We start from the raw sequence: 52,206 nt of genomic DNA, 5'->3' as shown, positions 1-52,206 counted from the left end.
GCCCCACCACCAGCACGGCCCCTGCGCCGCCTGCTCGCCGCTAAACCCCTCGTTCAGTCACAGCAACTCGGGTTATCGCGAATCTCACGACCGTGGAATTCAGCGCTCAACCACGGGACAGAAACACATCGGCCAACAGTTGATTGCGCGGCAGTCCCGCCAGGAACAGGCGCTTGGAAAAAGCCTCGACGCTGGCAGGGTGACCGCAAAGCAAAGCCAGTGTTTGCCGGGAAACAAGCCGCAGTTGCGCCAATGCCTGGGTCGACTCAGCCGCGGTCCACAACTCCACCGTCAGGTTTGGATGCTGCGCCGCCAACTCGGCCAGGGGCCCGGCCAGGTAGTGACCGTCGGCCTCATGGGCCAGGTGAATCACGCGGATGGCGCCCTTGTGATCCTGGCGCAACGCCTCGCGCAGCACGCCCCACAAAGGCCCCAGGCCGGTACCCGAAGCCAGCAGCCATAGCGGTCGGAATTGCCAGTCGGGATCGTATTGCAGCGCGCCGCCACGCAATTCTCCCAGGCGCAGACGATCACCCACCAACAACCCTCGCGCAACATCGCTGAATTCACCTGGTTGACGGCAATCGATATGAAACTCCAGACATACATCTTCCTGCGGCAAGCTCGCCAGGGAATAAGGCCGTGCCACCTGTCCGGCCCATAACACCAGGTGCTGCCCGGCGCGATACCGCAACCCGCGCTCCGGTTGCAGACGCAGGCGCAGCACAGTGGCGCTCAACCAATCAGCACCCACCACCTGGGCCGGCAAACCGTCACGCAGCGGGTCGAACGCTTCGACCTGCAGATCGCCGATCACCCGGCACTGGCACGCCAGGCGCCAGCCCTCCTGGCGTTGTGCCGGGCTCAGCGCTTCGGGCTGCAGGTCCTCGACCTCGCCCTGGCAACGCACCAGGCACGCATGGCAACTGCCGGCCCGGCAACTGTAAGGCACAGCTACACCCGCCTGGTTCAAGGCATCCAGCAGGTTGCTGCCGGTGGCTACCGACCAATGGCGTTCGCCGACATGTAGATCAGGCATATAACTCTTCAACTGTAGGCGCGAGCTTGCTCGCGAAGATCGCTAACGATAACGCGGGCCGTCTGACGAAACCCATCAAATTCAAGTTTTTCGCGAGCACGCTCGCTCCCACAGGTAAACCGAGCCGGAGGTTCATGACCATAGTCGGGTGTATCGGCCACCGCGCCGGGTTATACTGCCGCGCCTTTTTAGCGTCGCGCCTGCACCACTTGGCGTGCCTTGGAAAGGTGGACTCAGCCGACCGATGCACCCCACTGAGCCCACCTTTATTGAATGTTCCCTTATAGAGGAGCGCGACTCATGACCGTGATCAAGCAAGACGACCTGATTCAGAGCGTTGCCGACGCCCTGCAATTCATTTCCTACTACCACCCCGTTGATTTCATCCAGGCGATGCACGAGGCCTACCTGCGTGAAGAATCGCCGGCAGCCCGTGACTCCATCGCGCAGATCCTGATCAACTCGCGCATGTGCGCCACCGGCCATCGCCCGATCTGCCAGGACACCGGTATCGTCACCGTGTTCGTGCGCGTGGGCATGGACGTACGTTGGGATGGCGCCACCATGGGCCTGGACGACATGATCAACGAAGGCGTGCGTCGCGCCTACAACCTGCCGGAAAACGTCCTGCGCGCATCGATCCTGGCCGACCCGGCCGGCGCACGTAAGAACACCAAGGACAACACCCCGGCCGTGATCCACTACTCCATCGTCCCGGGTAACACCGTGGAAGTGGACGTGGCGGCCAAGGGCGGAGGTTCCGAAAACAAGTCGAAAATGGCCATGCTCAACCCGTCCGACTCGATCGTCGACTGGGTGCTCAAGACCGTTCCGACCATGGGCGCCGGCTGGTGCCCACCGGGCATGCTCGGCATCGGCATTGGCGGCACCGCCGAGAAAGCCGCGGTGATGGCCAAGGAAGTGTTGATGGAATCCATCGACATCCACGAGCTGAAAAAGCGCGGCCCGCAGAACCGTATCGAAGAGATGCGCCTGGAGCTGTTCGAGAAGGTCAACCAACTGGGCATCGGCGCCCAGGGCCTGGGTGGCCTGACCACCGTGCTCGACGTAAAGATCATGGACTACCCGACCCACGCCGCTTCGCTGCCGGTGTGCATGATCCCCAACTGCGCCGCCACCCGTCACGCGCACTTCGTGCTCGACGGTTCGGGCCCGGCGTCGCTGGAAGCGCCACCGCTGGACGCCTACCCGGAAATCGTCTGGGAAGCCGGCCCATCGGCCCGTCGCGTCAACCTCGACACCCTGACCCCGGAAGAAGTACAGAGCTGGAAGCCGGGCGAAACCGTGTTGCTCAACGGCAAGATGCTCACCGGTCGCGACGCCGCGCACAAGCGCATGGTCGAGATGCTGAACAAGGGCGAAACCCTGCCGGTGGACCTCAAGGGTCGCTTTATCTACTACGTCGGCCCGGTTGATCCGGTGCGCGAAGAAGTGGTTGGCCCGGCGGGCCCGACCACCGCGACGCGGATGGACAAGTTCACCCGTCAGATCCTCGAGCAAACCGGCCTGCTGGGCATGATCGGCAAATCCGAGCGCGGCCCTACCGCGATCGAAGCGATCAAGGACCACAAGGCCGTGTACCTGATGGCCGTGGGCGGCGCCGCTTACCTGGTGGCGCAGGCCATCAAGAAGTCGCGTGTGGTTGCCTTCGCCGAACTGGGCATGGAAGCGATCTACGAGTTCGACGTGAAAGACATGCCAGTCACCGTTGCGGTGGACAGCAAGGGCGAATCCGTCCACATCACCGGTCCTGCCATCTGGCAGAAAAAGATCAGTGAAAGCCTGGCGGTAGAAGTGCAGTAAGCACTTTCCCGCAAGGATAAAGGCGACTGCGGCCCCATGGCCCAGTCGCCTTTTTTATGGCGCATGCTATGGTGCACTCCCCTTACTGTGCCTGCCCATCACCGTATGATCGTGATACCGCGTCCCCTGCGCCTGACCTTCTATTCCCTACTGATCATCGCCGGTGCGTTGCTGGCCGCTGCCTTGGCCACGCGCCATGCCGAACGCCAGGCGTTGGTGGACGATGCGGCCCGCGCCAACCAGCAGCTCGCGCTGTATGCCAACTCGTTGCACACCCTGATCGAACGCTACCGCGCCCTGCCCGCTGTGCTGGCGCTGGACTCGGAAATGATCAACGCGCTCAAAGGCCCGTTGGACGCCAGCACCCAGGACCTGCTCAACCGCAAGCTCGAACGCATCAACGGTGCAGCCCAGTCCTCGACCCTGGAACTGATGGACCGCACAGGCTTGGCCGTGGCCGCCAGTAACTGGAACTTGCCGAGCAGTTACGTTGGGCATAACTACGCATTTCGGCCGTATTTCAGCCAGACCAAGAGCCAAGGCACCGGGCGCTTTTACGCGGTAGGCGTGACCACGGGGATTCCAGGGTATTTCCTCTCCAGCGCGGTGCTCGATGAACACGAGCAGTTCCTCGGCGCCATGGTGGTAAAGCTGGAATTCCCCGAGCTTGAGCGTGAGTGGGCCCAAGGCAATGACCTGCTGCTGGTCAGCGATGCGCGCGGCATCGTGTTTATCGCCAACCAACCGGACTGGCGTTATCGCAACCTGCGCGCGCTGTCGCCCAGCGACCTCGCCGAACTCAAGGCCACCCGCCAATATGACAAGAAACAACTGCAACCCTTGGATACCCAGGTCTTGCAACGCTTTGATGAAAACAGCCACCTGATGCACGTCAACGGCCCCGATGGCAACGCCAATTACATCTGGGAATCCCTGCCGCTGAAGGCCGAGGGCTGGACCCTGCATCTGCTGCGCAAACCCCAGTTCGCCTTTGAAGATCAACGCAATGCTGGTCTCGCCGCTGCCGGGTCCTGGCTGGCGCTGGTGTTCCTGGCGCTGTTCCTCAGCCAACGCTGGCGCCTGGCCCGTTTGCGCCAGCGCAGCCGCGAAGAACTCGAACAGCTTGTCGAAGAGCGCACCCAGGCCCTGCGCACCGCCCAGGATGGCCTGGTGCAATCGGCCAAATTAGCGGCGTTGGGGCAAATGTCCGCCGCCCTCGCCCACGAGATCAATCAGCCGCTGACTGCCCAGCGCATGCAGTTGGCCACTTTGCGATTGCTGCTGGACCACGGTCGGGTGGACGACGCCTACAAGGCCCTCACCCCGCTGGACGACATGCTCACCCGCATGGCCGCCCTCACCGGCCACCTCAAAACCTTCGCGCGCAAAAGCCCCAGCGGCTTGCGCGAACGCCTGGACCTGGCCAACGTGGTCGACCAGTCCCTGCAACTGCTCGACGCACGCCTGCGTGACGAAGCCATCGGTACCATGCTGGACCTCGCCCGTCCCGCCTGGGTACGCGGCGATGCGATCCGCCTCGAACAGGTGCTGATCAACCTGCTGCGCAACGCCCTCGACGCCATGGCCGACAAACCACGCAAGCGCTTGGAAATCCGCCTGCACGCCGACCAGCAGCTGTGGCAACTCACGGTCAGCGACAGCGGCGGCGGGATTGCCGAAGAGCACCTCAACAGCGTGTTCGACCCCTTCTTCACCACCAAGCCGGTGGGTGATGGGCTCGGTTTGGGCCTGGCGGTTTCCTACGCTATCGTGCACGAACTGGGCGGGCGCCTGATCGCGAGTAACCATGGCGACGGCGCGGTATTTACCCTGACCTTGCCTATCGCGCTGGAGACACCCGACTTATGTTGAACGCGGTGATTGTGGTCGATGACGAAGCCAGCATTCGCACGGCCGTCGAACAATGGCTGAGCTTGTCGGGGTTCGAGGTGCAGTTGTTCAGCCGCGCGGAAGCCTGCCTGGCGCAACTGCCCAGGGACTTTCCCGGGGTGATCCTGAGCGACGTGCGCATGCCCGGTCTCAGCGGCCTGGAGCTGCTGGCCGAAGTGCAGCGCCGTGACGTCGACCTGCCCGTGATCCTGCTGACCGGGCATGGCGATGTGCCGATGGCCGTCGAAGCCATGCGCGACGGCGCCTACGACTTCCTCGAAAAACCCTTCAGCCCCGAAGCGTTGCTCAACAGCCTGCGCCGCGCGCTGGACAACCGCAGGCTGATCCTGGAAAACCGCCGCCTGCACCAACAAGCCGATCATCGGGCGCAGTTGGAGTCGAGCCTGCTCGGTGTTTCTCGCGGCTTGCAGAACCTGCGCCGACAGGTACTCGACCTGGCGACCTTGCCGGTCAACGTCCTGATCCGGGGCGAGACCGGCAGCGGCAAGGAGCTGGTCGCCCGCTGCCTGCATGACTTCGGCCCACGCGCGAAAAAACCGTTTGTGGCACTCAATTGCGCGGCAATCCCCGAGCAACTGTTCGAGGCCGAACTGTTCGGCCACGAAAGCGGCGCCTTCACCGGCGCCCAGGGCAAGCGCATCGGCAAACTGGAGTACGCCCATGGCGGCACGCTGTTCCTCGATGAAATCGAAAGCATGCCCCTGGCCCAGCAAGTGAAGCTGCTGCGCGTGCTGCAAGAGCAAAAGTTGGAGCGATTGGGCTCCAATCAAAGCATTCATGTGGATTTACGCATCATCGCCGCCACCAAGCCGGACCTGCTCGAAGAGGCCCGCGCCGGGCGCTTTCGCGAAGACCTGGCCTATCGGCTGAACGTTGCACAACTGCGCCTGCCGCCATTACGCGAGCGTCGTGAAGATATTCCATTGCTGTTCGACCACTTTGCCCAAAGCGCCGCCGAGCGCCTGGGCCGTAGCGTGGAGCCGCTGAGCGGCGCGCAGTTGGGCCGCCTGCTCAGCCATGACTGGCCGGGCAATGTGCGCGAGTTGGCCAACGTCGCCGAACGCCAGGTGCTGGGCCTTGGCGAACCGGAACCGGAAGGGATCGAAGCCGGGCAATCGTTGGCCGCGCAGCAGGAGGCGTTCGAGGCCCATTGCCTGAAGGCAGCATTGACCCGGCATAAAGGCGACATCAAGGCGGTGCTGGCGGAGTTGCAGCTGCCACGGCGCACCTTTAACGAAAAAATGCAGCGCCATGGGCTGGCCAGGGACATGTTCCTGAAAGATGAATGAGCGGATTTCCGCTCACTCCCCTCAAAACCATCAGCGGCTTTCCGCTCAAAAAAATCCGCAAACCCTTCTAGACCGGGCCTTCATCCACCTGGCACAGCTCCTGCTATAGCCCCAGCCAGGCTGCGCACGCGCCGCTCCATAAAAACAACTAGATGAAGGATCCTTCGATGGATAACTCCAACACCTTGCCTCTGGGGTCGGCAGCCGCGCCGGCTAAAGAACGCACCACCTCCAGCCGGATCAAATCGATCTTCAGCGGATCGGTCGGCAACATGGTCGAGTGGTACGACTGGTACGTCTACGCCGCTTTCTCGCTGTACTTCGCCAAAGCCTTCTTCCCGAAAGGCGACACCACCGCCCAACTGCTCAACACCGCCGCGATCTTCGCCGTGGGCTTCCTGATGCGCCCGATCGGAGGCTGGCTGATGGGCCTGTACGCCGACCGTGCGGGACGTAAAGCGGCACTGATGGCTTCGGTCCTGTTGATGTGCTTCGGCTCATTGATCATCGCCCTGAGCCCCGGTTACGAAACCATCGGCGTCGGCGCACCGATCCTGCTGGTGTTCGCCCGCCTGCTGCAAGGCTTGTCGGTGGGTGGCGAATACGGCACCTCGGCCACCTACCTGAGTGAAATGGCGACCAAGGAGCGTCGCGGTTTCTTCTCCAGCTTCCAATACGTGACCCTGATCTCCGGCCAACTCATCGCCCTGGCGGTGCTGATCGTGCTGCAGCAGATCCTGACCACCGAGCAACTGTACGACTGGGGCTGGCGTATCCCGTTCGCCATCGGCGCCCTGTGCGCAGTGGTCGCGCTGTACCTGCGTCGCGGCATGGAAGAAACCGAGTCGTTCACCAAGAAGGAAAAAGCCAAGGAAAGCGCCATGCGCACCTTGATGCGTCACCCCAAGGAACTGATGACCGTGGTCGGCCTGACCATGGGCGGTACCCTGGCCTTCTACACCTACACCACCTACATGCAGAAATACCTGGTGAACACCGTCGGCATGAGCATTTCCGACTCCACCACCATCTCGGCGGCGACGCTGTTCCTGTTCATGTGCCTGCAACCGATCGTCGGCGGCTTGTCGGACAAAGTCGGTCGTCGGCCGATCCTGATCGCCTTCGGCATCCTCGGCACCCTGTTCACCGTGCCGATCCTCACCACCCTGCACACGATCCAGACCTGGTGGGGCGCGTTCTTCCTGATCATGGCGGCGCTGATCATCGTCAGCGGCTACACCTCGATCAACGCGGTGGTCAAAGCCGAACTGTTCCCGACCGAAATCCGCGCCCTGGGCGTTGGCCTGCCGTATGCACTGACCGTATCGATCTTCGGCGGTACCGCTGAATACATCGCGCTGTGGTTCAAGAGCATTGGTATGGAAACCGGTTACTACTGGTACGTGACCGCGTGTATCGCGGTGTCGCTGGTGGTCTATGTGACCATGAAGGACACACGCAAGCATTCTCGTATCACCACGGATTAAAAATGTGAGGAGGGGGCTCGCCCCCTCCCACATCTTGAGTCAGGACAGTTCCGCCACCTCGCTCCGCCCATATCGCCGCTGCGCATACGACGCCCCGGCAATCATCACCACCAGTACCGCCGCCAATACCGCCGATGAGCCAATGGTGCCGAAATCCAACCCGCCCTTTTCATGGGGCTTGGTCAGGAAGTCGCCCAGGGTCGCGCCAAACGGCCGGGTCAACACAAACGCCACCCAGAACAACAGCACCGACGAAATCCGCGTGAAGTACTTCAGCGCCACGACGGCGGCGATGGTCGAGCCAATCAACAAGGCGCCACCAGCAAAGCCGAGTCCGGAATCGTCCGCCAGGAAGTCGCCCAATGCAGTGCCCAGGGTGTTGGAGAACAGGATCGCCATCCAATAGAACAACTCGCCCCGGAAGGTCTGCACCTTGCTCACGTTCAGCGAGTCACCACTGAGGTGCCACAACGCGAAGATGATCATCAGGATCACGATCAGGATCATCGACCCGGTGGCATAACCCAGGCCAAGGGTGCGGTCCATGAAATCCGACATGGTGGTACCCGCCGTGCTGGTGGACAAAATCACGATCCAGTACAGCACCGGGTTATAGGTTTTAGACCAGAGTTGTGTCACCAGGGTGACCAGGAACACGCTGATCAGGATCATCGAGCTGATGGCGTAACCGACGTTCAGGGTCATCGACAGCAAATCACCGGCGGTTTCGCCCAGGGTGGTTGCGCAGATTTTCATGACCCAGAACGCCAGGGTGATCTGAGGAAGTTTGTTCATGCGGTAGAAGGCTCCAAGGCTCAGTCTTATAGGGGGTGTAGACCTTGGGCGCAGACTGAAGGGAGCACTGTGAAAAATAGGTGGCCGATGAATGAAAATTGCATAGGCTCGATGGAAATTCGTCGCCATGGATTGCACTATGGCTGCCTCCCCGAACCCCGCAGCAGGAACCCCGGCCATGCCTGACGATATCCATTTCTACGAACCCGCCAACGGCCACGGCCTGCCCCATGACCCCTTCAATGCCATCGTCGGACCACGGCCGATCGGCTGGATTTCGTCCCACGACCGCGAGGGTCGCCTGAACCTGGCGCCCTACAGTTTCTTCAATGCGTTCAACTACATTCCGCCGATCATCGGGTTTTCCAGCGTCGGGCGCAAAGACAGCCTGAACAATATCGAACAGACCGGCGAGTTTGTGTGGAACCTGGCCACCCGCCCGCTGGCCGAGCAGATGAACCAGAGTTGCGCGGCCGTTTCACCGGATGTGAATGAGTTCGAGTTGTCCGGCCTGACGCCGGTGGCGTCGAAAATCGTCGGCGTACCGCGGGTAGGCGAGAGCCCGGTCTCGTTCGAGTGCAAGGTGACGCAGATCATCCAGCTGCAGCGCGCCGACAAAGCGCTGGTGCCGAGCTGGCTGGTGCTGGGCGAAGTGGTCGCGGTGCACATTGCCAAGTGGTTGCTCAAGGATGGGGTGTACGACACCGCCGCCGCCGAGCCGATTTTGCGCGGTGGCGGCCCGGCGGATTACTTCCAGCTGGGGCCGGAGGCGTTGTTCAAGATGTACCGCCCAGGCGCCAGCAAACCCTGACTGAAATACACCAAAAAAGTGGGAGGGGGCTTGCCCTCGATGGCAATGGCACATCCAACATCGTTGTTGACTGACACACTGCTATCGGGAGCAAGCCCCCTCCCACATTCGATGGTCGGCGTTGTTCAGCTCGCGGCGCTCGCCCAGGTCAGTTGACCCTCTTCATCCACATCGATCAGCCGCTCAAGCTGCACAGTGGCAGCATCATCGGCGTCGGAGGCGGTCTTGAAGGTCTGTCCATCCAGGATCTTGTGAAACTGCGGTGCGCCCATGCCATCCAGCGCCTTGACGGCGACGGCGGCGCTGTAGCCACCCTCTCCTGGTACTACGGCGGAAACGGCTTCGTGATGGGCAAATTGTTTACGTGCCATGTTGCAGGTCCTGGCCAATGGAAAAGTTGGCCATTCTAACCCTCAACCGGCGAGTTGCAGGTACTCGCCGTAGGCATTGGCGGCGGTTGCATCGGTGAAGGTCTGGAAGTCCATGCTGCGCACAACCATGTCGTTCAACAGCTCGGTAAAGATCATCAGGGCCGGCGAGTTGAAGTAGGCGCTCATCGCCTGCTCGCTGCTCCAGAAACCCGAGATCAACCAGACATCGGGATCGACCTGGGAATGCTGCAACGAGAATTGCAGGCAACCCTGAGCCTGACGGCCCGGTTCGATCAAACTGCTCAAGCGTGCACCCAGTTCGGTGCTGCACCCGGTGCGGGCGCGGATAAAGGCCATATGGCTCGCGGGAATGGGGGTGGACATGTTCGACTCTCCCGTTGAGAAGTGATGCTCGGCAAGCACTGTGAGGGCGTGTTGCCACAGGATCAAAGATAACGGCGCGAGTGCGGACGCGGTTAGTCAATTCCTGCTGGCTTATTGCACAATCCTGCGAGAAGCGTAGACAGGACACTCGGCCCGCCGCTTTTATTGCACAGGCCAATGCCTTGTTTCAGGGAGATGACAGTCCAGGGGCTTGCCTGATTCACGATGTGTCGCAGGATCAGGCAAGGATTGTGCAGAATCGACCTAACACTGTTTGAAAAGCCGCCACTAAGCTGAGCCCATCAAAAAAGCCTGCAGAGGACGTCCCATGTCGCCGCCCGAACACCCGCCCATGCCCCTTGATGCCGAGACGGAAAAACAGCGCGCCGAGCTGGCGGGCATCGTGCATCGCCATACCTGGGAAGACGGCTCCTATGGCACGGCGATTACCTCACTGTTCCTGAACCGCCACAACACGCCGCGTGACTTCATGCCGGTGCTGGTGGAGCCGGCGTTGTGCATCCTCGCCAACGGCAGCAAGGAAGTGCGTCTGGCCGACGAAATCTTTGCCTACGACCCGCTCAATTACCTGGTGTTCTCGGTGGCGATGCCGGTGGCCGGGCGGATCATCGATGCCACTCCGGAAGATCCGAACCTGTCAGTGCGCATCAATATCGACCCGGCGCAGCTCACCGCCTTGATCGCCGAGGCCGGCCCCATGGGCGTGCCCACGCGCCCGACATCGCGCGGGATGTATGTGGACCGTATCGACCCCCAACTGCTCGACGCCGTGCTACGCCTGGCGCGCCTGCTGGATACGCCCAAAGACATCGCCATGCTGGCACCGCTGATCAATCGTGAAATTCTCTACCGCTTGCTGCGCGGGCCACAGGGTTATCGCCTGTATGAAATTGCCGTGGCCAACAGCCAGAGCCATCGCGTCAGCCAGGCGATCAAGTGGCTCAATGGCAACTACGAGCAACCGCTGCGCATCGATGACCTGGCCAAGGAAGTGAACCTCAGCGTCTCGACCCTGCACCACCGCTTCAAGGCGATTACGGCGATGAGCCCGCTGCAGTACCAAAAGCAGCTGCGCTTGCAGGAGGCACGTCGGCTGATGATTGCCGAAGGGCTGGAAGCGTCGGCGGCGGGGTATCGGGTGGGGTATGAAAGCCCGTCGCAGTTCAGCCGGGAGTACAGCCGGTTGTTCGGGGCACCGCCGCTGAGGGATTTGGCCAGGCTGCGCCAAAGCGTCTGACTCACATTTGCCCAACCGTGTTTTTCAGTCCAGGGTCCGGGGCAGTTGCAACGTCACCCGCAAGCCACCTTCGCGCAAATTCTGCAAACTCACTTCACCGCCATGGCTGTGGGCGATGTTACGAGCAATACCCAAGCCCAAACCGTAACCCTGCTGCTGGCCGGCCAGGCGAAAGTGCGGTTCGAAGACTTGTTCCAGGCGCTGTTCCGGCACGCCGGGGCCTTCGTCGTCGACGTGCAGGATGAACTCCGCGCCATCGTCCTCGATATGCAAATGGGCGTTCTGCCCATACTTCAAGGCATTGTCGATCAGGTTGCCGATGCAGCGCTTGAGCGCCAGCGGCTTGCCCGGGTACGCCGCCACTGCTGCGCCGTCCAGGGTGACCCGACCGTTGCCGTTGGGCGCCACGTAGGGCTCCACCAGGCATTCGAGCACATGGTTAAGGTCGACCGGCTGGATGTTCTCGTGAATATCGGTGTCTTTCACGCATTGCAGCGCGCCTTTGACCAGCAACTCCAATTCATCCAGATCACGGCCGAACTTGATTTGCAGGTTCTCGTCTTCAAGCAGTTCCACACGTAGGCGCAGACGCGTAATCGGTGTGCGCAGGTCGTGGGAGATCGCGCTGAACAATTGGCTGCGCTCCGTGAGGTAACGGCTGATGCGTTCGCGCATGGCATTGAACGCGCGGCCCACTTCCACCACTTCACTGCCGCCGCCTTCGGCCACCGGCTCCACATCGGCGCCCAGGGACATGTCCCGCGCCGCCCGCGCCAGGCGCTTGAGCGGCCGGCTCTGCCAGTGCACCAGCAGGCCGATGAACAGCAGCAAAAAGCCGCTGGTCAGCACGATAAACCACACCTGCTGGGACGGCAGGCCCTGTTCTTCAAGGCTGGTGTAGGGCTCGGGCAACAGCGAAGCGATGTACAGCCATTCGCCGGGGGCAAGCTCGATCTGGGTGACCAACACCGGCGGGTTGACGGGCTCCAGGGTCAGCGCGTAATGCGCCCAGGAGCGCGGCAGCTCATCGAGTTTCAAGCCGGCATTGAAGATGCGCAGGTCTTCAGCGCTGACGAACTCCACCGAGATTGGCACGTTGGCGCCCAAGGTCTGGCGCAGCACTTCATCCACGGCCACCAGCACCGCCTGTTTACGCGGGGTTTGCGGCAGCACTTGCATGTCGAGTGGCCGATCATTGAGGGTCACGACAAAACGGGTGCCGCCCATGCTGCGCAATTGGTCCAGGACCAACGGGCGATAGGCCACCGGCAATGAACGGAAATAACTCACGCTGGCGGTCATCGAGTGCGCCAGGCTACGAGCGCTGGTGACCAGGCCTTCCAGCTGGGTGGCGCGCAACTGCGAAACCCAGATCACGCTGGACAGCGCCTGCGCGAACAACACCGCGAGCAAGGTCAGCAGCAGCATGCGCCCCAGTAACGAGCGCGGTACCGGGAAGCGGCGGCGGCGCTCGGTCAGTAGTTCAGTGGGCATTGCCGGCAACCACGCTGGCTGCCAGTTGATAACCGCTGCCACGCACGGTGCGGATCAGCCTCGGGGGTTTTTCGGTGTCGCGCAGGCGTTGACGCAAGCGGCTGACCGCCATGTCGACGATGCGGTCGAGCGGCATCAGGTCACGGCCACGGGTGGCGTTGCCGATGGTGTCGCGGTCGAGAATCTGTTGCGGGTGATCGAGAAACAGCTTGAGCAGGGCAAAGTCGGCACCTGAGAGGATCACCTCTTCGCCATCCACGTGGAACAGCCGGTGGCTGATCATGTCCAGGCGCCATTCATCGAACACCAGCACATCGCCATTTCCGCTGCGCTCCTGGCCGAACTGACAGCGACGCAACAAGGCCTTGATCCGTGCCTGCAACTCGCGGGGGCTGAAAGGTTTGCCGATATAGTCGTCGGCCCCCAGTTCCAGGCCGATCACGCGGTCGGCTTCGTCGGAACTGGCGGTGAGCATGATGATCGGCACCTGCGCCTGGCGCGGGTGCTGGCGAATCCAGCGGCAAAGGCTGAAACCGTCTTCGTCCGGCAGCATCACATCGAGGATGACTAGGTCGCATGGCGCCTCGTTCATCGCCTGGCGGAACCCCGCGCCATCCGGCACGCCACGCACCTGGAAACCGGCGCGACTGAGGTAGGTTTGCAGCAATTCGCGGATTTCCTGGTCGTCGTCGACGAGGAGAATCGATTTACTGATTACGCTCACGGGGTCCTCCTTGTTGTTATAGGCGGTGCGGATCAGGCAAACGCCTGTTCCAATGCGACGCCAGCCCCGGTCAACCCGGAATACGGCGCGGTCACCAACCACACCGGAATGCCTTTGAAGTAGTCGCTCATGCAGCCTTTGTCACTGAAGCTCTTGGCAAAGCCGCTGTTGATAAAGAAGTCCGCAAACCGCGGAATCACCCCACCGACGATATACACTCCACCGCGTCCACCGGTGGTCAGCACATTGTTGCCGGCCACCCGGCCCAGCCAGATGCTGAATTGATCCAACACTTCCATGGCCACCGGGTCGCCCGCCAGGCCCGCCGCCGTGATGGCTTCCGGCGTGTCGAGCACCGGTGTGTGACCATCGACCGCACAAATCGCCCGGTACAGACGCGGCAAACCGCCACCGCTCAAGGCGGTTTCGGCGCTGACGTGGCCGATCTCGCTGTAGATATGCTGCCACAGCTGGGTTTCCCGTGGGCTGCTCAGGGGCAGGTCGACATGGCCACCCTCCCCGGGCAACGCCGCAAAGCGGCCTGCGCCGAGGTCCAGCAGGGTACCGACGCCCAGGCCGGTGCCCGGACCGATTACCACCGCCGGGCGCAACGGTTCCGGAGTGCCTTCGCAGACCACGCGGAATTCGTCGGGTTTAAGGCGAGTCATGCCCAGTGCCATGGCCGAGAAGTCATTCACCAGCAGCAGTTCATCCACCTGCAACGCCTGGCAAAACGCAGTTTTGCTCAGGCGCCAGTGATTGTTGGTGAATTTGAATTCATCCCCGCTCACCGGCCCGGCGACGGACAGGCACACCGCACCGATGTCCCCGATTTCCAGGCCTTCTTCCTTGAGATAGACCTTGATCGCGTCCTCAGGGCTTTGGTGATCAGCCGTGGCATGCACTCGGATCGAGTGCAGCGCCTGATCTCGCCACAACGCAAAACGGGCGTTGGTACCCCCGATGTCACCGACCAGCGCTAGCTTCACTTAAGCATCTCCAAGGCACAGGTAAAGGCGCTGGCGCCCTGCTCTGCGGAGCTTGCGGCCAAGCGCATAAATGCAAACAGCTCGCGACCGGCCCCCACGTTATTGCCCAAAAGGCCCGTGGCAGGCGTGCGCGCTGCAAATTCTTCGGCGTCCACCTTAAGCTCCAAGGTGCCCTTCACGCCATCGACGCGAATGATATCGCCATCGCGCACCCGCGCCAGCGGCCCGCCGCTCTGGGCTTCGGGGTTGACGTGAATCGCGGCGGGGATCTTACCCGACGCGCCGGACATACGCCCGTCTGTCACCAGCGCGACTTTGAAGCCACGGTCCTGCAGCACGCCGAGGAACGGCGTCATCTTGTGCAGTTCCGGCATGCCATTGGAACGCGGGCCCTGGAAGCGCATCACCGCGACAAAGTCTTTTTCCAGCTGGCCGGCCTTGAACGCATCCGCCAGGTCCTGCTGGTCCTGGAACACCACCGCCGGTGCTTCGACGATCTGGTGCTCAGGGGCTACAGCAGAGACTTTCATCACACCGCGGCCGAGGTTGCCTTCCATTACACGCAAGCCACCTTCCGGCGAGAACGCGCGCGCCACAGGGCGCAGGATGGTTTCGTCGAGGCTTTCGATCGGGCCGTCGCGCCAGACCAGCTCGCCATCGACCAGGAATGGTTCCTGGACATAGCGGCTCAGGCCCTCGCCGGCCACGGTGTTGACGTCGTCGTGCAGCAGGCCGGCTTCAAGCAGTTCGCGGATCAGGAACGACATGCCGCCCGCCGCCTGGAAGTGGTTGATGTCGGCTTTGCCGTTTGGATACACATGGGACAGGGTCGGCACTACCTCAGAGAGGTCAGCCATGTCGTCCCACGTGAGAATGATGCCCGCCGACATGGCGATGGCCGGCATGTGCAGGGTGTGGTTGGTGGAACCGCCGGTAGCGTTGAGCGCAACGATGGCGTTGACGATGGATTTCTCATCGACGATTTCGCCGATCGGCGTGAAGTTGCCGTTGGCCTTGGTCAGGCGCGTGACCTGGTGCGCGGCTTCGCGGGTCAGGGCGTCACGTAACGGCGTGTACGGGTTGACGAACGAGGCGCCCGGCAAGTGCAGGCCCATCACTTCCATCAGCAATTGGTTGGTGTTGGCAGTGCCGTAGAAGGTGCAGGTGCCGGGGCTGTGGTAGGACTTCATCTCCGACTCCAGCAACTCCTCGCGGCTGGCCTTGCCTTCGGCGTAGCGCTGGCGCACGTCGGCTTTCTGCTTGTTGGAGATGCCCGACGGCATCGGCCCGCCCGGTACGAAGATCATGGGCAGGTGACCGTAGCGCAGTGCGCCCATCATCAGGCCTGGCACGATCTTGTCGCAGATGCCGAGCATCAGCGCCGCGTCGAACATGTTGTGGGACAGCGCTACCGCCGTGGACATGGCGATGACTTCACGGCTGAGCAGGCTCAGCTCCATGCCGGGCTCGCCTTGGGTCACGCCGTCGCACATGGCCGGGGTGCCGCCGGCGAACTGGCCGACCGAGCCGACTTCGCGCAGGGCTTTCTTGATCTGTTCAGGGAAATGTTCGTACGGCTGATGCGCCGAGAGCATGTCGTTATATGACGAAACAATTGCCACGTTGGCGGCGTTCATCATGCGCAGGCTGTTTTTATCTTCGGTGCCGCAACCGGCCACGCCGTGGGCGAAGTTGGCGCATTGCAGCTTGCCGCGCATCGGACCGTCGCTGGCTGCGCCGCGAATGAGCGCAAGGTAAGCCTCACGAGTGGCGCGGCTGCGGGCGATAAGCCGTTCGGTGACCTCAAGGACGCGGGGATGCATGTGTAGAACTCCAGGCTAACGGATGTGGCGACCTGAGTGTCTATGCTGATCAAACGCCCGCAGCTCATGGGATGGCAGAGAGTCGTTTGGATCATCGGACCAGTTGATTCAGGTCACTCGTTGTAGATTGAACAAAATATTGCCACTAAAAAGGCTTGTTTTCTATTTTTATGCGAATAATCTTGTAATTCTTACAACAAATCGACGACAGGCACTTTCCAATGACTCTTCGTATCGCAATCAATGGTTTTGGCCGTATCGGCCGTAATGTCCTGCGCGCACTGTATACCCAAGGCTATCGCCAGGATTTGCAGATCGTCGCCATCAATGATTTGGGCGACAGCTCGATCAATGCCCACCTGCTTAAATACGACACCGTGCATGGCACTTTCGATGCAGAGGTCGCCCACGATCAGGAAAGCCTGACCGTCAATGGTGACCGGATTGCCGTCAGTGCCATTCGCAACCCGGCCGACCTGCCGTGGGCTGCGCACAAGGTCGACGTGGTGTTCGAATGCACCGGTCTGTTCACCGACCGTGACAAGGCTGCCGCCCATATTACCGCTGGTGCACGCAAGGTGATCATCTCCGCACCGGCCAAAGGCGCGGACGCGACCGTGGTCTACGGCGTGAACCACGACATTCTGCGTCAATCCCACCAGATCATCTCCAACGCCTCGTGCACCACCAACTGCCTGGCGCCGGTCGCCCAGGTACTGCACCGTGAGCTGGGTATCGAAAGCGGCTTGATGACCACGATTCATGCCTACACCAACGACCAGAACCTGACCGACGTCTACCACACCGACCCGTACCGCGCGCGTTCGGCCACCCAGAACATGATCCCGAGCAAGACCGGCGCTGCCGAAGCGGTGGGCCTGGTGCTGCCGGAACTGGCAGGCAAGCTGACCGGCATGGCCGTGCGTGTACCGGTGATCAACGTGTCGCTGGTGGACCTCACCGTGCAGTTGAAGAAAGACGCCACGGCCGAGGAAGTCAACGCACTGCTCAAGGAAGCCAGCCAACACTCGAAGATCCTTGGCTATAACACCCTGCCGCTGGTTTCCAGTGACTTCAACCACAACCCGCTGTCGTCGATCTTCGATGCCAACCACACCAAGGTCAGCGGCAAGTTGCTGAAAGTACTGGCCTGGTATGACAACGAGTGGGGCTTCTCGAACCGCATGCTGGATAACTGCCTGGCGCTGTGCAACGCCGAATAACGCGGTCCTGTGGGAGGGGCAGTACAAGCCCCCTCCCACATTTGTTCTATGTAGACACAGAGAAATAGCCACTTGCCATTTCAGTTGATGATAAGCATTATCATTAACTGCAAATCGGTCTGGTATCACTGTGAGCCAATCTCGCTTCAACCAAGTCTTTCTCACCCAACGGGTGATTCTGCTACGCACCTTGCAGCGGATGGTGAATAACCACAGCACCGCCGAGGACCTGTTGCAGGAAACCTACCTGCGCGTCACCCGGGCCCTCAGCGAGCGGCCGATCGATCACCTCGAACCCTTCGTCTACCAAACCGCGCGGAACCTGGCGCTGGATCATTTGCGTTCGCGCAGGATTCAGGCGCGCACGCTGCAGGAAGATGTCCCGCTGGACATCCTGCAAAGCGTCGCCGCCCCCATCAGCACCCCCGAAGACGCCACCCAGGCCGAGCAATTGCTTGAGCACCTGAGCATCAGCCTCGGCCAGTTGAGCGCGCGCCAGCAGCAGATTTTCATCCTCAGCCGCCTGCACGGTTGCAGCTACCAAGAGATCGCCGATCAGTTGGGCGTGTCCTTGAGCACCGTGCAAAAGGAACTGAAATTGATCATGGCTATTTGCGTAGGTGTGGCCGAAAGACTGGATCAGCCTTAAGCTTCAGCCGACAGAAGTCTCGACCCAAGCTGTAGGAAAGATGAATAGAACGTGGCGAAGACCCGAGGAACACCGTGACGGACCCGAATAAACTGCGCCCCCATGAGCTGGCTCATGAGGTGTTGCAAGACACGGCTATGGACCAAGCCCTCGACTGGCTGATTGCCTTGCAGTGCCCAGCGCCTGGGCAGCAGGCCGAGTTTGAAGCCTGGCTGGCCCAAGACCCCGCCCACGTCCACGCCTTCGGCAAGGCCCAGGCCGCGTGGGGTGGGGCGCCGGTGCACAGCGCCGCCGTTGCCCTGGCTGCGCCGCGCACGCCCAGCGGTTGGCGCCGGATCAAGCCGCACTGGAAACCACTGGCCACCGCCGCGGTGCTGTTGATCGGCCTGTTCAGTTTCAGCAACCTGCCGGTACGCCTGCAAGCCGACCACCTCACCGTGGTGGGCGAACGCCAGCGCCTGCAACTGGACGATGGCTCGAAAGTGTTGCTGAACACCAATTCGGCGTTTTCCAGCAGCATCAAGGACCACCAGCGCATCGCCCGCCTGTATCAGGGCGAAGCCTTTTTCGAAATCATGCCCGGCCATGGCCTGCCCCTGGAAATCGACGCCGGCCCCGTGCGCGCCAGCGTGCGTGATACCGCCTTCGCCGTGCGCTACCTCAATGGCGAAGCCCAAGTGCAGGTGCAGCGCGGCGATGTCGACCTGAGCAACACCTTCGACGATGCCCGCGTACGCCTGCGCGCCGGCGAAAGCATCCGCATCGGGCCCAAGGGCTTTGGCCAACCGGCCAGGCTGGATGCCAACAAGGACCTGGCCTGGGTGCAAGGCCGGCTGATTTTCGAAAACTGCCCGATGAGCGAAGTGCTTGCCGAACTGCGTCGCTACTACCCCGGTTGGATCGTCAACACCAACGACAAGCTCGCCAGCGTTGCTGTCACCGGCAATTACCGCCTCGACCAGCCCCTGGACGTGGTGCGCTCCCTGGCCCACATCACCTCAGCCAAGTTGTCGGAATACCCCGCGCTGGTCATCCTGAACTAAATGAGAATTATTTTTACTCGATAGCCTCCGACGGTACGTCTCGTCTTAGCCAATGCAACTGATTCCTATTTGATTCGGTTCGCAACTATAAGATTCGTACCTTCCGGAGCGCTCTCGATGTCCTCTTGTTTCAACCGCCGGTCCTCCTCGCCCGTGCTGTCCTTGCTGACCGCCGCCATCCTGCTGGCCGGTGCGCCAGTGATGGCCGCGACTGCCGCCGAACCGGCCGCCCGCAGCCACGGCAACTACAGCTTCAGCATCGAGCAACAGCCACTGGTCTCGGCGCTGAACGCCTTTACCAGCGTGACCGGCTGGCAAGTCGGCCTGCCCGCCGAACTGGGCCAGGGCGTGTCGTCCCCTGGCGTGCGCGGCGCACTGTCGCCGGAGAAAGCCCTGGACCGGCTGTTGGTGGGGACCAACCTGAGCTACCGCAAGCTGGGCAATAACAACATCGTCCTGGAAAAGCGCAGCGCGGGCAGCACCCTCAACCTGCAACAGGTGACCATCAGCGCCACCCGTAACGCGCAGGATGTGAACAGCGTACCGAGCACCGTCAGCGTGCATGATCGCGAAGAGCTGGACCGCCAGAACGTCAACAACATCCGCGAACTGGTGCGCTACGAGCCCGGCGTCTCGGTGGGCGGCGCCGGTACCCGAGCCGGCAATGCCGGGTTCAACATCCGCGGTATCGACGGCGACCGTATCCTCACCCAGGTGGACGGTGTGGAAGTGCCCGACAACTTCTTCAACGGCCCTTATGCCAAGACCCGCCGCAACTACGTCGACCCGGAGATCGTCAAGCGCGTCGAAATCCTCCGCGGCCCGGCCTCGGCGCTCTACGGCAGCAGCGCCATCGGCGGCGCCGTGAGTTACTTCACCCTCGACCCGGACGACATCATCAAGCCCGGCCAGGACGTCGGCGCACGCCTGAAGACCGGCTACAGCTCCGCCGACGAAAGCTGGCTCACCTCCGGCACCGTCGCCGGCCGCGTGCAGGACTTCGATGGCTTGCTGCACCTGAGCCAGCGCAATGGCCATGAGACCGAATCCTACGACGGCAACAACGCCACCGGCCTGGCCCGTACCGGCGCCAACCCCGAGGACGCACGCACCACCAACATCCTGGCCAAGCTCGGCTGGAATTATGGCGATGACAACCGCCTGGGCCTGACCTATGAGAAGTACAAGGACGACCGCGACGTCAACCTGAAGAACGCGGTGGGCGGTCCGTTCATCGGTGGCCGAGGCTTCAACCTGTACCGTGACCGCCGTGGTAACGACACCATTACCCGTGAACGTTTCGGCCTGGAAAACAGCGTCGCCCTTGAGTCACCGATTGCCGACCGCATCAAGACCAGCCTCAATTACCAGATCGCCAAGACCGACCAGACCACCGCCGAGATCTATCAGTCAGGCCGGCGTGTCTTGCGCACCCGCGACACGCTCTACCAGGAAAAACAGTGGGTTTTCGATGCGCAGTTGGACAAAGCGTTCAGCCTCGGTGAAACCGATCACCAAGTGACCTACGGCACCACCCTCAAGCAGCAGAAAGTCACGGGCTCGCGCGAAGGCAATGCGACGTGCGTGGCCGTCGGCAGTGGCTGCACCGCCATCGGCGCACCCAGCCCGATGGCCTCCGACAGTGTGAAGAAGTCCAGCGACTTCCCCGACCCGACCATCAATACCTACTCGCTGTTCGCACAAGACCAGATCACCTGGGATAAATGGACCTTCCTGCCCGCCGTGCGCTACGACTACACCCAGCTCAAACCGAAGCTGACACAGGAGTTCCTCAACACCGTCAACCCGACAGGCGCGGACCCGGTGAGCGACAAGGAAAAAACCTGGCACCGTGTGACGCCCAAGTTTGGCCTGACTTACGCCCTGACGGATCAATACACCTGGTTCGGCCAATATGCCGAAGGTTTCCGTACGCCATCCGCCAAGGCGCTGTACGGCCGCTTTGAAAACCTGAACCTGGGCTACACCGTCGAGCCGAACCCCGACCTCAAGCCGGAAACCAGTAAAGGCGTCGAAACCGGGATTCGCGGCAAATTCGACGAAGGCTCCTTCGAAATCGCCGTGTTTTATAACAAGTACCGCGACTTTATCGACGAAGACAACGCCGTCGTCGGCGGCACGGTTGAACAGTTCCAGGCCGTCAATATCAAGCGCGCCACCATCAAGGGAGCAGAAGCCAAGGGCCGCCTGAACCTCGATGCGTTCGGAGCCCCGCAAGGCCTCTACACCCAGGGTTCGGTTTCCTATGCCTACGGTCGTAACGACGATAACGGCGAGCCGCTGAACAGCGTCAACCCACTCAAGGGCGTCTTCGGCCTGGGCTACGACCAGGACAACTACGGCGCACTGTTGAGCTGGACCCTGGTGAAAAAGCAGGACCGCGTCGACAGCACGACCTTCCACGCGCCGGACGGCGACACCAGCGGCCCCTTCAAGACACCTGGCTTCGGTGTTGTCGACCTGACCGCCTTCTACAAGGTCACCAACGACGTGACCATCAACGGCGGCCTCTACAACCTCACCGACAAGAAATACTGGAACTGGGATGACGTGCGCAGCTACGACAGTGTCGGCGAAGCCGCTGTGACCGGCCCGGCCAACCTCGACCGCTTGACTCAGCCGGGCCGCAACGTTGCGATCAACCTGATCTGGGACATCTGACGAGACCCGACTCACCTCGTCGAAATTTCAGCGGCGAGGTGAGGATTTTTTACTGTGCCGCGTCTTCTTGTTCGTCTAGTTGATAACAGCTCTCTTTAGGGCAACAAGGCGCTCCCCTTCCCAAGGACTTTTTCATGACCGCTTCTCCTACCGCAGAACGCCCAAGCCTGCGCTCCCAGCGCCTGAACCAGATCACCAACGAGCCGCATACCAAGCTGGATGCGCTGGTCAAGGCCCACGCCCCGTTTGAAACCCAGGCCAACTTCGCGCGGTTCGTGGTGGCGCAATACCTGTTCCAGTCAGAACTGGTAGCCCTGTACAACGATGCCGAACTGATCAAGATCGTGCCCGACCTGGCCGAACGCTGCCGCGCCGAGGCCGCCAAGCTGGACCTGGCTGACCTGGACACCGAAGTGCCCGCCCCGGTCGCCGGCGCACTGAAGAACCCGAGCAAGGCCGAAGCCCTGGGCTGGCTGTTCGTGTCCGAAGGTTCCAAGCTGGGTGCTGCCTTCCTGATCAAGCGCGCCGTAGGCCTGGGCCTGAGCGAAACCTTCGGTGCCCGCCACCTGGGTGAGCCGGCCGGCGGTCGCGCCGAAGGCTGGAAAAGCTTCACCCGCACCCTCGACGGCCTGGAGTTGAGCGCCGAAGAAGAAGCCGCAGCGGAAAAAGGCGCGGTGGATGCGTTTGTGCGCTTCACCGTCTTGCTGGAACAGGCGTACGCTAGCGCCCCTGAACTGGCCTGATCGCCCACATTGAAATGCAATCAACTGTGGGAGGGGGCTTGCCCCCGATGGCGGAGGGTCAGGTACCTATTTGTTGGCTGATGCACCGCTATCGGGAGCAAGCCCCCTCCCACATTTAAACCGCATTTCAATGCCGACTCTTTTGTTATCCCCTACTTTGCACACACCATGACCGGCAAAACCCAATCCACCTCGAAAATCGCACGGTTCCTCTTCGGCCTGCTGGCCTACGTCAGCCTGGGCATCGGGCTGGTGGCGATTGTCGTGCCGGGTTTGCCCACCACCGAATTCATCCTGCTGGCCGCCTGGGCCGCGACCAAAAGCTCGCCGCGCCTCAGTGCCTGGCTGGAAAACCACCGCCTGTTCGGGCCGATCCTGTTCAACTGGCGCAACGGCAAAATCATCGCGCGCCGGGCCAAAGTCAGCGCCACCGTGAGCATGCTGCTGTGCGCGATCCTGATGCTGGTGATGCTCGATCACGGCTGGCCGATCTACCTGGCGATTGCCGGGATGAGCCTGGGCAACCTGTGGATCTGGTCACGCCCGGAACGGCTTGCACAGCCCGTGTGATGCTGGCTGTAGCCGTTTTCCTACCGCCCATCGCCTATCTCTCATGAATTGATTTGTTACGCCGATGTTTCAGACATAGCGCTGAATGGACTTGGCGTGCACTGCGTGCCTTCCAACAAGTCCATTCGTGAGTGAACCTATGTTCGACACCCTCTCTATCCGCTTGAAAATCGTGCTGCTGTCCGGGCTCTGCCTGTTGGGGGTGATTGCACTGGTAGTGGGCATCAACATCTACAACACCAACCAGAACGATCAGTTGGTCAGCGATTCCAGCTCGCGCATGCTCACCGCCAGCGTCGAACAACTGCTGCAAGCCAAGGCCGGCGAACAGGCGGTGCAGTTGCAGAAAACCTTCGGCGACAGCCTGATGGCGCTGACCGCACTGAACGACCAGATCAAGGATTTGCGCATCATGGCCAGCAAGCGTGGCCTGGAAGCCGGCGCGCTGCGCGAAGAAATCAACCAGAGCCTGAAAACCACGTTCGATCGCAACAGCAAAGTGCTGGGTTTCTGGTTGTCATTCGAACCCAACGGCCTGGATGGCAAGGACAGCGAATTCGTCGATGACAAGGCGCGTGTCTCCAACGAAAAAGGGCGCTTCTCCAGCTATTGGAGCCGTGCCGGCGGAGAAGGCTTGAACACCATCATGGTCGAAGAGGACCTGAACAAGACCACCCCCACCCTCAACGGTACGCCCTACAACATCTGGTACACCTGCCCACGGGACACCCGTAATACCTGCCTGCTGGACCCGTATGAAGATACGGTGGGCGGCAAAAAGGTGCTGATGACCACCATCGCCTCGCCGCTGATCGTGGACGGCAAACTCATCGGCGTCGTCGGTGTCGACATCGCCCTCACCGCCCTGCAAGCAACCACCGACGTCGCACAGAAGGACCTGTTCAACGGCGCGGCGCACCTGGAGATTCTTTCAAGCACCGGTCTGATTGCAGCCTACAGTGGCGAGCCGGGCAAAGTCGGCAAGAACCTGATCGACACCCTCGGCGCCGAAGGCAAGGACATCGTGCAACTGCTGGCCAGTGACAACCGCATGATCCGCGAACAGGACGACACCATTCGCGCCGTCTACCCGGTCAAGCCGATTGCCGACGCCAAGTCCTGGGGCGTGGTCATCAAGTTGCCTAAAAGTGTGATGCTGGCCGATAACGTCAAGCTGCAAGCCGTACTCGACGACGCCGAGGCCAGCGGCACGCTCAAGGCCTTGCTGGTGGCGGCCGCTGCCGGCCTGCTCGGTTTGCTGCTGATCTGGCTCACCGCCACCGGTGTGACCCGTCCGATCAACAGCGTGGCCGCCATGCTCAAGGACATCGCCAGCGGCGACGGCGACCTCACCCAGCGCCTGGCCTACGCCAAGAAGGATGAACTGGGCGAACTGGTGAACTGGTTCAACCGTTTCCTCGACAAGCTGCAACCGACCATCGCCCAGATCAAGCAAAGCATCACCGAAGCGCGCGGCACGGCCGACCAGTCCTCGGCCATCGCGCGCCAGACCAGCGAAGGCATGCAGGTGCAGTTCCGCGAAATCGACCAAGTGGCCACGGCGTCCAACGAAATGAGCGCCACCGCCCATGACGTTGCCAACAGCGCCTCCAATGCCGCCAGCGCGGCACGCGGCGCCGATCAGTCGGCGCGTGAAGGCATGTCGATCATCGAGCAGAGCACCCGCGACATCACCACCCTCGCCGAAGAAGTCAGCAAGGCCGTGGGCGAAGTCGAGGCCCTGGCGGTCAACAGCGAGCAAATCGGTTCAGTCCTGGAGGTGATCCGCAGCATTGCCGAGCAGACCAACCTGCTGGCGCTCAACGCGGCGATCGAAGCCGCACGCGCCGGGGAAAGCGGCCGTGGGTTTGCGGTGGTGGCCGACGAAGTGCGTAACCTGGCCAAGCGCACCCAGGATTCGGTGGAGGAAATCCGCCAGGTGATCGAACGCATCCAGAGCGGCACCCGTGGCGTGGTGGCGACCATGCACTCCAGCCAAAGCCAGGCCCAGAGCAATGCCGGGCAGATCCATCAAGCCGCGCAAGCCTTGGGCAAGATCAGTGATGCGGTGACGGTGATCAGCGACATGAACCTGCAAATCGCCAGCGCCGCCGAGCAGCAAAGCGCCGTGGCCGAAGAGGTCAACCGCAACGTCTCGGCGATCCGCACCGTGACCGAAACCCTCACCGGCCAGGCCACCGAATCGGCGGCCATCAGCAGCCAGCTCAATGCCTTGGCCAGTCAGCAGATGAAACTCATGGATCAGTTCAAGGTTTAACAAACACCACAGGCCCCATGTGGGAGGGGGCAAGCCCCCTCCCACATTTTGACCGCGTACTGCTTAGAGACCCGTCCAAGCCTGCACAAACGCCGCCACATCTTCCTTCGCCGCCGTACGCGGCGGATTCTGCGGTGTCCCCAAATAAAGGAAGCCAATCACTTCCTCATCCGCCGTGAGCCCCAGGCCTTTGGCGACGTGGGCCGAGTAGGACAACTCACCCGTGCGCCACACCGCGCCAATCCCCTGGGCATAGGCCGCCAGCAGAATGCCGTGGGCCGCGCAGGCGGCTGCCAGCAATTGTTCGGATTTGGGTACCTTGAAGTGCTCCTGCAGGCGGGCAATCACCACCACCACCAGCGGCGCGCGCAACGGGCCGTTCTGGGCCTTGTCGATGGCGGCTTGCGGGGCATCGGCGTCTTGCAGGCGGGCGGCTTCGGCCAACAGCGTGCCCATCTGCTCACGGGCGGCACCTTCCACGGTGAGGAAACGCCAAGGGCGCAGTTGGCCGTGGTCGGGCGCACGCATGGCTGCGGCGAACAGCACATCGCGCTGCTCCTGGGTCGGTGCCGGTTCCAGCAAACGCGGCACGGAAACACGGTTGAGCAAAGCGTCGAGAGCCTGCATTGGCCACCTCCAGAGAAAAATGTGCGGTCATTCTAGCGGGAATGAATCGGGATGCCACCAAACGATAATTGCTCTTATTCAATCCGCCCTGCCCTGTTAGACTTTGCGACCTTATTTTCAGCCTTCGTCCGGGAAACTCGATGTTTCGTTCGCTTTTTCGCCTGTGCGCAGCGTTGATGGCCTTGAGCCTGACTGCCTGCGACGACGCCCCGCGCTTCACCAAGGCAGAGCCGGGTGAGTCGCGAGCGGGCGGCGCGACGACGGTGAACAAGCGCGACCAGAATGCGTTTTCTCTGCCCTCGGCCAACCTGTCACCCACGCGCCGCCTGGATTTCAGTGTGGGCAACAGCTTCTTTCGCAGCCCGTGGGTGATCGCGCCATCCACCACCACCGCCCGTGATGGCCTGGGCCCGCTGTTCAACACCAACGCCTGCCAGAACTGCCATATCAAGGACGGCCGTGGCCATCCGCCGCTGCCCGACGCGGCCAATGCGGTGTCGATGCTGGTGCGCCTGTCGATCCCCCTGTCTATCCAGGAGCAGCCGTCCTACGCCAAGCTCATCGAGCAAGCCGGGGTGGTGCCCGAGCCCGTCTACGGCGGGCAATTGCAGGACATGGCCGTGCCCGGCGTCGAACCAGAAGGCAAGGTGCGCGTCGACTACACGCCAGTCAACGTCACGTTCAAGGACGGCAGCGTCGTCGAGTTACGCAAACCCAACCTGCAGATCACCCAGCTCGGCTATGGCCCGATGCACCCGGACACACGGTTTTCCGCGCGTATCGCCCCGCCGATGATCGGCCTGGGCCTGCTCGAAGCCATCAGCGACGCGGATATCCTGCGCAATACCGAGCCGAAGACCGCCGACAAGGAAGCCATCATCGGCCGGGCGAATTGGGTCTGGGATGACGCCGAGCAAAAAACCGTACTCGGACGGTTTGGCTGGAAAGCCGGGCAACCGAACCTCAATCAACAAAATGTTCACGCGTTCTCTGGTGATATGGGCCTCACCACCTCCCTGAGACCCTTCGATGACTGCACCGACGCCCAAGTCGCCTGCAAACAGGCACCCAACGGCAATGGCCCCGATGGCGAGCCGGAAGTCAGCGATAACATCCTGCGCCTGGTGCTGTTCTACACCCGCAACCTGGCCGTGCCCGTGCGCCGCGACGTCAATACGCCGCAGGTGCTGGCCGGGAAAAACCTGTTCTACCAGGCCGGTTGCCAGGGTTGCCACAAGCCGATGTTCACCACCGCTGCGAATGCCGCCGAACCCGAGTTGGCCAACCAAGTGATCCGCCCCTACAGCGATTTGCTGTTGCACGACATGGGCCCAGGCCTGGCCGACAACCGCACGGAATTCAAGGCCGGTGGCAGCGAATGGCGCACGCCGCCGTTGTGGGGTATCGGGCTGACGCAGACCGTCAGCGGCCATACCCAGTTCCTGCATGACGGCCGCGCCCGCAACCTGCTCGAAGCCGTGCTGTGGCACGGCGGTGAAGCACAGGCGGCGCAGCAGCATGTGTTGTCCTTCAATGCCGAGCAGCGCGCTGCGTTGCTGGCGTTCCTGAATTCTTTATAAGCTTCGCCCCAATTACAGAAGGGAGCTCGACATGTTCCGTCCCAAGTTGTTGTTCACCAGCCTGGCCGCCCTCGCCCTGGGTGCCTGCTCGCCACAAGACCCGCAAGCCGTGACCTCGGCGGCGATCGCCAAGCAAGTGATCCTGCCGACCTATAGCCGTTGGGTCGAAGCCGATCGCCAGTTGGCTGTCAGCGCCCTGGCCTACTGCCAGGGCAAGCAAAGCCTGGACACCGCCCGCGCCGACTTCCTCCACGCGCAAAAAGCCTGGGCCGAGTTGCAACCGCTGCTGATCGGTCCACTGGCCGAGGGCAACCGCTCGTGGCAGGTGCAGTTCTGGCCGGACAAGAAGAACCTCGTGGGCCGTCAGGTCGAGCAACTGGTCGCCGCCCAGCCGCAGATCGACGGCGCCGCACTGGCCAAGTCCAGCGTGGTGGTTCAGGGCCTGTCGGCCTACGAATACATCCTCTACGACGCCAAGACCGACATCGCCGACGAGGCGCAGAAAGCCCGTTACTGCCCGCTGCTGGTGGCCATCGGTGATCGTCAGAAAGCCCTGGCCGAAGAGATCCTGGCCAGTTGGAACAGCACCGACGGCATGCTCGCGCAGATGAGTAAGTTTCCGAACCAGCGCTACGCTGATTCCCACGAAGCCATCGCCGATCTGCTGCGCGTACAAGTGACCGCACTGGACACCCTGAAGAAAAAACTCGGCACGCCCATGGGCCGCCAGACCAAGGGCATCCCGCAGCCGTTCCAGGCCGATGCATGGCGCAGCCAGTCGTCCCTGCAAAGCCTGGAGGCCAGCCTCGCCGCCGCCCAGACCGTGTGGGTCGGCGTCGACAACAAGGGCCTGCGTGGTTTGCTGCCGACGGATCAAAAGCCATTGGCCGACAAGATCGACGCGGCCTATGCCGCCTCGCTGAAACTGTTCGCCAGCAACCAGCGCAGCCTCAACGAACTGTTGAACGATGACGCCGGGCGCCAGCAACTCAACGATATCTACGACAGCCTCAACGTGGTCCACCGCCTGCACGAAGGCGAGCTGGCCAAGGCGCTGGGGATCCAACTGGGCTTCAATGCCAACGACGGTGACTGATGATGCTCAGGCGACAGGCTTTGGCGATCGGCAGCGTGCTGCTCAGCGCACTCACACTGGGTGGCTGGACGCTGTTCAAAGGGAAAGACAAGCGCCCGCTGCTGCTGTCGGCGCGCGATGATGCCGACGGCAAGCACTACGCCGTGGGCTTTCACTTGGACGGCAAGCAAGTGTTTGCCACCCAGGTCGGCCAGCGCTGCCACGCCATCATCAACCACCCGACGCTGCCGATTGCGCTGTTTGTTGCCCGCCGCCCGGGCACCGAGAGTTATCTGATTGATCTACGTGATGGCGCGCTGCTGCAAACCATCACCTCGAACGCCAACCGCCACTTCTACGGCCATGCGGTCATCCACAAGAGCGGCGACTGGCTGTACGCCACCGAGAACGACACATCCGACCCCGGCCGTGGCCTGCTCGGTGTGTATCAGTTCGAAGGCGAGCGCCTGGTGCACAGTGGCGAGATTTCCACCCATGGCATCGGCCCGCACCAGGTGTCGTGGATGCCTGACGGCGAAACCCTGGTGGTGGCCAACGGCGGCATCCGCACCGAAGCCGAAAGCCGCGTGGAGATGAACCTCAACGCCATGGAGCCGAGCCTGGTGCTGATGCAGCGCGACGGCACGCTGATCAGCAAGGAAACCCTCGGCCAGCAGATGAACAGCGTGCGCCATATGGGCATCGCCAGCGACGGCACCATTCTCACCGGCCAGCAGTTCATGGGACCGTCCCAGGAGCGTTCCGAGTTGCTCGCGATCAAGCGTCCGGGGCAGCCGTTCGTGGCCTTCCCGGTGGCCGATGAGCAGTTGCAGGCCATGGGGCATTACACCGCCAGCGTCGCGGTGCACAGCGAATTGCGCCTGGTGGCGTTGACCGCACCGCGCGGCAACCGCTTCTTTATCTGGGACATGGACAGCGGCGAACTGCGCCTGGATGGACCGTTGCCCGACTGCGCAGGCGTCGGGGCCGTGGCGGACGGGTTTGTCGTCACCTCGGGCCAGGGCCGTTGCCGCTACTACGATTGCCGCCAGAAACAGCTGGTCGCCAAGCCGTTGGAATTGCCGGCGGCGCTCTGGGATAACCATCTGCACCTGATCTGACCCACCACCCTGCAGGGGCCCGGCTTGCCGGGTGGAATCCCCTGATTACTCGGAGTAATGTTCCGACACTGTCTGTCTTCGTCTGTCCCAGTTTTTCCAAGGAACCGGAATATGCTGCGCCGTCGCATGCTGATCATGTTAGGTGTCGTCCTGTTAATCGTCCTGCTGCTGGCGGGCTATAAAGCCTTTGCCATCTATCAGCAGATCCAGGTCTTCTCCACACCCAAACCGCCCGTCAGTGTGGCTGTCGCGACCGCGACCGAGCAGCCGTGGCAGCAACGCCTGCCATCGGTGGGTACGCTCAAGGCGTTGCAAGGGGTCAACCTGAGCCTGGAGGTGGCCGGCACCGTCAAGGACGTGCAGTTCGAGTCCGGGCAGAAGGTCAAGGCCGGGCAACCCCTGGTGCAGCTGGACAGCGCCGTGGAAAGCGCCCTGCTGGAAACCGCCCAGGCCGATCTGGGCCTGGCGCAATTGGATTACGGGCGCGGCAGCCAACTGGTGGGCAGCCAGGCGATCTCCAAGGGCGAGTTCGACCGCCTCAGCGCCCAATTGCAAAAGAACAAGGCCACCGTCAACCAACTCAAGGCTTCCCTGGCCAAGAAACACATCGTTGCGCCATTCAGCGGCACCATCGGCATTCGCCAGGTGGACGTGGGCGACTACCTCGCCAGCGGCACGGTGATCGCCACCCTGCAAGACATCAGCGGCCTCTACGTCGACTTCTATATCCCTGAACATTCGGTGCCCAAAGTCGCCATCGGGCAACCCGTGCAGGTGCAGGTTTCGGCTTACCCCGGCCAGCAATTTCCCGGCAGCGTCAGTGCGATCAACCCCAAGGTGGAGAACAGCACGCGCAACGTGCTGGTGCGCGCCACCCTGGCCAACCCGGACAGCAAGCTGCTGCCCGGCATGTTCACCAGCCTGGAGGTGATGCTGCCCAACCCGACCGCGCAAATCGTGGTGCCGGAAGGCGCAATTACCTACACGCTCTACGGCAACTCGGTGTACGCCGTGGCCGAGAAGAAGGCCGAGAACGGCGCGGTGGAAAAAGACGCCAACGGTCAGCCGCTGTTGATCGCCGAACGACGTTTTGTCGAGACCGGCGAGCGACGCGGTGGCCTGGTGCTGGTGAGCAAGGGCTTGAAAGCCGGTGAACAGGTGGTCAGCGCCGGCCAGCTCAAACTGGACAACGGCACGCCCATCGCCATCAGCCCGGACAAAAACCTGCCGGCAGGGCATTGAGCCATGAAGTTCACAGATGCCTTTATCCGCCGTCCGGTACTGGCCATGGTGGTCAGCCTGCTCATTGTGTTGCTCGGGTTCCAGGCCTACAGCAAGCTGCCGTTGCGCCAATACCCCAGTATGGAAAACGCCCTGATCACGGTGACCACCGCCTACCCCGGCGCGAATGCCGAAACGATCCAGGGCTATATCACCCAGCCCTTGCAGCAAAGCCTGGCGAGCGCCGAGGGCATCGACTACATGACCTCGGTGAGTCGCCAGAACTTCTCGGTGATCTCGATCTACGCACGCATCGGCTCCAACAGCGACCGCTTGTTTACCGAGTTGCTGGCCAAGGCCAACGAGGTGAAGAACAAACTGCCGCAGGACGCCGAAGACCCGGTGCTGAGCAAAGAAGCAGCCGACGCCTCGGCACTGATGTACATCAGTTTCTCCAGCCAGCAGTTGAGCAACCCGCAGATCACCGACTACCTGTCGCGGGTCATCCAGCCCAAGCTTGCCACCCTGCCCGGCATGGCCGAAGCAGAGATCCTCGGCAACCAGGTGTTCGCCATGCGCATCTGGCTCGACCCGATCAAACTCGCCGGCTTTGGCCTCAGCGCCAGCGACATCACCGACGCCGTACGCCACTACAACTTCCTCTCCGCCGCCGGTGAGGTGAAAGGCGAGTTCGTGGTCACCAGCATCAATGCCAACACCGACCTCAAGTCGGCCGAGGCCTTTGGTGCCATCACCGTCAAAACCGACGGTGACAGCCGCGTGCTGCTGCGGGATGTGGCGCGGGTGGAAATGGGCGCGGAAAACTACAACGCCATCAGCTCGTTCGGCGGCACACCCTCGGTGTATATAGGCATCAAGGCCACGCCCAGCGCCAACCCGCTGGACGTGATCAAGGAAGTGCGCAAGCTGATGCCGGAGCTGGAGTCCCAGCTGCCGCCCAACCTCAAGGCAGAAATTGCCTACGACGCGACCCTGTTTATCCAGGCGTCCATCAACGAGGTGGTCAAGACCCTGTTTGAAGCGGTGCTGATCGTGATCGTGGTGGTGTTCCTGTTCCTCGGCGCATTGCGTTCGGTGGTGATTCCGGTGATCACCATCCCGCTGTCGATGATCGGCGTGCTGTTTTTCATGCAGTTGATGGGCTACTCGATCAACCTGCTGACCCTGCTGGCGATGGTGCTCGCCATCGGCCTGGTGGTGGACGATGCAATCGTGGTGGTGGAAAACATCCATCGCCATATCGAGGAAGGCAAGACGCCTCTGGATGCGGCGCTGGAGGGCGCTCGGGAGATCGCCCTGCCGGTGGTGTCGATGACCATCACCCTGGCGGCGGTGTATGCGCCCATCGGTTTTCTCGAAGGCCTCACCGGGGCGCTGTTCAAGGAGTTCGCCCTGACGCTGGCCGGGGCGGTGATCATCTCTGGCATCGTCGCCCTGACCCTGTCGCCGATGATGTGCGCACTGTTGTTGCGTCACGATGAAAACCCCTCGGGCCTGGCCCATCGCCTTGACCGGACGTTCGAAAGCCTCAAGCGCCGTTACCGGAGCATGCTGCATGGCACCCTGAATACGCGGCCGGTGGTGATCGTGTTTGCGCTGATTGTGCTATGCCTGATCCCGGTGTTCCTCAAGTTCACCCAGTCGCAACTGGCTCCCGACGAAGATCAGGGCATCATCTTCATGATGGCCAGCGCGCCGCAACCGACCAACCTGGACTACCTCAACACCTACACCGACGAGTTCATCAAGATCTTCAAGGAGTTCCCGGAGTACTACGCGTCGTTCCAGATCAACGGCTTCAATGGCGTGCAATCGGGTATCGGCGGTTTCCTGCTCAAGCCGTGGAACGAGCGCAGCCGTACCCAGATGCAAATCCTGCCCGACGTCCAGCACCGCCTGGAGCAGATCCCGGGCCTGCAGGTGTTCGGCTTTAACCTGCCGTCCCTGCCGGGCACAGGCGAAGGACTGCCGTTTGGCTTTGTGATCAACACGGCCAACGATTATGAATCCTTGCTGGAAGTGGCCAACCGCGTGAAAAAACGTGCGATGGAGTCGGGCAAGTTCGCCTTTGTGGACATCGACCTGGCCTTCGACAAGCCGGAGGTCGTGGTCGACATCGATCGCGCCAAGGCTGCGCAGATGGGCGTGTCGATGCAGGACCTCGGCGGTACCCTGGCGACCTTGCTGGCCGAGGCGGAAATCAACCGCTTCACCCTCGACGGACGCAGCTACAAGGTGATCGCCCAAGTGGAGCGCGCTTACCGCGACAACCCTGACTGGCTGAATAACTACTACGTGAAAAACACCCAGGGTGAACTGCTGCCACTGTCGACCCTGATCACCCTCACCGACCGCGCCCGGCCCCGTCAGCTAAACCAGTTCCAGCAACTCAACTCGGCGCTGATCTCCGGTTTTCCCATCGTGAGCATGGGCGAAGCCATCGACACCGTGCGCCAGATCGCGATTGAGGAAACACCACCGGGCTATGCCTTCGACTACAGCGGCGCGTCGCGGCAATTTATCCAGGAAGGCAGCGCGCTGTGGGTCACGTTTGCCCTGGCCCTGGCGATTATCTTCCTGGTGCTGGCGGCCCAGTTCGAAAGCTTCCGTGATCCGCTGGTGATTCTGGTGACGGTGCCGCTGTCGATCTGCGGTGCGCTGATCCCGCTGTTCCTGGGCTGGTCGAGCATGAATATCTATACCCAGGTGGGGTTGGTGACGCTGATCGGCTTGATCAGCAAACACGGCATCCTGATCGTGGAATTTGCCAACCAACTGCGCAAGGACAAGGGCCTCAGCCCGCGTCAGGCGGTAGAGGAAGCCGCGGCGATTCGCCTGCGGCCGGTGTTGATGACCACCGCCGCCATGGTGTTCGGCATGGTGCCATTGATTCTCGCGACCGGCGCAGGCGCGGTGAGCCGGTTTGATATCGGCATGGTGATCGCCACGGGGATGTCGATCGGCACCTTGTTCACACTGTTTGTATTGCCCTGTGTTTATACGTTGCTGGCCAAGCCCGATAAGGTTTGACGGACAAAAAAAGGGCCTCGCATCGCGAGGCCCTTTTCGGGGGTTTGAATCGTTTCAACTCTGCGGCCTCATGCCTTGAGACATGCCAAACATGAACAGCAACAGCTCATGATCAGGCTTGGCCGCCACACTCGCCTTGGCGACGCGCGGCAACAGGCATTGCGCGCCGCCTTGCACCGCGCTGAGCACTTGTGTGCGAGGCTGCTCCCACGCTGCCAGGGCCAAGGCAGCAATGCCCATCGCCCCGACCAGGAACAAACCTCGTGCTATTTCTAGCTTCATTTGAGTAAACCCTTGATAGCGCTGCCAAACGCCGCCTCGTAAAAGTAGCTGAGTTTTTCCCAGTCGGTGCTGTTCCACGACGAATGGCGGCGCAACTGCAACATGTCATGGGAAGCAGCCCGATAAGCCGTCAAGCGCTGGCGGCATTTCTCGAAATCCAGCAGCGCCACTTCCACCTGGGCAGAGTCGCCCTCGCCCGTGACCCGCACGAAAATGTGCTTGATGTACAGGCAGCCGTGCTGCCAGCGCCCTTTGTGCATACGAGCCAGGGTGCCGGCCAACTCTTTGAGCAAGCGTTCGTGCACTTGCTCGCCGTACTGTTGGCGACCACCGGCGGCGTACCAGTTTTCAATTTCGTCGAAGCCGTCGAGGGCGGCAGTCACCAACAGTGCCTTCCAGCGGTGCTCGGGGTCACGGCGTGCTTCACAAAAGACCATTTCGGGGACACGTACATCCAACCCCCGCAGGCCCATTAGAGCATCACGCTCGCGCAGCACCGTGGGGCGTCCAAACGGGTGCAGCCAACTGCGGTAGATATGGCCTGTCTGGCGCTTGCTGTAGAGCAACCGGCCATTGGCACTGAGTACGCGCTGTACACCACTTTCACCGCCACGCCGGCGATTGGGTTCTTCGACCCATTCGCCTTGCTGACGCCAGAAATAATCGAAGCGTTCTTCGGGAGCTACGTGACTGCCTGCTACGCACTCAACTGCCATCCTGTTACCTCTTGCGCAATACATACACCCGCCACATGGCGTAGAGCGGTATGAAGTCCAGGGATTCCTGAACACGGAAGCCGGCTTGCTCAAACTCTGCTTCAACAGTAGCAGCCGGTAACACAAATCTATTTTGGTAACCTTCCTGCTCACCTTTACTGCGACGCCGCCCTTCAAGACGCTTGCGTTTCCAGGCTTTGAAATTGCCATCGACCCACAGCGAAATGATTACGCTATCGCGGGTAACCCGCTGAAACTCCCGCAAAACTGCCTGCCGGTGCGCTGGATCACCAATGTGGTGGAGCAGACGCATACAGAAAATGCTGTCGACCGAGTTATCCGGCAAATCGATATCGAAGGCAGATGTCTGCAAGGGCCGTACCCGTTTCACCACTTCGGCGGGTTGGGCGGCCGTCGCTACCTTCAACATCGATGCCGAATTGTCGGCGCCGATGATCACGCGGTTGGGTTTTTCCGCCAGCAGCGGCCAGAAACGCCCGGCGCCGCACGGCAGGTCCAGCACCAGGCCAGGCTCACCGGCCATCGCCAGCGCACCACGGGCCAGTTGCTCGTCGCGTTTGTGGGACAACCGGCGAGCCAGATTGTCCTGATGCTTGAGCAAATATTCGTGGGCATGCTGGTCGTCATACTTATCGGAAAATTCGAGCTTGATCGGGGTAGGCATCAACGGATCTCCAGTTACTGATGCCTACAACCTTAAGCAGCGACCTGTGATCAACAGGTCAACCCGTTGTGAAAAACTTGTCCTGTCCAATCTCATACATTTCAAGACTTTACAGAAACAAGCAATATCATCGGGCCATGTTCGCCGATTTACGGGGATCTCTGGCAGGATAACGGCAGTGGGAACGGTCAGGCGTTAACCTGACTCAATTGGACATGAAAGCGACAGCCATGGGGCTCCATGGTGCTGAGGGTAACGCTCCAGCCCTGGTTCTCGCAGATGCGCTGAACCAGCGACAACCCCAACCCCAGGCCCTCACCGCGCTTCTCACTGCCGCGTACGAACGGCTCGAACATCGCTTCGCGCTTGTCTTCGGGAATGCCAACGCCGCTGTCTTCCACCACAAACCCGGTGGGTTCCAGGGTCAGGCGGATAAAGCCACGCTCGGTGTAGTGCAGGGCATTGCGCAACAGGTTGCCCATCACGGCATGCAGGAAGGTGGCGTTATAGCGGGTCTCCAGCGGGTTGCCCGGTTGGTAGATCAACTCCAGGCCCTTGTGCTCGATGGGCTCACGCCAAATGCCGAGCAGGTCATCAGCCACCTGCAACAGGTTGGCCTTGGGCGACATGCTGCCGTCGTCATGTTGGGCACGGGCGAGCATCAGGAAGGTCTGGACCAGCTCACGCATTTCTTCACAGGCACGGGCGATGCGCTCGACCTGGTTACGCCCACGCTGATCGATGGCGGGGTTCTCCAGCAGCAATTCGCAGGAACTGGCCAGCACCATCAGCGGCGTGCGCAGTTCGTGGCTGACATCGCTGGTAAACAACTGCTCGCGGGACAACGCCTGACGCAGGCGCCCCAGCGTGGCGTCGAAGGCCACGGCCAGTTCACCCACTTCGTCGGCCGCGTAGTCCGGTGCCAGCGGCGGCGCCAGGCCCAGCAACTGGTCGCGGTGCCGCACCTGGCGGGCCAGACGTACTACCGGCGCCATCACCTTACGGGCCAGCACCCAGCCGAGGAACACTGCCAGCGCCAGGCTGAGCACGAAGCCCACCAGCACCACGGCAAACAGCACGCGCTCGCGCTCTTCGAAATCGCTTTGATCCTGCAGCAGCACATAGCGCCGACCGTCGACCACTTCGACCATCGCGTGGTACGACAGCGCCTCGCGAAACACTTCATGAAAACCGGGTTCCAGATGCCGCAGGTCCTTGGGCAATTCAAAATCGCCGGGGCCACCGCTGAAGTAAAACAGCTGGTCCGGCTCGGGCCGATGCCGCCAGTCCTCAACAGTGTCCATCAGCAGCAGGCGTTGCAAGTCACCGCCCAAGCCTGCCGAGATCAACTTCTCTTCCACCAGGTGCACGGTCGCGACGATGCCCATGGCGAAGGCCCCCGCCACCAACGCACTCATCAAGGCAAAGGCAATGATGATCCGCTGGGCAAGGCTTTGCTTAAACTCCATCACGGCCCTCGGCCAAGCGGTAACCCACACCGTGCACCGTTTGCAGCAACGGTTTGGCGAACGGCTTATCGATCACTTGGCGCAACTGGTGGACGTGGCTGCGCAGGCTGTCGCTGTCCGGGCAGTCATCGCCCCACAGCGCCTCTTCGAGCACTTCCCGACGCAGTACGTGGGGACTTTTCTGCATCAAGACCGCGAGCAGTTTCAGGCCGACCGGGTTGAGTTTGAGCAGGCGCCCTTCGCGAGTCACTTCCAGGGTATCGAGGTCGTAATTCAGATCGGCCACTTGCAGGGCGCGGCGACCGCCGCCTTGGGCACGGCGCAGCACGGCTTCGATGCGCGCGGCCAATTCCGACAGGGCAAACGGTTTGAGCAAATAATCATCGGCGCCGGACTTGAAGCCCTGCAGCCGGTCATCCAACTGGTCGCGGGCGGTGAGCATGATCACCGGCGTGTCGCGGCGGGCGTCTTCACGCAGGCGTTTGCACAAGGTGTAGCCATCGATGCCAGGCAGCATGATGTCGAGCACGATCAAGTCGTAATGCTCGGTGGCGGCCAGGTGCAGGCCCGACAAACCGTCCTGCGCACAGTCCACGGTGTAGCCTTTTAGCCCCAGGTAGTCGGCCAGGTTGGCCAGAATATCGCGGTTGTCTTCAACCAATAGAATTCGCATGGGCAGTGTCTCCGTACGCGGTAACGGCCGTGTTGGCTCGCGCAGCTTAAGGCCAAGTGTGGCTCAGGGATAGAGCTGAGAGGTCCGACGATAAAGGTTTTCAACCTTGCACAGAGTTGAACAAGTTTTTCACTATAGCTTCACAAACTGACTACAGTGTCAGGCAGAAGATCGCCACCCATTGATATAAGGAACATAGACATGGGTTTTGTCAAAACAGCGCCAATGCGCTATTTGCTGCTGGTAACCGGTGCCTGGCTGGTTATTTTCCTGCTCACTCGCAGCGTGCTGCTCATCACTCACTTGGACGAAGTCGGCGGCAACCTGCTGCCGGTGTTTGGCGTGGGCCTGCTGTACGACCTGGGTTTCCTGGCCTATGCGGCACTGCCACTGGGCCTGTATTTGCTGTTGTGCCCACCCGCGCTATGGCGCCGTCGCGGCCACCGCTGGTTCCTGCAGGCGGTGCTCACCGTCAGCCTGTTCGCCATGCTGTTTACCTCGGTGGCCGAGTGGCTGTTCTGGGATGAGTTCGGCGTGCGCTTCAATTTCATCGCCGTCGATTACCTGGTGTACTCCGATGAGGTGTTGAACAACCTGCTGGAGTCTTATCCGATCGGCAAGCTGTTGAGCCTGCTTGCGATGCTGGCCATCGTCTTGAGCCTGGCCTTGCGCAAGCCGTTCAATGCAGCGATGAGCGCCCCACTGCCGGCGATGCGTGGTCGCCTGGTGAATGCCTTGGCGCTGCTGGTCGTTGCCGGCCTCAGCCTGCAACTGATCAGCCAGGACAGCCCGCGAGCCCAGGGCGGCAACGCCTACAAGAACGAACTGGCCAGTAATGGTCCGTATCAGTTTTTCGCCGCATTCCGTAACAACGAACTGGACTACCCGCAGTTCTACAAAAGCCTGCCCATCGACGTTGTCGCCAAGCAGTTGCGTGCAGAACTCAGCGAACCCAACGCCCGCTTTATCGGCCAGGACCCGCTGGATATCCGCCGTGCCATCACCAATCCGGGCACGCTGCGCAAGCCCAATATCGTGCTGGTCACCATCGAAAGCTTCAGCGCCAAGTACATGGGCAGCAACGGTGATGAACGCAACCTCACGCCCAACCTGGATGCACTGCGCAAACAGAGCCTGTATTTCAATAATTTCTATGCCACCGGCACCCGCACCGACCGTGGCCTGGAAGCGATTACCCTGGCGATCCCCCCTACGCCTGGGCGCTCGATCGTCAAGCGCATTGGTCGTGAAAGCGGCTTCGCCAGCCTGGGCCAGCAACTCACGGCCGTCGGTTATGACAGCGTGTTTGTGTACGGCGGGCGCGGGTACTTCGATAACATGAACGCGTTTTTCAGCGGCAACGGTTATCGCGTCGTGGACCAAAGCAGCGTGCCCGAGTCGGAAATCTCGTTCAAGAACGCCTGGGGCATGGCTGACGAGGACCTGTACAACCAAACCCTGAAACTGGCCGACGCCGACTACGCCAAGCAGCAGCCATTTTTGCTGCAACTGATGACCACTTCCAACCACCGCCCTTACACCTACCCGGATGGGCGTATCGACATCAAATCCGGGAATGGCCGCGACGGCGCGGTGAAATACACCGACCACGCCATCGGCCAATTCCTGCAAGCCGCCCGTCAAAAACCGTGGTTCGATAACACGATCTTCATCTTCGTCGCCGACCACACTGCCGGCAGTGCAGGCAAGGAAGACCTGCCCATCACCAACTACCAGATTCCGCTGTTCATCTATGCGCCCAAGCTGATCGACGCACGGGAAAGCGCACAACTGGCCAGCCAGATCGACCTGGCGCCGACGCTGCTGGGCCTGCTCAACCTGAGCTACGAATCAACCTTCTTTGGCCGCAACCTGCTGCAGGACAACCCACTGCCACCTCGGGTCGTGGTCGGTAACTACCAGCACCTGGGGTTGTTCGACGGCAAGGACCTGGCGATTCTCAGCCCTCGCCTGGGCCTGCGCCGCCACGACCAGGCCCTCGGTGAAAGCCAGGAGTTGCGGGTCGGCAGCGATGACCCGTTGATCCAGCGGGCGATCACCTACTACCAGGCCGCCAGCTATGGCTTCAAACAACAGTTGCTGAGCTGGAGAGCGCCCAAGGAAGAGGCCCCGGCACTGAGCACGCGCTAACCAAAACGTCCCGTACAGGTCAGTACGGGACGTTTTTCACCAGGGTTCACCATGCGAACCACCCCCGCCGTACCGGTCTCCAAACCTCTCAACTTATGGCTCTGCCTGGGCATCCCCGGCGGCGCTGCGCTTCTATTGCTGTTGCTGGAACTGACCTCGCTGGACATGGATCTCGCCAAGCTGTTCTACAACGGCGCGGAGGGTGGTTTCATCGGGCGTTACAGTTTCTTCCTCGAAGACATCCTGCATGACCGCGCCAAACAGTTGGTCATCCTGTTCTCGGTCTTGGCGATCCTGGGATTTGCCGGCACATTTATCCTCCGGCGGCTCAAACCCTATCGGCGTGAACTGGGCTGCCTGGTGCTGTCCCTCGGGCTGGCAACCGCGTTTGTCTCTCCGCTGAAAACCATCACCGGCGTCCAGTGCCCGTGGAGCGTCCAGGAATTCGGCGGTCAGGAAACCTACAGCAAACTGCTGAGCCCTCGCCCACCCACCGATAAACCCGGACGCTGCTGGCCTGGAGGTCATGCCGCCACCGGGTTCGCCGTGTTCGCCCTGTTTTTTGCATTACGTGACCGACAGCCGCGGATGGCGCGCGGCGCATTCATCTTTGCCGTCGGCTTGGGCAGCGTCTTTTCCGTCAGCCGTATGATGCAAGGCGCCCACTTCTTTTCCCATAATGTGTGGACGGCGATTTTCTGCTGGCTGATCTGCCTGGGGCTGTATTGCCTGTTGCTGTACCGGCCATCCACGCGCGCAACGCCCACCTGAACCCAAGGCCCACAAAAAAGCCCCGCCTGCATCACTGCAGGCGGGGCTTTTTCAGTACTGGGGTAAGGCTGGCTTACATCATGCCGCCCATGCCACCCATGCCGCCCATGTCTGGCATACCGCCGCCAGCCGAGCCTTCAGCCTTTGGCTTGTCAGCGATGGCAGCTTCGGTGGTCAGGATCAGTCCACCGATGGAGGCTGCAGCCTGCAGCGCGGAACGAGTCACCTTGGTAGGGTCCAGGATGCCCATTTCGATCATGTCGCCGTAGACGCCAGTCGCAGCGTTGTAACCGTAGTTACCTTTGCCGTTCTTGACTTCGTTGACCACAACGCTTGGCTCGTCGCCGGAGTTGGCAGCGATCTGGCGCAGCGGTGCTTCAACAGCACGACGCAGTACAGCGATACCGACGTTCTGGTCAGCGTTGTCGCCGGTCAGGTTAGTCAGGGCTTCCAGAGCACGGATCAGCGCAACGCCACCGCCAGGTACCACGCCTTCTTCGACGGCTGCGCGGGTTGCGTGCAGGGCGTCTTCAACGCGGGCTTTCTTCTCTTTCATTTCAACTTCGGAACCAGCGCCAACCTTGATCACTGCAACGCCACCGGACAGCTTGGCCAGACGCTCTTGCAGTTTTTCACGGTCGTAGTCCGAGGAAGTCTCGGCAACCTGGGCACGGATCTGAGTGATGCGCGATTGGATGTCGCCTTCAACGCCAGCACCGTCAACGATGATGGTGTTTTCCTTGGAGATGGTCACGCGCTTGGCGCTACCCAGGTTTTCCAGGGTGGCGCTTTCCAGGCTCAGGCCGATCTCTTCGGAGATAACCGTACCGCCGGTCAGAACGGCGATGTCCTGCAGCATGGCCTTGCGACGGTCGCCGAAGCCTGGAGCCTTGACGGCTGCGACTTTAACGATGCCACGCATGTTGTTCACAACCAGAGTCGCCAGGGCTTCGCCTTCAACGTCTTCGGAAACGATCAGCAGTGGGCGGCCGGCTTTGGCAACGGCTTCCAGCACTGGCAGCATTTCGCGGATGTTGGAGATCTTCTTGTCGACCAGCAGGATCAGCGGGCTGTCCAGCTCGGCAACCATGGTTTCCGGCTTGTTGACGAAGTACGGGGACAGGTAGCCACGGTCGAACTGCATGCCTTCAACAACCGACAGTTCGTTTTCCAGGCCAGTGCCTTCTTCAACGGTGATCACGCCTTCTTTACCGACTTTTTCCATGGCTTCGGCAATGATGTCGCCGATGGAGCTGTCGGAGTTGGCGGAGATGGTGCCTACCTGAGCGATTGCCTTGGTGTCAGCGCAAGGCTTGGACAGGTTTTTCAGCTCAGCAACGATGGCGATGGTCGCCTTGTCGATGCCGCGCTTGAGGTCCATCGGGTTCATGCCGGCAGCGACGGCCTTGTAGCCTTCGTTGACGATTGCCTGAGCCAGAACGGTAGCGGTGGTGGTGCCGTCGCCTGCGTCATCGTTGGCACGGGAGGCAACGTCTTTGACCAGCTGCGCGCCCATGTTTTCGAAACGGTCTTCCAGTTCGATTTCTTTAGCGACGGAAACGCCGTCCTTGGTGATGGTCGGAGCGCCGAAGCTCTTCTCGATGATCACGTTACGGCCTTTCGGGCCCAGGGTCGCTTTTACTGCGTCAGCCAGGATGTTGACACCGGTGAGCATTTTCTTGCGGGCGGAATCGCCGAATTTAACTTCTTTAGCAGCCATGATCGATATTCCTTAAATACTTTGTAGTAACGGGAAAATGAGCGGGGAAATCAGTCTTCCAGTACGGCGAGAATCTCGTTCTCAGCCATTACCAGCAGGTCTTCGCCGTCGACTTTCACAGTGTTGCTGCCGGAGTAAGGACCAAATACAACCTTGTCACCGACTTTAACGGCCAGCGCACGTACGTCACCGTTTTCCAGAGTCTTGCCTGGGCCTGCAGCGACGATCACACCGTGGTTGGCTTTTTCAGCAGCCGAACCTGGCAGAACGATACCGCCAGCGGTTTTCTTTTCTTCTTCGCTGCGACGGATTACGACGCGGTCGTGCAGAGGACGAAGCTTGCTCATTGTCGATCTCTCCTAATTGTGTTTTTCATCGGCCGGTATCGGTACCGGCTGGTTGTATTCCGGCGGTGCCGGTCGCGGTTCGCTGGGCGAAACGCGGAAGTCTGTCTGGTGTCGCCACCAGAAACCTTGCGGTGACCGTTACATAAGGGCGCATAAGCTTATTACAAGGGGCCGAAGATGATTTTTTTTGCGTCTGTTGGCCCATAAAAGCAACACGGCACCCGAAGGTGCCGTGCCAGTGAAGTGGTTATTTGCTGTCGCGGTGTTCGAACTCGCCTTCGATCACATCGCCTTCACGCCCCAACGGTTGGCGCGGAGCCGGACCGCCACGGGGTTGCAGGTCGTCGGCGAATGCACGTTGGCGAATCGCGGCCTCTTCGGCGCGCTGGCGCATTTTTCCGGCCAGCAGCTTGCGGGTGAACGGCAGCAACATCACCAGGCCCACGACGTCGCTGATAAAGCCCGGCAGGATCAACAGGCCGCCTGCCAAAGCCATCATCAGGCCTTCGAGCATGGTCTGGGCCGGCAATTCGCCGCGATTCAGGCTTTCACGGGCACGCAGCGCCGTGGCCAGGCCGGCGACGCGCAGTACCAGGACGCCGAGCATCGAGCCGAGAATGATCAGCAACAGGGCCGGGAAGAACCCGATCGCACCGCTGACTTGAACGAATACGAACAGCTCCAACACCGGGAACAGCAGAAAGAGCAATAAAAAAGGGCGCATCAAATGGTTCCTCAACGCAAGAATGCCTTGCCAGTCCACCTTAGATGACGTCGCCGTTTCGTGAATTCAAGCGTCAGCAGCGGCTTTTTTCGGCCAGACCTCGGCGTGAGCCAATGAAACCAAGGCTTCGCGCACTTGTGTCGGCGTGTTGCAAGACTCGGCAAATGGCAGCCAATGCAGGGATTGGCCGATACGCAGGTGCATGCCTTCGCTATCGATGCCGGCCAATTGCGCGGGTTCGACGGTCGGCAAGCCGGCCAACTCGACGTAATGGGCAATGGCCTTGGTGTGATCGCTGTTCATGTGTTCGATCATGCTGCGCTCGCCCTTGCCCGCGAAGGGGTTGGCCAGGGTCAACTGGTCGAGCCAATGAATCGCGCCAAACCCGCCGATGTAACGGTGGCGTACTGGCTTGAGCACCCAGAAATCGAAATCGTGGGCCTTGTGGTAGTTGGCCGACTCTGGAAAGTAGCGGTAATAGCGCTCGGCGGCGGCCTCGATGGCGGCGCCTTCCTGCAGTTTCTCGGCTTCTGCCAGGTAGGTCAGGCGCCCCACCGCCTGCACATCATCCGCTTCGCGCTCGCCGACCAGCAGCGAGCACTTCGGATCCTTTTGCAGATTATGGGTGTGCTGGGCGATGCGGCTGATCAGGATCAGTGGGCGGCCCTGCTCGTCCAGGCAATACGGCACGACCGACCCAAACGGGAAGCCGGGCATGGCTTTGGACAATGTGGAGAGAGCCCCACGGTATTCCTTGAGCAACAGCTCTCGGGCGTTCTTGGCAACGTGCGCGCTCAACGTATGACTCCTCGGGTATTCAGCCGCCCATGGCATATGGGAATGGATCTCAACACAAGGTAATCAATCTGCGCGCCGGTTGCCAGCGCCTCTCTTACCAGGCCACACCGAACCCTGCGGTGTAGCGGGTCTTGCTCAGGCTGCTTTCCGAATCGCCACTGATCACGTCGCGCTCGGCCTTGAGGTTGAGCGACGCCCACTCGGTGACTTTGTAGCGCAGGCCCATCTCCGCATCCAGGGAGTACTCCGCCGGACCGTCGATAGGTTTGCCCACCTCGCCATTGGTGAAGAACTCAACGGTCTTACCCACCAGGTAGCGGTTGTAGTTCCACTTCATGGCCAACGAATAGAAGTTGTCCTTGCCGCCATCGGCGTATTCGTAATCGGTGCGGTTGACCAGCGAGCCGAGGGAGAACGCACCCAGTTCGTCATCCCAGAACTGGTAGCCCGGGCCGGTACCCACGGTGCGCTGGCGCGCCAGGTCTTCGACCTTGTCACGCTTATAGGTCAGGCGGCCCTGCCAGAACCAGTGCTCGGTGATGAAACGGTCCAGGTCATATTCCAGGGCCCAGTTGTCGGTGGTGGTGACGTCATCCTGGAATTCGCGGTTGTATTCGCCCTGGCCGGTATGGCGCCATTGGCCGTGGCGCGCAGTGGTCTTGAAGTCGATGTCGTAGTCGTTGGTGTCTTTTTCGGCGCGTTTGTAGTCCAGCGCCATGTCGACATTACCCTTCCACACCAGGTCTTCGATCACAGGCTTGGGCTTGATGATCTGCTGGATACTCGCCAGCTCGACGGTCTTCGGCGCCTCGCCATTGGCCAGCACCACCTTGCCATCGTCCGCTGCTTTTAAAGACTTGGCCTTCTCGCCGGTGTAGGCGTCCTGCTTGACCAACAGCTCCTGGTCGCTCTCCAGGGTTTTCACCTGTTTCCAGTCCACCGGAATGGCGCCCGCGTACTCGGTCTGGATCAGCAGCTTGCCACCGTCGAAGACCTTGATTTTGCCGGTCAGGCGGTCACCGTTTTTCAACCAGACGGTATCGGCCAACAGGGGCGTGGATGCACTGAAAACAGCGAGGCACAGCAGGGTTCTGGACAACATAAGCGGATAGGGAGCTCAAGATTGGCGAAAAAGGGCGATTATCGTGTTAGATAGCTAGGACTGACTCAAGTATTTATATTGAGTTCAATTCTCATCAGCATGATTACAGACATTTCTTACAACCATACCGACGATTTGAGCGGAAATACCCACAGTGACGCAACCTGCCGACGCCCCCCAAAGCCCCGCCGAGATGCGCCGCACCGCGCTGTACCTGACCCTGGCGCAAGTCCCGCCAGGGTGCGTGGTGAGTTATGGCGAGCTGGCGCAACTGGCCGGACTGGGGCGCGCGGCACGCTGGGTGGGGCGTACCTTGAGTCAGCTTCCCGAGGGCACGACATTGCCCTGGCACCGTGTGCTGGGTGCCGGTGGTCGGATAAGTCTGCCGGTGGGCAGCGCCTCAGGCGACGAGCAGCGGGCACGCTTGCGCGAAGAAGGCGTCACTGTCCGCAACAATCGCGTGGATATTCAGCGCCATGGCTGGCGCCCGGTAGAGCACAGCGGTTAGAGTGCGCGCTTTGTTTCCGTGAATCTGAGGCAGACTCCAGCCCATGCCCCGTAAAACCTGGCGCGCCGCGCTCGCCGCCTATGCCAGCCCCTCGACGTTAGTGCTGTTGTTGCTCGGCTTTGCCGCCGGCTTGCCTTACATGTTGGTGTTCTCGACGCTTTCGGTGTGGTTGCGTGAGGCCGGTGTGGCCCGCGAGACCATCGGCTATGCGAGCCTGATCGGTTTGGCGTATGCCTTCAAATGGGTCTGGTCGCCGCTGCTCGACCAATGGCGCCTGCCGCTGCTCGGTAAACTCGGACGTCGTCGCTCCTGGCTGGTGCTTGCCCAGTCGCTGGTGATCCTCGGATTGATCGGCATGGGCTTCTGCGACCCGCAGAAGCACCTGTCCTGGCTGATCGCCATTGCCGTGGTGGTGGCCTTCGCTTCGGCCACCCAGGACATCGCGGTCGACGCCTATCGCCTGGAAATCGCCGACGACAGCCGCCAGGCCGCCCTGGCCGCCAGCTATATGTCCGGCTACCGTATTGCCGCCCTGCTGGCTACGGCGGGTGCACTGTTCTTTGCCGAAGGCTTCGGCTCCACCGGCTTCAACTATAAGCACTCGGCCTGGACCGGCACCTATGTGCTGTTCGGCGTGCTGATGATCCCGGCGTTGCTGACCACCCTGTTCATGCGCGAACCCAATGTGCCACTGCGCACCCAGTTGCAGGCCGGGCGCTACAGCTTTGCCCATCAATTGATGTCGGTGTTTGTGCTGATCGTGCTGCTGGTCTCCGTACCCGCCATGTTTACCCAGCTGTACAACACCGACTTCGGTAGCGTGGTGTTCCATGACACCAGCTTCTGGGATCTGTTGATGGAAGACCGCGCCTTCCTGCGCGCCATCCTCTATATAACGCTTACCGCCCTGTGCCTCTCGGCAATGGGCCGTCGCGGCCTTGCGCCGGTGCTGACGCCGGTCAACGACTTTATCTTGCGCTACCGCTGGCAGGCACTGCTGCTGCTGGGGCTGATCGCCACCTATCGCATGTCCGACACGGTGATGGGCGTAATGGCCAACGTGTTCTACATCGACCAGGGTTTTACCAAGGATCAGATCGCCGGGGTCAGCAAGATCTTCGGCCTGATCATGACCCTGCTCGGCGCCGGCATGGGTGGCCTGCTGATTGTTCGTTTCGGCATCCTGCCGATCCTGTTTATCGGCGGGATCGCTTCGGCCGGCACCAACCTGCTGTTCGTGATGCTCGCAGACATGGGCCCGGACCTGCAGATGCTGATCTTCACCATTTCCCTGGATAACTTCAGCTCGGGCCTGGCCACGTCGGCGTTTGTGGCCTATCTGTCGAGCCTGACCAACCTCAAGTTTTCTGCCACCCAATATGCGCTGCTCAGCTCGATCATGCTGTTGCTGCCTCGCCTGATCGGCGGGTATTCGGGGGTGATGGTGGAGAAGTTCGGGTACCACAATTTTTTCCTGATCACCTGCATGCTGGGTGTGCCGACATTGCTGCTGATTGCGTTGCACTGGTATCAGGAAAATCGGCGGATTCGGTTGAATCCGCCCGCCGAAGACTGATTTTGGGGGCCCTTTAAAAGCCAGACCGCGGCGCCCCCATCGCGAGCACGCTCTGCTCCTACAGACAGCCCTAGATTCTGACGCCTGTACGCCGGCAGTTTGCGCCCGTACAATCCCAAGTCATTTCAAGTCCAAGCAACCGACAACGGCCTACCATGCGTACCAGTCAATATTTGCTCGCCACACAGAAAGAAACGCCTTCCGACGCGGTCGTGATCAGCCATCAGCTGATGCTGCGCGCCGGCATGATCCGCAAACTGGCCTCCGGCCTGTACACCTGGCTGCCCATGGGCTTGAAGGTGATGCGCAAGGTCGAAGCCATCGTTCGTGAAGAAATGAACGCGGCCGGCTCTCTGGAAGTGTTGATGCCGAGCACCCAACCGGCTGAGCTGTGGCAGGAATCCGGGCGCTGGGAAGAGTACGGCCCTGAGTTGCTGCGCTTCAAGGATCGTCATGGCCGCGACTTCTGCGCCGGCCCGACCCACGAAGAAGTGATCACCGACCTGATGCGCAACGAGTTGAGCAGCTACAAACAGCTGCCTCTGAACCTGTATCAGATCCAGACCAAATTCCGTGATGAAATCCGCCCACGCTTCGGTCTGATGCGCGGCCGCGAATTCATCATGAAGGACGCCTATTCGTTCCACGCCGATCAGGCATCGCTGCAGGTCACCTACGACCGCATGCACCAGGCCTACTGCAATGTGTTCACGCGCCTGGGCCTGAAGTTCCGCCCGGTTGAAGCAGACAACGGTTCCATCGGCGGTGCCGGCTCCCACGAATTCCACGTGCTGGCCGATTCCGGCGAAGACGATATCGTGTTCAGCAACGGTTCCGACTACGCGGCGAACATCGAGAAAGCCGAAGCCGTGCCTCGGGAAACGTCCCGTCCCGCCCCGGCTGAAGAACTGCGCCTGGTGGATACACCAGAGACCAAGACCATCGCGGCCCTGGTGGAGAAATTCAATCTGCCGATTGAAAAGACCATCAAGACCCTGATCGTGCACGCTGAAGAAGAAGGCAAGCTGATCGCCCTGGTGATCCGTGGCGACCACGAACTCAACGAAATCAAGGCGGCCCAGCAACCTGGCGTGGCCAGCCCGCTGGTCATGGCCAGCGATGCCGAACTGCGCGACGCCATTGGCGCCGGTGCCGGTTCCCTCGGCCCGCTGAACCTGCCGCTGCCGATCATCATCGACCGTTCGGTCGAGCTGATGAGCGACTTCGCTATCGGCGCGAACATCGACGACAAGCATTACTTCGGCGTGAACTGGGAGCGTGACCTGCCGGTTCCGACCGTAGCCGACCTGCGCAACGTAGTTGCCGGTGACCCAAGCCCGGATGGCAAGGGCACCCTGGAAATCAAGCGCGGCATTGAAGTCGGGCACATCTTCCAGCTGGGCAACAAGTACAGCAAGGCGATGAAGTGCGAAGTGCTGGGCGAGAACGGCAAGCCGATCACCCTCGACATGGGTTGCTACGGCATTGGCGTATCCCGTGTGGTTGCCGCTGCCATCGAGCAGAACAACGACGAGAAAGGCATTATCTGGAGTGACGCCCTTGCGCCGTTCCAGGTTGCCCTGGTACCGCTGCGTTACGAAACCGAGCAAGTACGCGAAGCCACCGACAAACTATATGCCGAACTGACGGCGGCTGGTTTTGAAGTGCTGCTGGATGACCGGGACAAGAAAACCAGCCCGGGGATCAAGTTCGCCGACATGGAACTGATTGGCATCCCGCACCGGATCGTGGTCAGTGACCGCGGCCTGGCCGATGGCAATCTGGAATACAAGAGCCGGACCGAAGCCGAAGCCCAACCGTTGCCGGTGGCTGACGTGCTGTCTTTCCTTCAGGCGCGTATTCGTCGCTGAAAACCAGATCAAGAGAAGTCATGTTCAAGCGAAACACCAGAGCCCTGGGGGGCGCCGCCTTGTGCGGCGCCCTGCTGGTCAGCGGCTGCGCCAATCAGATGTCGCAACGCAGCGAGCACGAGGAACGGGTCGAGCGTAAGTTGCTCGACCACAGCCTGCAGATCGATGTCGGCGAACCCAAAGTGCTGGAACTGCCGCAACGCCGGGTTCGTATTCACGAGCAGAAGACCTTTGAGGTCACCGAATTCGAAGTCACCCGTCGTTACGACCGCTACACGCCTTACCAGCCCTGGCGCAAACTCTATGAGATGCCCTTGGGTGCAGTGGCTTTGGTGGCGGGTGCGGGCGCCAACGTGGCGAACATCTTCGCCCTCGGCAACCTGCCGACCAGCATGACCCACGACTGGCTGACCTACGGCGTGGACGGTCTCAACCCGTTCATGAACGTGCAGTCCCATGGCCGTGCGCAACAGAACCTGGCAGGTATCGATGAGGTCCAGCGCGACAAGCGCGTGGAGTATTCGAGCCTGCCCTGGAGCGAACGCCCGGTGCAGGTCATCGCCGGCAAACAGACCCATGAGCTGACCACCGACCGCAACGGCGTACTGCGCCTGAACCTGTTGGACAGCCCGTTTGCCGAGCAGGACCTGAACCGCGTCACGACCTTGAAGATCAGCGTGGAAGATGGCCAGGACGACGTGCACTCGGACTCGACCCTGGCGATCAGCAGCACCCTGCGCGGCAAGTTGCTCGAAGCCCACGGCCTGATCTACGACGACCTGGAAGACGATGAAGTCAACCAGTGGGTGCACCGGGTCAAGCGCCTGTCGGAGCTGGGCCTGGAAGAAGAAGCCAGTGAACTGGAACAAAGCCTGATCGAACTGACCCGTAACGATCCCGAGTTGCAGCAGGAATTCCTGCAGGCGCTGACCAAGGATGCGGGGCGGTTAGTCGCAGATCCCGGAGCACGCTGAGACTTCGAAAACACTGTAGATCCAAATGTGGGAGGTGGCTTGCTCCCTCCCACATTTTGTTTCCGGTTTCTACCAAGAGAACTCTAACTGTTCGTTGCCGCCACTCAGGTCCAGCAACCGCACCCCAATCCCCAACAACCGCACCGGTTTCCCACCGCGATTAAACGCCTGGGTCATCAGTTGTTGATAACTCTCCAGATCCCGCGCCGCCCCCGCCTGCTCCAACGTCGTCTGGGTAAAGTCATGAAACTTCACCTTAACGAACGGCTTGCCCGCCTTATAGCTGCTGTCGATACGCGCCATGCGCCCGGCCAGGGTTTCCATCAGTTCGGGCAGTTTCGCCAGGCAACTTGAGAGATCCGGCAAATCCACATCGTAGGTATTTTCCACACTGATGGACTGCCGCCGGCTGTCGTTCTGCACCACACGGTCATCTATCCCACGGGCCAGGCTCCAGAGCCGCTCACCAAAACTGCCGAATTCACGCACCAGCGCCAACTTGTTCCATTCGCGCAATTGCAGGCAGTCTTCGATGCCCAGACGCGCCAGTTTGTCTGCCGTCACCTTGCCCACGCCGTGCAACTTGCTTACCCGTAGCTGCGAGACAAAGTCTTCGACCTGGTCCGGGGTGATCACAAACAGGCCATTGGGCTTCTTCCAATCGCTGGCGATCTTGGCCAAGAATTTATTCGGCGCCACACCGGCAGACACGGTGATGTGCAATTGGTTGGAGACGCGGCGGCGAATGTCTTGGGCGATGCGCGTGGCGCTGCCGCCAAAGTGCGGGCTGTCGGAGACGTCGAGGTAGGCCTCGTCCAGCGACAAGGGCTCGATCAGGTCGGTGTAGTCGCGAAAGATCGTCTGGATTTCCTTCGACGCTTCCTTATAAGCATCCATGCGCGGCTTGACGATGGCCAGGTCCGGGCAGAGCTTGAGGGCATGGCGCGACGACATGGCTGAACGCACCCCGTACGCGCGCGCTTCGTAGTTGCACGTAGCGATCACGCCCCTTCGATCTGCAGAGCCCCCCACCGCCAGGGGCTTTTGCGCCAGGCTCGGGTCATCGCGCATCTCGATGGCGGCGTAGAAGCAATCACAGTCGACGTGGATGATTTTGCGCTGCGTCATAGATAGAGGGGGTGTAATCCAACGGATGGGCAGTATCGCACTGACCCCTGTATATAGCACCAGTAGTTTGAATCTTCCGTCTGAGCGGTAGGAAATTTCCCAGATGAATTTATTTTTTCAATCGAAATCAGCGTCCCAATAGAGCTGAAACCCCTGGCCCGACTGGCCCGCGCGACTCAAATGGCTTCCCATGGAGAGCTAACCGATTGAACCACAAGCGCTTTTCTTCGATTCACAGGTTGACACACTCGCGATCCTCTGTAGAATGCCGACACACAGACGCGGGATGGAGCAGTCTGGTAGCTCGTCGGGCTCATAACCCGAAGGTCGTCGGTTCAAATCCGGCTCCCGCAACCAAACATCAAAAAAGGCTACTCGAAAGAGTGGCCTTTTTTGTGCGCATCTGTTTTGTGCTTGTACGAAAATTGTAAGACAAAAAAATCTTTACCCATCGCGCACTTACCTTCCGCAGCCGACCTTTACCGTTCATTTCACACTTATTTGACCCATCGGCTCATTAACGGTTGACACCTCGCCGCTTGGCTGTAGAATGCCGCCCACAGACGCGGGATGGAGCAGTCTGGTAGCTCGTCGGGCTCATAACCCGAAGGTCGTCGGTTCAAATCCGGCTCCCGCAACCAAACATCAA

At 61.0% G+C, this 52,206-nt stretch carries 43 protein-coding genes, 2 tRNA genes and 1 pseudogene; 26 read left to right on the top strand and 20 right to left on the bottom strand.

Annotated elements, in window-relative coordinates; genetic code table 11:
- Positions 1-106: 106 nt before the first annotated feature.
- Positions 107-1,039 (bottom strand): iron-sulfur-binding ferredoxin reductase, encoded by a 933-nt coding sequence (locus J1G35_RS25545; protein WP_223016348.1) that lies wholly within the window; start codon positions 1,037-1,039, stop codon positions 107-109.
- A gap of 300 nt (positions 1,040-1,339) precedes the next feature.
- On the opposite strand from J1G35_RS25545, the gene J1G35_RS25540 reads away from it, so the two are divergent.
- The 4 genes from J1G35_RS25540 to J1G35_RS25525 all read left to right on the top strand — a co-directional run bounded on the left by J1G35_RS25540 (position 1,340) and on the right by J1G35_RS25525 (position 7,550).
- Positions 1,340-2,863, top strand: a complete 1,524-nt coding sequence (locus J1G35_RS25540; RefSeq protein WP_010208051.1) for a fumarate hydratase — start codon at positions 1,340-1,342, stop codon at positions 2,861-2,863.
- Between the two features lie 105 nt (positions 2,864-2,968).
- On the top strand, positions 2,969-4,735 hold the full coding sequence (locus tag J1G35_RS25535; RefSeq protein ID WP_223016347.1) for an ATP-binding protein: 1,767 nt from the start codon (positions 2,969-2,971) through the stop codon (positions 4,733-4,735).
- Entirely contained in the window at positions 4,729-6,063 is a 1,335-nt protein-coding gene (locus J1G35_RS25530) for a sigma-54 dependent transcriptional regulator (protein WP_223016346.1), read from the top strand. The genes J1G35_RS25535 and J1G35_RS25530 overlap by 7 nt, the downstream gene beginning before the upstream one ends.
- A 167-nt stretch (positions 6,064-6,230) precedes the next feature.
- Positions 6,231-7,550, top strand: a complete 1,320-nt coding sequence (locus tag J1G35_RS25525; protein ID WP_053135742.1) for an MFS transporter — start codon at positions 6,231-6,233, stop codon at positions 7,548-7,550.
- A gap of 39 nt (positions 7,551-7,589) precedes the next feature.
- Here J1G35_RS25525 and J1G35_RS25520 read toward each other — a convergent pair whose 3' ends face one another.
- Entirely contained in the window at positions 7,590-8,345 is a 756-nt protein-coding gene (locus tag J1G35_RS25520; protein ID WP_223016345.1) for a hypothetical protein, read from the bottom strand.
- A 178-nt stretch (positions 8,346-8,523) separates the two neighbouring features.
- Here J1G35_RS25520 and J1G35_RS25515 point away from each other — a divergent pair, with 178 nt between their 5' ends.
- Positions 8,524-9,156, top strand: a complete 633-nt coding sequence (locus J1G35_RS25515) for a flavin reductase family protein (protein WP_053135739.1) — start codon at positions 8,524-8,526, stop codon at positions 9,154-9,156.
- A gap of 125 nt (positions 9,157-9,281) precedes the next feature.
- On the opposite strand, the gene J1G35_RS25510 is transcribed toward J1G35_RS25515, so the two are convergent.
- On the bottom strand, positions 9,282-9,527 hold the full coding sequence (locus tag J1G35_RS25510; RefSeq protein ID WP_053135736.1) for a hypothetical protein: 246 nt from the start codon (positions 9,525-9,527) through the stop codon (positions 9,282-9,284).
- Between the two features lie 42 nt (positions 9,528-9,569).
- Positions 9,570-9,911, bottom strand: a complete 342-nt coding sequence (locus J1G35_RS25505; RefSeq protein WP_053135733.1) for an antibiotic biosynthesis monooxygenase family protein — start codon at positions 9,909-9,911, stop codon at positions 9,570-9,572.
- Between the two features lie 328 nt (positions 9,912-10,239).
- On the opposite strand from J1G35_RS25505, the gene J1G35_RS25500 reads away from it, so the two are divergent.
- Entirely contained in the window at positions 10,240-11,169 is a 930-nt protein-coding gene (locus J1G35_RS25500; protein WP_223016344.1) for an AraC family transcriptional regulator, read from the top strand.
- Positions 11,170-11,193: 24 nt separating this feature from the next.
- Here the strand turns inward: J1G35_RS25500 and J1G35_RS25495 are convergent, their stop codons facing one another.
- The 4 genes from J1G35_RS25495 to edd are packed head-to-tail and all read right to left on the bottom strand — an operon-like array spanning position 11,194 to position 16,199.
- Positions 11,194-12,663 carry an ATP-binding protein gene (locus J1G35_RS25495; protein ID WP_053135728.1) on the bottom strand — a complete coding sequence of 490 codons (1,470 nt, stop codon included), beginning with the start codon at positions 12,661-12,663 and terminating at the stop codon, positions 11,194-11,196.
- A complete protein-coding gene (locus J1G35_RS25490; RefSeq protein ID WP_024077192.1) occupies positions 12,653-13,387 on the bottom strand; it encodes a response regulator transcription factor in 735 nt (244 codons plus the stop codon). Before J1G35_RS25490 ends, J1G35_RS25495 begins: the two co-directional genes overlap by 11 nt.
- A 32-nt stretch (positions 13,388-13,419) precedes the next feature.
- Entirely contained in the window at positions 13,420-14,376 is a 957-nt protein-coding gene (locus tag J1G35_RS25485; protein WP_223016343.1) for a glucokinase, read from the bottom strand.
- Positions 14,373-16,199, bottom strand: coding sequence for a phosphogluconate dehydratase (gene edd, locus J1G35_RS25480; protein WP_223016342.1), 1,827 nt, complete (start codon positions 16,197-16,199; stop codon positions 14,373-14,375). Before edd ends, J1G35_RS25485 begins: the two co-directional genes overlap by 4 nt.
- A 221-nt stretch (positions 16,200-16,420) precedes the next feature.
- Between edd and gap the strand changes: the two genes are divergently transcribed.
- The 7 genes from gap to J1G35_RS25445 all read left to right on the top strand — a co-directional run bounded on the left by gap (position 16,421) and on the right by J1G35_RS25445 (position 25,387).
- Entirely contained in the window at positions 16,421-17,422 is a 1,002-nt protein-coding gene (gene gap / locus J1G35_RS25475) for a type I glyceraldehyde-3-phosphate dehydrogenase (protein WP_053135718.1), read from the top strand.
- 130 nt (positions 17,423-17,552) lie between these two features.
- Complete coding sequence (locus J1G35_RS25470) at positions 17,553-18,071, top strand: sigma-70 family RNA polymerase sigma factor (RefSeq protein ID WP_223016341.1); 519 nt, start codon at positions 17,553-17,555, stop codon at positions 18,069-18,071.
- Positions 18,072-18,145: 74 nt separating this feature from the next.
- On the top strand, positions 18,146-19,114 hold the full coding sequence (locus J1G35_RS25465; RefSeq protein WP_053135713.1) for a FecR domain-containing protein: 969 nt from the start codon (positions 18,146-18,148) through the stop codon (positions 19,112-19,114).
- Positions 19,115-19,231: 117 nt separating this feature from the next.
- Complete coding sequence (locus J1G35_RS25460) at positions 19,232-21,796, top strand: TonB-dependent receptor (RefSeq protein WP_223016340.1); 2,565 nt, start codon at positions 19,232-19,234, stop codon at positions 21,794-21,796.
- Between the two features lie 134 nt (positions 21,797-21,930).
- A complete protein-coding gene (locus J1G35_RS25455; RefSeq protein WP_223016339.1) occupies positions 21,931-22,539 on the top strand; it encodes a biliverdin-producing heme oxygenase in 609 nt (202 codons plus the stop codon).
- Between the two features lie 168 nt (positions 22,540-22,707).
- Complete coding sequence (locus J1G35_RS25450; protein WP_053135704.1) at positions 22,708-23,109, top strand: YbaN family protein; 402 nt, start codon at positions 22,708-22,710, stop codon at positions 23,107-23,109.
- 139 nt (positions 23,110-23,248) lie between these two features.
- A complete protein-coding gene (locus tag J1G35_RS25445) occupies positions 23,249-25,387 on the top strand; it encodes a methyl-accepting chemotaxis protein (RefSeq protein WP_223016350.1) in 2,139 nt (712 codons plus the stop codon).
- Between the two features lie 63 nt (positions 25,388-25,450).
- On the opposite strand, the gene J1G35_RS25440 is transcribed toward J1G35_RS25445, so the two are convergent.
- Positions 25,451-26,014: an NAD(P)H nitroreductase gene (locus tag J1G35_RS25440; RefSeq protein WP_053135698.1), complete on the bottom strand. Its 564-nt coding sequence runs from the start codon at positions 26,012-26,014 to the stop codon at positions 25,451-25,453.
- Positions 26,015-26,154: 140 nt separating this feature from the next.
- Here J1G35_RS25440 and J1G35_RS25435 point away from each other — a divergent pair, with 140 nt between their 5' ends.
- From J1G35_RS25435 to J1G35_RS25415, 5 genes are all read left to right on the top strand, one after another.
- Complete coding sequence (locus tag J1G35_RS25435) at positions 26,155-27,594, top strand: di-heme oxidoredictase family protein (protein WP_053135695.1); 1,440 nt, start codon at positions 26,155-26,157, stop codon at positions 27,592-27,594.
- A gap of 31 nt (positions 27,595-27,625) precedes the next feature.
- Positions 27,626-28,690: an imelysin family protein gene (locus tag J1G35_RS25430; RefSeq protein ID WP_223016338.1), complete on the top strand. Its 1,065-nt coding sequence runs from the start codon at positions 27,626-27,628 to the stop codon at positions 28,688-28,690.
- Between the two features lie 2 nt (positions 28,691-28,692).
- On the top strand, positions 28,693-29,790 hold the full coding sequence (locus J1G35_RS25425; protein ID WP_223016349.1) for a DUF1513 domain-containing protein: 1,098 nt from the start codon (positions 28,693-28,695) through the stop codon (positions 29,788-29,790).
- Positions 29,791-29,901: 111 nt separating this feature from the next.
- A complete protein-coding gene (locus J1G35_RS25420) occupies positions 29,902-31,032 on the top strand; it encodes an efflux RND transporter periplasmic adaptor subunit (protein WP_223016337.1) in 1,131 nt (376 codons plus the stop codon).
- Between the two features lie 3 nt (positions 31,033-31,035).
- Complete coding sequence (locus J1G35_RS25415; RefSeq protein WP_223016336.1) at positions 31,036-34,062, top strand: multidrug efflux RND transporter permease subunit; 3,027 nt, start codon at positions 31,036-31,038, stop codon at positions 34,060-34,062.
- A 54-nt stretch (positions 34,063-34,116) separates the two neighbouring features.
- Here the strand turns inward: J1G35_RS25415 and J1G35_RS25410 are convergent, their stop codons facing one another.
- From J1G35_RS25410 to colR, 5 genes are all read right to left on the bottom strand, one after another.
- Positions 34,117-34,344, bottom strand: a complete 228-nt coding sequence (locus J1G35_RS25410) for a hypothetical protein (protein ID WP_053135684.1) — start codon at positions 34,342-34,344, stop codon at positions 34,117-34,119.
- Entirely contained in the window at positions 34,341-35,060 is a 720-nt protein-coding gene (locus J1G35_RS25405) for a lipopolysaccharide kinase InaA family protein (RefSeq protein ID WP_053135681.1), read from the bottom strand. Before J1G35_RS25405 ends, J1G35_RS25410 begins: the two co-directional genes overlap by 4 nt.
- A gap of 4 nt (positions 35,061-35,064) precedes the next feature.
- The gene (locus J1G35_RS25400) at positions 35,065-35,748 is read right to left on the bottom strand and encodes a class I SAM-dependent methyltransferase (RefSeq protein ID WP_223016335.1); all 684 of its coding nucleotides are present in this window, start codon (positions 35,746-35,748) and stop codon (positions 35,065-35,067) included.
- A 185-nt stretch (positions 35,749-35,933) separates the two neighbouring features.
- Positions 35,934-37,214, bottom strand: a complete 1,281-nt coding sequence (locus J1G35_RS25395; RefSeq protein ID WP_053135675.1) for a HAMP domain-containing sensor histidine kinase — start codon at positions 37,212-37,214, stop codon at positions 35,934-35,936.
- Positions 37,204-37,887: a two-component system response regulator ColR gene (gene colR / locus J1G35_RS25390; protein WP_027605482.1), complete on the bottom strand. Its 684-nt coding sequence runs from the start codon at positions 37,885-37,887 to the stop codon at positions 37,204-37,206. The genes J1G35_RS25395 and colR overlap by 11 nt, the downstream gene beginning before the upstream one ends.
- Positions 37,888-38,088: 201 nt before the next feature.
- Between colR and J1G35_RS25385 the strand changes: the two genes are divergently transcribed.
- Both J1G35_RS25385 and J1G35_RS25380 read left to right on the top strand, forming a co-directional pair.
- Complete coding sequence (locus J1G35_RS25385) at positions 38,089-40,038, top strand: LTA synthase family protein (protein WP_223016334.1); 1,950 nt, start codon at positions 38,089-38,091, stop codon at positions 40,036-40,038.
- A 51-nt stretch (positions 40,039-40,089) separates the two neighbouring features.
- Complete coding sequence (locus J1G35_RS25380; RefSeq protein ID WP_223016333.1) at positions 40,090-40,809, top strand: phosphatase PAP2 family protein; 720 nt, start codon at positions 40,090-40,092, stop codon at positions 40,807-40,809.
- A gap of 73 nt (positions 40,810-40,882) precedes the next feature.
- Here the strand turns inward: J1G35_RS25380 and groL are convergent, their stop codons facing one another.
- From groL to J1G35_RS25355, 5 genes are all read right to left on the bottom strand, one after another.
- Complete coding sequence (gene groL, locus J1G35_RS25375; RefSeq protein ID WP_053135665.1) at positions 40,883-42,529, bottom strand: chaperonin GroEL; 1,647 nt, start codon at positions 42,527-42,529, stop codon at positions 40,883-40,885.
- A 50-nt stretch (positions 42,530-42,579) separates the two neighbouring features.
- Entirely contained in the window at positions 42,580-42,876 is a 297-nt protein-coding gene (locus J1G35_RS25370; protein WP_003175874.1) for a co-chaperone GroES, read from the bottom strand.
- Positions 42,877-43,123: 247 nt separating this feature from the next.
- Complete coding sequence (locus J1G35_RS25365) at positions 43,124-43,600, bottom strand: FxsA family protein (RefSeq protein ID WP_024077215.1); 477 nt, start codon at positions 43,598-43,600, stop codon at positions 43,124-43,126.
- A gap of 66 nt (positions 43,601-43,666) precedes the next feature.
- Positions 43,667-44,398 (bottom strand): DUF2470 domain-containing protein, encoded by a 732-nt coding sequence (locus tag J1G35_RS25360; RefSeq protein ID WP_053135663.1) that lies wholly within the window; start codon positions 44,396-44,398, stop codon positions 43,667-43,669.
- Positions 44,399-44,492: 94 nt separating this feature from the next.
- Positions 44,493-45,500 carry a DUF481 domain-containing protein gene (locus tag J1G35_RS25355; RefSeq protein WP_053135660.1) on the bottom strand — a complete coding sequence of 336 codons (1,008 nt, stop codon included), beginning with the start codon at positions 45,498-45,500 and terminating at the stop codon, positions 44,493-44,495.
- A 177-nt stretch (positions 45,501-45,677) separates the two neighbouring features.
- Between J1G35_RS25355 and J1G35_RS25350 the strand changes: the two are divergent.
- The 4 genes and pseudogenes from J1G35_RS25350 to J1G35_RS25335 all read left to right on the top strand — a co-directional run.
- A pseudogene (locus J1G35_RS25350) lies at positions 45,678-46,008 on the top strand (MGMT family protein); the annotation flags it as partial.
- A 43-nt stretch (positions 46,009-46,051) separates the two neighbouring features.
- Complete coding sequence (locus J1G35_RS25345) at positions 46,052-47,584, top strand: AmpG family muropeptide MFS transporter (RefSeq protein WP_053135654.1); 1,533 nt, start codon at positions 46,052-46,054, stop codon at positions 47,582-47,584.
- A gap of 155 nt (positions 47,585-47,739) precedes the next feature.
- Positions 47,740-49,455, top strand: a complete 1,716-nt coding sequence (locus J1G35_RS25340; protein WP_053135651.1) for a proline--tRNA ligase — start codon at positions 47,740-47,742, stop codon at positions 49,453-49,455.
- Positions 49,456-49,475: 20 nt separating this feature from the next.
- Positions 49,476-50,429, top strand: a complete 954-nt coding sequence (locus tag J1G35_RS25335) for a hypothetical protein (RefSeq protein WP_053135648.1) — start codon at positions 49,476-49,478, stop codon at positions 50,427-50,429.
- 69 nt (positions 50,430-50,498) lie between these two features.
- On the opposite strand, the gene dinB is transcribed toward J1G35_RS25335, so the two are convergent.
- Positions 50,499-51,557, bottom strand: a complete 1,059-nt coding sequence (dinB, locus tag J1G35_RS25330; protein ID WP_223016332.1) for a DNA polymerase IV — start codon at positions 51,555-51,557, stop codon at positions 50,499-50,501.
- A gap of 280 nt (positions 51,558-51,837) precedes the next feature.
- Between dinB and J1G35_RS25325 the strand changes: the two genes are divergently transcribed.
- Positions 51,838-51,914 (top strand) — tRNA-Met (locus tag J1G35_RS25325).
- 207 nt (positions 51,915-52,121) lie between these two features.
- A tRNA-Met gene (locus J1G35_RS25320) sits at positions 52,122-52,198 on the top strand.
- Positions 52,199-52,206 lie beyond the last annotated feature (8 nt).

Origin of the sequence: Pseudomonas sp. SH10-3B, assembly GCF_019891415.1 — a bacterium.
In the GTDB taxonomy this organism is placed as follows: domain Bacteria; phylum Pseudomonadota; class Gammaproteobacteria; order Pseudomonadales; family Pseudomonadaceae; genus Aquipseudomonas.
Note: the sequence above shows the minus strand (reverse complement) of the source record. Positions and strands in the feature narration are given on the sequence as shown.

Coding starts and splice junctions, on each gene's coding strand:
- J1G35_RS25370 (WP_003175874.1), bottom strand. CDS start 42,876: ATGAGCAAGCTTCGTCCTCTGCACGACCGCGTCGTAATCCGTCGCAGC.
- gap (WP_053135718.1), top strand. CDS start 16,421: ATGACTCTTCGTATCGCAATCAATGGTTTTGGCCGTATCGGCCGTAAT.
- dinB (WP_223016332.1), bottom strand. CDS start 51,557: ATGACGCAGCGCAAAATCATCCACGTCGACTGTGATTGCTTCTACGCC.
- J1G35_RS25430 (WP_223016338.1), top strand. CDS start 27,626: ATGTTCCGTCCCAAGTTGTTGTTCACCAGCCTGGCCGCCCTCGCCCTG.
- J1G35_RS25545 (WP_223016348.1), bottom strand. CDS start 1,039: ATGCCTGATCTACATGTCGGCGAACGCCATTGGTCGGTAGCCACCGGC.
- J1G35_RS25335 (WP_053135648.1), top strand. CDS start 49,476: ATGTTCAAGCGAAACACCAGAGCCCTGGGGGGCGCCGCCTTGTGCGGC.
- J1G35_RS25340 (WP_053135651.1), top strand. CDS start 47,740: ATGCGTACCAGTCAATATTTGCTCGCCACACAGAAAGAAACGCCTTCC.
- J1G35_RS25355 (WP_053135660.1), bottom strand. CDS start 45,500: ATGTTGTCCAGAACCCTGCTGTGCCTCGCTGTTTTCAGTGCATCCACG.
- J1G35_RS25410 (WP_053135684.1), bottom strand. CDS start 34,344: ATGAAGCTAGAAATAGCACGAGGTTTGTTCCTGGTCGGGGCGATGGGC.
- colR (WP_027605482.1), bottom strand. CDS start 37,887: ATGCGAATTCTATTGGTTGAAGACAACCGCGATATTCTGGCCAACCTG.
- J1G35_RS25395 (WP_053135675.1), bottom strand. CDS start 37,214: ATGGAGTTTAAGCAAAGCCTTGCCCAGCGGATCATCATTGCCTTTGCC.
- J1G35_RS25450 (WP_053135704.1), top strand. CDS start 22,708: ATGACCGGCAAAACCCAATCCACCTCGAAAATCGCACGGTTCCTCTTC.
- J1G35_RS25415 (WP_223016336.1), top strand. CDS start 31,036: ATGAAGTTCACAGATGCCTTTATCCGCCGTCCGGTACTGGCCATGGTG.
- J1G35_RS25445 (WP_223016350.1), top strand. CDS start 23,249: ATGTTCGACACCCTCTCTATCCGCTTGAAAATCGTGCTGCTGTCCGGG.
- J1G35_RS25420 (WP_223016337.1), top strand. CDS start 29,902: ATGCTGCGCCGTCGCATGCTGATCATGTTAGGTGTCGTCCTGTTAATC.
- J1G35_RS25500 (WP_223016344.1), top strand. CDS start 10,240: ATGTCGCCGCCCGAACACCCGCCCATGCCCCTTGATGCCGAGACGGAA.
- J1G35_RS25540 (WP_010208051.1), top strand. CDS start 1,340: ATGACCGTGATCAAGCAAGACGACCTGATTCAGAGCGTTGCCGACGCC.
- groL (WP_053135665.1), bottom strand. CDS start 42,529: ATGGCTGCTAAAGAAGTTAAATTCGGCGATTCCGCCCGCAAGAAAATG.
- J1G35_RS25460 (WP_223016340.1), top strand. CDS start 19,232: ATGTCCTCTTGTTTCAACCGCCGGTCCTCCTCGCCCGTGCTGTCCTTG.
- J1G35_RS25520 (WP_223016345.1), bottom strand. CDS start 8,345: ATGAACAAACTTCCTCAGATCACCCTGGCGTTCTGGGTCATGAAAATC.
- J1G35_RS25435 (WP_053135695.1), top strand. CDS start 26,155: ATGTTTCGTTCGCTTTTTCGCCTGTGCGCAGCGTTGATGGCCTTGAGC.
- J1G35_RS25525 (WP_053135742.1), top strand. CDS start 6,231: ATGGATAACTCCAACACCTTGCCTCTGGGGTCGGCAGCCGCGCCGGCT.
- J1G35_RS25495 (WP_053135728.1), bottom strand. CDS start 12,663: ATGCCCACTGAACTACTGACCGAGCGCCGCCGCCGCTTCCCGGTACCG.
- J1G35_RS25530 (WP_223016346.1), top strand. CDS start 4,729: ATGTTGAACGCGGTGATTGTGGTCGATGACGAAGCCAGCATTCGCACG.
- edd (WP_223016342.1), bottom strand. CDS start 16,199: ATGCATCCCCGCGTCCTTGAGGTCACCGAACGGCTTATCGCCCGCAGC.
- J1G35_RS25455 (WP_223016339.1), top strand. CDS start 21,931: ATGACCGCTTCTCCTACCGCAGAACGCCCAAGCCTGCGCTCCCAGCGC.
- J1G35_RS25440 (WP_053135698.1), bottom strand. CDS start 26,014: ATGCAGGCTCTCGACGCTTTGCTCAACCGTGTTTCCGTGCCGCGTTTG.
- J1G35_RS25380 (WP_223016333.1), top strand. CDS start 40,090: ATGCGAACCACCCCCGCCGTACCGGTCTCCAAACCTCTCAACTTATGG.
- J1G35_RS25515 (WP_053135739.1), top strand. CDS start 8,524: ATGCCTGACGATATCCATTTCTACGAACCCGCCAACGGCCACGGCCTG.
- J1G35_RS25425 (WP_223016349.1), top strand. CDS start 28,693: ATGCTCAGGCGACAGGCTTTGGCGATCGGCAGCGTGCTGCTCAGCGCA.
- J1G35_RS25385 (WP_223016334.1), top strand. CDS start 38,089: ATGGGTTTTGTCAAAACAGCGCCAATGCGCTATTTGCTGCTGGTAACC.
- J1G35_RS25345 (WP_053135654.1), top strand. CDS start 46,052: ATGCCCCGTAAAACCTGGCGCGCCGCGCTCGCCGCCTATGCCAGCCCC.
- J1G35_RS25405 (WP_053135681.1), bottom strand. CDS start 35,060: ATGGCAGTTGAGTGCGTAGCAGGCAGTCACGTAGCTCCCGAAGAACGC.
- J1G35_RS25365 (WP_024077215.1), bottom strand. CDS start 43,600: ATGCGCCCTTTTTTATTGCTCTTTCTGCTGTTCCCGGTGTTGGAGCTG.
- J1G35_RS25510 (WP_053135736.1), bottom strand. CDS start 9,527: ATGGCACGTAAACAATTTGCCCATCACGAAGCCGTTTCCGCCGTAGTA.
- J1G35_RS25535 (WP_223016347.1), top strand. CDS start 2,969: ATGATCGTGATACCGCGTCCCCTGCGCCTGACCTTCTATTCCCTACTG.
- J1G35_RS25505 (WP_053135733.1), bottom strand. CDS start 9,911: ATGTCCACCCCCATTCCCGCGAGCCATATGGCCTTTATCCGCGCCCGC.